Below are 42854 nucleotides of genomic sequence, written 5' to 3'. Positions count from 1 at the left end.
CCAGCAGCACCTTCCGCTGCCGCGGCGGCGCTGCGGCGGGCCGGTCGTCAGCGGGTCACAGACTGCCCGAGGCGCGCTCCAGCAGCACCTTCCGCTGCCGCTCCAGCCCGAGCAGCTCGCCGAAGAGCCTGCGGTGCTCCTGGTCTTCCTCGACCGGGTTGATCCGCTGCAACCTGGCCTTGACCTGGGCGATCGCCCGGTCGACCGCCATCGTCTCCACCCGGGCCAGGATCGCCGTCGCGTAACGCTGCTCGACCTCGGCGTCCGCCTGGAACGGCTCCACCGCGAACCGGGTCACCAGCGCCCGCGCCCCCTCCTCGTGCGCGTGCTCCAGCAGCAGATCGACCCACTCACGCCCGCCGTGCCCGGCCGCGGCCAGGCCCCCGGCGGCGGTGACGACCTGGTGCAGCGCGATGTGGTCGGTGAGGGTGAACGCCTGCGGGCCGAGCGCGTCGAACTGGGGCCCCAGCAGCGCGGGGCGCTGCACGGCCAGCTTGAGCAGCTCGACCTCCACCCGCACGCTCGGATCGACCGGCGCCGCCCTGGGCGCGCGCTGGCGGCGGCCCTGGAGGGCGCCGGACACCTCGGCGATGCGCTGCATGACGAACCGCTCGTCCATGAACCCCAGCCACCGGTCGAGGTCGATGGCGTAGCGCTTGCGCAGCCCGACGTCCTTGATGCCGGCCACGATGGGCGCGGCGGCGTCGAGGGCGGCGATCTTGCCTTCGTTGGTGCCCAGGTCGTAGCGGGAGATCGTGCTCCTGATCGCGAACTGGAACAGCGGCTCGCGGCTGGCGATCAGGTCGCGCACGGCCGCGTCGCCCTGCTTGATGCGCAGGTCGCACGGGTCGAGCCCGTCGCTCTGCACCGCGACGTAGGTCTGCGTGACGAACTTCTGCTCGTCGGCGAACGCCCGCAGCGCCGCCCTCTGGCCCGCCGCGTCGCCGTCGAAGGTGAAGATGACCTCGCCCCTGAACTCGGCCTGGTCGAGCAGGAATCGGCGCAGGATCTTGATGTGCTCCTCGCCGAACGAGGTGCCGCAGGTGGCCACGGCGGTCGGCACGCCCGCGAGATGACAGGCCATCACATCGGTGTATCCCTCGACGATCACGGCCTGAGAACGTTTGGAGATCTCGCGTTTCGCAAGATCGATTCCGTAGAGCACCTGGCTCTTCTTGTAAAGCGGGGAGTCAGGCGTGTTCAGATATTTTGGCCCGTCATCGGAATCGAGCAACTTTCGTGCGCCGAAACCGATCACATCGCCCGTGGCGTCCCTGATGGGCCAGATCAATCGCCCGCGGAACCGGTCGATGGGCCCTCGCCGCCCCTCCTTGGCCAGCCCGCCCTTCACCAGCTCGTCGGCGCTGAACCCGCGCCCCATCAGGTGGCGGCTCAACGAGTCCCACTCGGCGGGCGCGTAGCCGACGCCGAACGTCTCGGCGTCGGCCCGCTCGAAGCCGCGCTCCGACAGGAAGCGCCGCCCGGCCGCCGCGTCGGGGGCCATCAGCTTGCCGGCGTAGAACTCGGCCGCCGCCCGATGCGCCTCGATCAGCCGGGCCCGCTCGCCGTGGTCGCGCCGGGGGACGTAGCCGCCCTGCTCGTACTGGAGCTGGATGCCGGCCCGCTGCGCCAGCCGCTCGACGGCCTCGCCGAACGACAGGTGCTCGATCTTCTCGACGAACGTGATCACGTCGCCGCCCTCGGAGCAGCCGAAGCAGAAGTACATGCCGCGCTCGGGCGTGACGTTGAACGACGGCGACTTCTCATCGTGGAACGGGCACAACCCCTTGAGGTTGCCCCCTCCGGCGTTGCGCAACTGGATGTGCTCGCCGATCACGTCGGCGATGGGGGAACGCTCGCGTACGAGTGCGATGTCGACATCACGGATCCGGCCAGCCACGCCGGGAAGTCTATGCCGCCCCGCCGACGGTTCTGCGCCGCGCGGGCGCCCCGGCATGGGAACGGGTGCCCCCAGTGCGTGAACGGGTGTCCCCGGCCCGAGAATCGGGGAGGAAGGCCACGGTTACCTCCAGGTTGCTAAAGGAGGAAAGCGGCAATGTAGGGGCTCCCGGTCGGCTACAAAGGTAAAGGTTGTCGGTGGAAACGGTGACACGGGTGGAGATCATGCGATCGGGGCTAATCGTACGATGGGCGGCCATCATGGGCGCCGTCCTGCTGACCGGTGCCTGCACCCAGGCCACCGGCCTGGCCGGGGTCGGCGCACAGCCCCCCGCCACGACCCCGGCGGCGGGCACCCAGGCGGGCACAGGCACCCAAGCGGGCACCCAGGCGGGCACCCAGGCGGGCACCCAGGCAGGCACGGCCCTCGACCCGAGCCCGGTCCCTACCCCCGAGCACCAGGCGGCCGAGCTGCCGCCCAGGGGCGACGACCCGATCGTGGTGCCGCCGCCGAAGCTGTCGAAGTACGCCTACACGTTCCCGGTGAAGGGCTGTGAGACCACCTACCAGCGCAAGCTGCTCGTGCTGCCCAAGACGACGATCTGGGCCGGCCAGGGCTGCGCGTTCGTGGCGCCCATCGGCGGCGTCGTCGACGAGGTGAACGTGCAGAACAGGTGGCGGCCGAGCACCGACGCGGGGGCCGACCGCGAGGGCAGGTTCGTCACGATCGTCGGCGACGACGGCGTACGCTACCTCGGCGGCCACCTCGACTCGATCGCCGACGGCGTCAAGCCGGGCGTGCGCGTCAAGGCGGGCCAGGTGCTCGGCCGGGTGGGCCGCACCGGCAACGCCCGCGACACCGGGCCGAACCTCTACTTCGCCATCTCGTGGAAGACCGGCCCGGCCTACTGGTGGGTGCGCCGCGGCATGGTCGAGCCGTGGGACTATCTCGACGCCTGGCAGACGGGCAACAGGACGCTCTCTCCCCGGGACGAGACGCTGGCGCTGCGCGGCAAGCTGGGTGAGACGCCGCGCTGCACCGTGCTGTGCGCCTCGAAGCAGGCTCCCCAGCCGAGCAAGACCCCGAAGCCGAGGAAGACCGACGAGGTGATCACGCTCAACCCGACGATAGCTCCTTTGGGTCCACCGTGACGCCCGACCTGATGAGCTCCTGGATGTCGTCCACGACGTCCCAGGTGTTGACGTTCATGCCGGCGAACACCCGGCCGCCGCGCAGCCAGTAGGCGATGAACTCCAGGCTCTCGGGGTCGCCGCGGTAGACGATCTCGTCGTGGCCCTCGATGTCGCCGGAGAACTCCATGCCCAGCTCGTACTGGTCGGTATAGAAGTAGGGGAGCCGGTCGTAGACGACCTCCTGGCCGAGCATCGACCGGGCCGCGGCGGGGCCGCCGTGCAGGGCGTTGGCCCAGTGCTCGACGCGGATGCGGCGGCCGTACAGGGGGTGGAAGAACTCCGCCACGTCGCCGGCCGCGTACACGTCGGGGTGCGAGGTGCGCAGCGCGGCGTCGGTGAGGATGCCCTGGCCGACGTCGAGCCCGGCGTCGCGGGCGAGCCCCACCTCGGGCGCGGCGCCGATGCCGGCCACGACCAGGTCGGCGCTCAGCCGCTCGCCCGAGCTGAGCCGCACGCCGGTGTCGGTGATCTCCGCGGCGGCCGTGCCGAAGCGCAGGTCCACGCCCTTGCGCGCGTGCAGGCGGGCGAACAGCTCGCCCAGCTCCCTGCCGAGCGCCCGGTTGAGCGCGGTGGGCTCGGGCTCGACCACGGTGACCTCGCACCCGGCCGCCCGCGCCGCCGCCGCGGTCTCCAGCCCGATCCAGGACGCGCCCACGACCAGCACCGAAGAACCCTCCGCGAAGCGCCGCGCGATCGCCTCGCTGTCCTCCACGGTACGCAGGTAGTACGCGGGGCCGGGCAGCCGTCTGGGCACGGCTCCCGTCGCGACCAGCAGCTTGTCGTACGGCTGGCGCGACCCGTCACCGAGCCTGACCAGGTGGTGCTCGAGCTCGATGCGGGTGACCCGCATGCCGAGCCGGAGGTCCACCCCGTGGTCGGCGTACCAGTCGGGGGCGTGGACGAAGATGTCGTCCCGCGCGCTCCTGCCCAGCAAATAGCCCTTCGACAGGGGCGGTCGCTCGTAGGGCCGTTCGGTCTCCGCGCCGATCAGCACGATCTCGCCGTCGAAGCCTTCCTCGCGCAGCGTCTGCGCCGCCTTCGCCCCGGCCAGTCCCGCGCCGACGATCACATATGTGGCCATGGGCGCAGTATCCGCCCCGCGAGGTCGTCGGAAAAGGCGGTTGCGCCAGGCGACCGGGTTCGTTGATGAAGCTTTGGTCAGCGGGAGAGCCTGCGGTGCCAGGCCACGGCCGAGGTGTCGGTGAGTGAGGCGATCTGGTCGATCACCACGCGTACGCGGGCGGCGTCGTCGCGCGCCCCCAGGAACGCGGGCCGGAACGCGGGCTCCAGGGTGCCCGGCGCGCCCAGCGTGATCAGGGAGGCCAGCTCGGTGATCAGCTCGCGCTGCCTGGCCTGGTTGGCGTTGTGGTCCTTCGTCGTCATCACGTAGTGGGCGGTGACGCCCTTGAGCAGCGCGCACTCCAGCCGCGTGGCGTGGGGCACGACGAGGTCGGCGCGGTGGCGGGAGCCGTACACCTCCTTGGTGGCGGCCTGCGCGGACCTGCAGAAGTGGCCGATGAGGCCGCTGGTGAGGGCCTTGAGCCCGGCGAGGTCGGCGAGCGTGGCCTCGAAGCGGCGCGGCCAGAGCGGGGTGGCGATCAGCCGGGCGAAGACCTCCTCCAGCTCGTTGAGCTCGGTGCCGGGGGCGTACCAGGTGCGGGCGGTCTCGCACACCTGGGCGCGCTCGACGGGCGACTGGAGGGCCTCGGGGATGACGTGGCCCATGTGCAGGGCGTCCTCCAGGTCGTGCACGGAGTAGGCGACGTCGTCGGCCCAGTCCATGATCTGCGCCTCGAAGCTCACCCTGCCCTCCGGGGCGCCGTCCCTGATCCAGGAGAACACCGGCAGGTCGTCGTCGTACACGCCGAACTTGGGCGAGGTGCGGCACGTCCACGGATATTTGATCGAGGCGTCGAGGGCGGCGCGGGTCAGGTTGAGACCGGCGCTGCGGCCGTCCTCGGTGAGCACCTTGGCCTCCAGCCTGGTGAGCAGGCGCAGGCTCTGCGCGTTGCCCTCGAAGCCGCCGCACGAGGCAGACAGCGCGTTGAGCGCCACCTCGCCGTTGTGCCCGAACGGCGGATGTCCCAGGTCATGGGCCAGGCAGGCGGTCTCCACCAGGTCGGGGTCGACGCCGAGCGCGGCGCCCATCTCGCGGCCCACCTGAGCGCATTCGAGCGAGTGGGTCAGCCGGGTGCGCGGGATGTGCTGGCCACCGCCGAGGGTCTCCCCCGGGCCTACGACCTGCGTCTTCGCGGCCAGCCTGCGCAGCGCGGCGCTGTGCAGCACGCGGGCCCGGTCGCGTCCGAACGCGGAGCGTTCAGGATTGCCGGGAGGTTCCGGAACCCAACGCTCCTGATCGTGCTCGTCGTAGTACGGCATAAGTGATGTGATTTTATCCAGTTTCAGGTCTCCGCTAGTGTCGAGCCTCGCGAGAACCATTCCCCGGGAGCCCTCCTCCATGACGACAGCGTTCCGAGCGGTGCTGGCCTTTACCCTGCTCGCCGGCTTCTACGTGCTGGTCGGCCTCACGCTGGCGGCCGCGATCTTCCTCGACGTGCTGTTCCTCGTCCAGTTCCAGACCAACCTCCTCCAGTACGCGATCGCGCTCTCGCTGGCCGCGGCCGCGCTCGTGCGGGCGCTGATCATGGTCAGCCGCCGCTCCGGCGGCGAGCAGCCGGGCGTGGCGGTCGGCCGCGAGCACGAGCCGGTGTTGTGGCAGACGGTCGAGGAGCTGGCCCAGCGCGTGCGTACGGCCCCGCCGGACGAGATCCGCCTGGTCGCCGAGGTGAACGCGGCCGTCTCGGAGGACACGCGGTTCCTGGGGCTCAGGGCGACGCGGCGGCGCATGTACATCGGGCTGCCGCTGTTGCAGACGCTGACCGTGGACGAGATGCGGGCGGTGCTCGGGCACGAGCTCGGCCACTACAGCGGCGCGCACACCCGCCTGGGCGCGCCGGTCTACCGGGGCCGGGTCTCGCTCATCGCCACCGTCCAGGGCCTGCGCAACCACCCGTTCATCCAGCGGGTGTTCACCTGGTACGCCAAGCTCTACCTGCGGGTCTCGCAGGCCGTCTCGCGTAGGCAGGAGCTGGAGGCCGACCGGTTCGCCGTGGCGATCGGCGGCCGGCAGGCCATGGCGGGCGCGCTGCGCAAGATCCACGCCACCGCGGCCGGCTGGGACGTGTTCGTCGGCAACTACCTGGTCATGGCGGGCAGGGGCGGGGTCAGGCCGGCGGGGGTGTTCGGCGGGTTCCACGCGCTGATGACCGACCCCGGCCGGCAGGCGGAGATCGCCAAGCTGAACGAGCAGCCGGAGGAGGTCTCCCCGTACGACTCGCACCCGAGCCTGACCGAGCGCCTGGCCGCGATCGAGCAGGTGCCGGAGCCGCAGCACGTCCCCGACCCGCGCTCGGCCCTGACGCTGCTGGCCGACCCCAACGTGGCGGTGCAGGCCGTGGAGCAGTCGATGTGGACGCAGGAGGCCCTGGCGACGCTGCGCCCGGTGTCGTGGGAGGAGCTGGTGGCGGAGGGCATGTACGCCGGCCGCAACGCCGACGCCCTGCGCGACCTGGCGGTGGCGGGCCAGCAGGTCATGGGGGCGACGCGGCCATACCTGGACGCGGCGTTCGAGGCCATCGCCAGGGGGCGGCAGGCGGAGCTGGAGGCCAGGCTGCGCGAGCAGGGCTGGAACCCGTCCGGCACGCTGCTGTCCGGGGTGCTGGTGCAGGCGCTGGAGGCGGTGCTGATCCAGCTCGGCCAGGCCAGGTGGACGCTGTCGTGGTCGGGGCCCGCGCGGCTGCTGTTCGACGACGGGGAGGAGGTGGCGCTGACCGAGTACGCGGCCCAGGTGGCCGCCAACCCGGCGGCGGTGGCGGGCCTGCGGCAGTGGCTGGGTGACCACGGGATGCGCCACGACTACGTGCCCCTGGAGGAGCCCAGCCCGGCCGGGGTCCGCTGACCCGGCCCTCGGCTCTGCCCCGGCCCTGCGCCGGCCCTGCGCCGACACTGCGCCCTACCCGGCCCTTCGCCCTCGCTCTCGCCCTGCCCCTGGCTCCTGCCCTGGCCCGGCCGGTGGGCTGCCCGGCGCCGACCTGGCCTGCCGTGCCCGACGCGAAAAACGATCACGTCCAGGTAGGCCGGTTTTTCCCAAGCATCTTGCCAGGTCGCCGTCTGTGGCTTTACGGTCACCCTGAGCATTCTCCGCCCAGAGGAGGCGCTGTGAGCAGGCAGGACGGTGGCACCAGGAAGGGCTCGGCGACTCTGCCGCACATCGCGTGGCGACTGGAGGGGATGATCGCGGGCATCGCCGAGCGGCGGCCGCGCGCCAGCGGGGCCATCGAGCAGGCGTTGCGGAAGGTGCCGCGCCACTGGTTCGTCCCGGATCAGGGGCTGGCGCTCGACGACCACGGCGACGCGACGCCGATCGACCGGGAGATCGATCCGCAGACCTGGTGGGACGCCGTCTACTCGGCCGTGCCGATCGCCACACCGGTCACCACGCCGGTCGCCACGCAGCTCGGCACGCAGCAGCTCGCCACGCCGCCCGGCGAGGGCCGCGGCGGCACCGCGTACACGTGCGTCAACCCCGCGCCCAGCCGCGTCGTCGACCTGCTGGAGCTGCTCGATTCCCGTCCGGGGCTGCGGGTGCTGGAGGTGGGCACGGGCAGCGGGTGGATCACCGCGCTGCTGTGCCGGCTGACGGGCGACTCGGGCAGCGTGACGTCGGTCGAGTCCGACGCGGTGGTGGCCTCGGCGGCCGGACGCAACCTGGCCGCCGCCGGGGTGCGGCCGTACCTGGTGATGGGTGACCTGGCACGCGGCTGCCCCGAGCGGGCCCCGTACGACCGGGTGCTCGCCCCCTTCACCGTGCCCGACTCCTGGCTCGCGCAGACCCGGCCGGGCGCGGTGATCGTCGGCGGGGACGACCTGTCGCGGCTCGCGGTGACGGCGGGCCGCGGGGACGGCCGCTCCCTGTAGGAGATCCACCCGCATTTATGGCGCGGCGTAAAAATGCGATTATGGTCTGACTATTAATGGTTTGACCGTGTGCGCCGCGCCCGAGAATGATCCTCCTCATGTCCATACAGCTCTCGCGGTTCACACCCGGCGACACCGACGCGCTGGTCGACTTCCTGACCGGTGCGGAATGGCCCTTCCACGCCGGGGTCCAGGACGCGGCGGCGATCCGGCGGCGGGTCGAGGAAGGGCGCTACGACGACGCGGAGAACCGGACGTTCTGGCTGCTCGCCGACGGGGAGCGGGCCGGTCTGGTGCGCCTGTTCGACCTCACCGACGGCACGCCCATGTTCGACCTGCGCGTCGGGGAGGCGTGGCGGGGGCGCGGGCTGGGCACGGCGGCGGTGCGCCTGCTGACCTCCTACGTCTTCACGGAGTTCCCCGAGGCCACCCGGATCGAGGGGAGCACCAGGAAGGACAACGTCGCGATGCGGGTGGTCTTCCTCAGGTGCGGATACGTGAAGGAGTCCCACTACCGGGAGTCCTGGCCGGCGCCGGACGGCACCGTGCACGACTCGGTGGGCTACGCGATCCTGCGGCGCGACTGGCAGTCCGGGACGGTGACGCTGCCCGACTGGGACGACGAGCCCACGCCCGCGTGACCTCCGGCGGCGGAGGGGGCCGGGTTCCCCCGCGCCGCCCCCCGACCGCCCCGACCACCCCGACCGCCCCGACCGCCCTGCCCGCGCCCAGCATGCGGTCCAGGGCGGCTCAGGCGTCCGTCAGCGGGTGTCGGAGTCGGTCCTGGAGAGAGCGGCGCGGCCGGCCTCCAGGCGGGCCACCGGGATCCTGAACGGCGAGCACGACACGTAGTCGAGACCCGCCTCGTGGCAGAAGTGCACCGAGTCGGGGTCTCCCCCGTGCTCCCCGCAGATGCCCAGATGCAGGTCCGGCCGGGCCGACCTGCCCTCCGCCACCGCGATCTCGATCAGCCGGCCCACCCCCTCCCTGTCGAGGGTCTCGAACGGGGAGACGCCGAAGATGCCCAGGTCCAGGTAGCGGGAGAAGAAGGCCGACTCGACGTCGTCGCGGGAGAAGCCCCACACCATCTGGGTCAGGTCGTTGGTGCCGAAGGAGAAGAACTCGGCGGCCTCGGCTATCTGGGCCGCCGTGAGCGCCGCCCTGGGGACCTCGATCATGGTGCCGATCAGCGCCGCCACGCCCTCCTCCGCGAGGATCTGGACGGCCTCCTCGCGTACGGACTCCAGCTCCTGCACGGCCGCCACCAGCGGGATCATGATCTCCGGCCGGGCCCCCGGCACCTCGGCCGCCGCCTGGGCGATGGCCCTGACCTGCATCGCGAACAGGCCGGGGATCACCAGCCCGAGACGGACGCCGCGCAGGCCCAGCATCGGGTTCTGCTCGTGCAGGCGCTTGACCGCGGCCAGGAGCCTGCGGTCCTTGCCGGTGGCCTCGTGCGTGGCCGCCTTGACCGAGAGGTCCACGAGGTCGGGCAGGAACTCGTGCAGGGGCGGGTCGATCAGGCGGATGGTGACGGGGTGGCCGTTCATGGCCTGGAAGATGCCCACGAAGTCGGCCTTCTGGAGCGGCTCCAGGGCGTCCAGGGCCACCTGGCGCTCCTCGTCCGTGGTGGCCAGGACCAGCTCCTCCACCAGCCGGCGGCGCTCGCCGAGGAACATGTGCTCCGTACGGCACAGCCCGATGCCCTGCGCGCCGAAGCGGCGGGCGCGGGCCGCGTCCTCCGGGGTGTCGGCGTTGGCCCGCACGCCGAGCCGCCTGGCCCCGTCCGCGTGGCGCATGACCCGGTCCACCGCCTTGACGAGTTCGTCGTCGGGCTCGGCGCCCTCGAAGTACTCGACCACGGCCGAGTCGACGACCGGGACCTCCCCGAGGAAGACCTCGCCCGTGGTGCCGTCGATGGAGATGACGTCGCCCTCGGAGACCACCACGCCGCCCGGGGCGGAGAAGCGCCGCTCGGCCGTCAGGACCTCCAGCTCCTCGGCCCCGCACACGCACGTCTTGCCCATCCCGCGCGCCACCACGGCGGCGTGCGAGGTCTTGCCGCCCCGGCTGGTCAGGATGCCCCTGGCGGCGATCATGCCGGCCAGGTCGTCGGGGTTGGTCTCGCGGCGGACGAGGATGACGTCCTCGCCCCGGCCGGCCAGCTCCACGGCCCGCTCGGAGGAGAAGACGACCTTGCCGACGGCGGCGCCGGGCGAGGCGTTCATGCCCCTGGCGATCTTCTTCTTCTCCGCGCCGTGGTCGAAGCGGGGGAACATGAGCTGCGCGAGCTGGTCGCCGGTGACGCGGGTGACGGCCTCGTCCATGGTGATCAGGCCCTGGTCGACGAGCTGGGTGGCGATGCGGAAGGCGGCCGCCGCCGTACGCTTGCCGACCCGCGTCTGCAACATCCACAACGTGCCGCGCTCGATCGTGAACTCGATGTCGCACAGGTCGCGGTAGTGGTTCTCCAGGGTCTCCATGATGGAGACGAGCTGGTCGTAGGAGGGCGGGTCGATGCGTTCGAGGTCTTCCAGGGGGATCGTGTTGCGGATGCCGGCCACCACGTCCTCGCCCTGGGCGTTCTGCAGGTAGTCGCCGTAGATGCCCTGCCGGCCCGAGCCGGGGTCGCGGGTGAAGGCCACGCCGGTGCCGGAGTCGTCGCCGTAGTTGCCGAAGACCATGGCCATGATGTTGACGGCGGTGCCGAGGTCGGCGGGGATGCGTTCCTGGCGGCGGTAGAGGATGGCGCGCGGGGCGTTCCAGGAGTCGAAGACGGCCATGACGGCCAGGCGCATCTGCTCGCGCGGGTCGGTGGGGAACTCCCGGCCGGTCTGCTCGCGGACGATCCCCTTGTACGTCTCCACGAGCCGCTGCAGCTCGCCCGCGTCGAGGCCGGTGTCGGGGCGGCGGCCCTTGAGCGCGTCGAGCGCGTCCTCGAACAGGTCGCCGTCGATGCCGAGGACGGTCTTGCCGAACATCTGGATGAGCCTGCGGTAGGAGTCCCAGGCGAAGCGGTCGTTGCCGCCCGCCTGCTTGGCCAGGCCGTGGACCGACTCGTCGTTGAGGCCGATGTTGAGTACGGTCTCCATCATCCCCGGCATGGAGAACTTCGCCCCGGAGCGCACGCTCACCAGCAGCGGGTCGTCGGCCTGCCCGAGCTTCCTGCCCATCCGCGACTCCAGCGCCGCCAGATGCCCGGCGACCTCCCGGTCCAGCCCGTCCGGTACGGAGCCCGCCGACAGGTAGTGGCGGCACGCCTCGGTGGTGATCGTGAACCCGGGGGGAACGGGCAGCCCGAGGTTGGTCATTTCGGCGAGGTTGGCTCCCTTACCGCCGAGAAGGTCCTTGAGATTCCTGTTGCCCTCGGTGAAATCGTAAACGTACTTGGCCACCACAGCTCCAATCGAACGCCTCTGATCCGGACTCTACCGGCGAAATTGGTGACGAAACTTCACTCCCCACTCTGGTCGGCGTTCGCGCTGGTCAAGGGCTATGAACAGGTCTAATCCAATTATCCGGCCGATGGTCGAAAATTGGATTAGACCAATTGGTTTACACCAATTCTTGAGAAAAGGCGGGCGCCGGGCGCGGAATCAGATCACACCCCCACCGGGAAGGGCCTGCGGCCACTCCCGCCAAGCCCGGGACACGGCGTCGGGGCGGTCAGCGCAGAGGGCTGTCCTCGGGTGGCGTGCCGGGCACGCCGTCGCGCGGCGGCAGCCACAACACGAACGTGGCCCCCTCGCCGAGCCGCGAGAACACCGCCACGCGCCCTCCGTGCGACTCCACGATCTGCCGGACGATCGCCAGGCCCAGACCGGTGTGCCGGTCCCTGCGGCTGCCCTCGGCCCGCCAGAAGCGGTCGAACACCCGCTCCTGGTCGGCCTCCCGCAGGCCGGGGCCGTCGTCGCGGACCGCCACCCACAGCCACCCGTCCGTCCGGCCCGCCGCCGCCCTGATCGTGCCGCCGGGCGGCGAGAGGCGGACGGCGTTGGAGAGCAGGTTCGCCACCGAGCGGCGCAGCGCGTCGGAGTCGCCGGTCATCTCCAGGCCGGCGCCCAGGTCGCGAGTGATCGTCACGCCCCGGGCGGCGGCCGGGGTCGCGTACTCCTCGCACGCCTCCCCCACCACCCTGGACAGGTCGAGGTCGGCGTCGGCGAACGCGGTGCCCTGCCGTCTGGCGGTGGCCAGCAGGTCCTCCACGAGCGTGGTCATGCGGGTGGTCGCGCGGTCGACGATGGCCACGGCCCTGGTCCGCTCGTCCTCGCTGGCGTCGGGGGCGGCCAGGACGGCGTCCACGTTGGCCCGGATGATGGTCAGCGGGCTGCGCAGCTCGTGCGAGGCGTCGTCGATGAGCTGGCGCTGGGCGCTGAACGCCGACTCCAGGCGGTCGAGCATGGTGTCGATGGTGTCGGCCAGGTCTTTCAGCTCGTCGCGCGGGCCGCTCAGCTTGATCCGCCGCTTCAGGTCGGTGGCCTGGATCTCCTCCGTCGTACGCGTGATCGACCGCACGGGACGCAGTACCCGCCCGGCCAGCACCCAGCCGATGCCCAGGCTGGCGACGTACAGGCCGGCCAGCGTGAGCAGCGAGTAGTTGCGCAGGGTGGCCATCGTCTCGACGTTGACCGCGTTCTCGACCTCCTCGACGAAGACCACCTCGCGCTTGCCCAGGTACTGGGTGCCGCTGTAGGTCTTGGCGAACTCGGTCGTGACCGGGCGCTGATCGGTGGTCTTGGAGACGGCGAAGTAGATGCCGCCGAGCACCAGCGCGGCCAGCACGAACAGCAGGCCCGAGTAGAGCACGGTGATCCGGAAGCGGATGGTGTGGATCATGAAGAGGGCTCCTTGAGCCGGTAGCCCCGGCTGATCACGGTCTCGATCAGGCCCTCTTCCTGGAGCTTGCGGCGCAGGTTGCCGACCGTGACGCGCACGGTGCTGGTGAACGGATCGGTGTGCTCGTCCCAGACGTGTTCGAGCAGCTCCTCCGACGACACGACGTGGCCCGGCCTGGTCATCAGGTAGTGCAGCACGCCGTACTCCTTGGGGGTCAGCGCCAGCGAGCGGCCGTCAAGTGACACCTCCAGCCGGGCCGTGTCGATGCGCAGCCCGCCCACCTGGAGCACGGAGGTGCGGCCGCCGGTGTCCCTGCGCAGGAGTGCCCGCACCCGGGCCAGCAGCTCGGGGAAGGCGAACGGCTTGACGAGGTAGTCGTCGGCGCCCTCGTCGAGGCCGCGTACGCGGTCGTCGAGCCGGTCGCGGGCGGTCACCATGATGATCCGCGCCCCATGGCCCGCCGCGCGTACGGTGCGGCAGAGCTGGAACCCGTCGCCGCCGGGCAGGTTGAGGTCGAGCAGGACCAGGTCGTAGGTGTTGACCTGTATCTTCTCGTGCGCGGACGGCGCGTCGTAGGCGACGTCGACCGCGTAACCCGCCCGGACGAGGCCGACGCGCAGCGCGTCGACCAGGTCCTCCTCGTCCTCCACCACAAGCAGTCGCATGCCTTGAACCCTAGTTCGGTGAACCTAGTCGCGGATGATCCGTTCGGCGACGGGCGCCGCCCGGTCGATGGGGATGGCGAAGCCGATGCCGATGTTGCCGCCGCCCCTGCTCGCCGCGATCGCGGTGTTGACCCCGACGACCTCGCCACGGGCGTTCACCAGGGGGCCGCCGGAGTTGCCCGGGTTGATGGAGGCGTCGGTCTGCACCGCCGTACGCGGGGAGCCGCCGAGGCGTACCTCCCGGTCGAGGGCGCTGACGATGCCGGCCGTGACGGTGCCCGACAGGCCCAGCGGGGAGCCGATGGCGAGCACCTCGTCGCCCACGGACAGGTCGGAGGACCTGCCGAGCGTGGCGGGTGTCAGCTCCCCAGGATAGGCGACCTCCAGCACCGCGAGGTCCTCGTCGTCGTCCGCGCCGATCACGTCGGCGCTCAGCCTGCTGCCGTCGTTGAGCACCACCGTCACCTGGCTGCTGCCGCTGACCACATGGGCGTTGGTGAGGATGTGGCCGAGGGCGTCCACCACGAAGCCCGAGCCGCCCGAGCTGCGCGTCTCCACGGAGACCACGCTGGGCAGCACCTGGGCCGCCGTCGCGCTCAGCCCGGACAGGCCGGTCGCGGGCGCGGGCGCGGCCCTGGGCAGGGCCGTGACGGGGGCCGGCTCGGACCCTTCGAAGAGCCGGGCCCCCGCCACGCCCGCCGCCGCCCCGGTGAGCGCCGCGACGAGCGCGGCGGCGACCAGGACGCGTCCCCGGTGCGGCGACCCCGTGAGTGTGCTCGTGGGCGTGCTCGGGGCCGGTACGACGACGCCGCCCTGCGCAGGAAGCGTCCCGTCGTTCCCCAGGACCTCCTGGCGGACGCCCACCGGCAGCGTGCGGAACTCCGGCCCGCGCGGCCTGCCCAGCCCCCTCATGGCAACCTCGAGAACCACAGCATCGACGTCATCGCCGCGATCAGCGCGAAGATGAGCCCAGCCCCCACGAACCACTGCCAGACCTCCTGAACCTCGGTGCGATAGCCGACCGACGTGCCGATGTCCTCGTAGACCGCCTGCAACTCGCCGCCGCTGGCAGCCTCGTAGAAGCCGCCGCCCGCCGCCTCGGCCAGGCCGCGCAGGGCGGGCCCGTCCACCGGCACCGGGACGTCCCTGCCCGACAGGCTGATGACGCCGTCCGGGGTGCCGTAGGCGATGGTGGTGACCGGGACACCCCGCGACGTCGCCTCGGCCGCCGCGTCGCTCACCGTGCGGCCGGTGGTGTTGGAGCCGTCGGACAGCAGCACGATGTGCGCGGGCGGCGTCTCCTCCTCCGAGTCGAGGGCGGCGATGGCCTCCAGCGAGGTGAAGACGGCCTCGCCGATGGCGGTGCCCGAGTCGGTGCTGAGCCGCTCCAGCGCGTCCAGCACGGTCTGCCGGTCCGTGGTGGGCGGCACGGCGACCGAGGCCGCCCCCGAGAACGACACCAGCCCCAGGTTGAACCGCTCCGGCAGCCCCTGGACGAACTGCCTGGCCGCCTGCTTGGCCGCCTCGAACCGGTTGGGCGCCACGTCGGTCGCGCCCATGGACGCCGACACGTCGAACGCCACCATGATCGTCGCCCGCTCCCTGGGCACCTGCACCTCGGCCGTCGGACGGGCGAAGCCCACCACGAGCAGGGCGAACATGAGCAGCAGCGCCGCCGCCGGCACGTGCCTGCGCCATCCCGGCCGCCGCGGCGCCACCTTGTCGAGCAGGTCGAGGTTGGTGAAGCGCACCGCGTACGAGGTCCGGCTGCGCAGGGCCATGAGCACGTATGCGAGGGCGAGCAGGGCCACCGGCACGAGCAGCAACAGCCACAGGGGCGCGAGGAGGCTCACGCCGCGTCACCTCCCCCGCTCGGCGCCCGTCCCCGGCGGGACGGGCTGGCGGCCAGCGTGGCCAGGCGGCGCTGGGCCATGACGTGCTTGACCAGGTCACGCACCCAGTCCCGGTCGGTACGCAGCCGCAGATGGGTGGCCCCGGCCCGGCGCAGCGCCCCCGCGATGGCGTCGCGCTGCGCGGCGGCGGCCTCCGCGTACCTGCGGCGCAGGCGGGCGTTGCCGGTGGCGACCTCGCGCCGCCGTCCGGTCTCCGGGTCGATCAGCGTGAGGATGCCCACGTCCGGCAGGGTCAGCTCGCGCGGGTCGAGCACCTCCACGGCGAGCACCTGGTGGCGGGCGACGAGCCTGCGCAGCGGCAGCTCCCAGGTCTCGGGGGTGTCGAGGAAGTCCGACACGACCACGGCCAGCCCGCGCCGCCGCATCACCCGGCCGAGCTGCTCGGCCGCCACGCCGAGCAGCGGCTCGGCCACCCCCGGCGGGGTGCGCGGCAGCGCGAACGCGGCCTGCAGCAGCGCCATCAGGTGCGGCCGGCCCGTCCGGGCGGGCAGCGTCCTGACGCCGCCGCCGTGCAGCAGGTGGGTGCCGATCCGGTTGCCCGTGCGCTGGGTGAGGAAGCCGACCGCGGCCAGGGCCGCCACGGCCAGCTCCCGTTTCTCCATGGCCACGGTGCCGAAGTCCATGCTCGCGCTGGCGTCGAGCAGCGCCCAGATCTCCAGCTCCCGGTCGGCGACCAGGTCCCGGACGTGCGGCTCGTTGGTGCGGGCGGTGACGTTCCAGTCCATCCGCCGCACGTCGTCGCCCGGCTGGTACGGCCGGGACTCCGCCGGTTCGCTGCCCGGACCTGGCACCAGGCCGAGGTGTTCGCCCTGGAGCAGTCCATCCAGCCTCCTGGTGATCGTCAGCTCGAGCCGGCGCAGCGCGGGCTCGGCCATCAGGTACGGCCTCATGCCACGGCGTCCTGCTGCTGGGGGGCGATGACGGGCAGCGGCACGGCGGCCAGCACCCGGTCCACGATCTGCCTGGGCTGCACCCCGTCGGCCAGCGCGTCGAAGGAGAGCACCAGCCGGTGCGCCATGACGTCGTGCGCCAGGTCCCGTACGTCCTCGGGCAGCACGTAGTCGCGTCCGCGCATGAGCGCGAGCGCCCGGCCGGCCGCCAGGAGGCCGAGCGTGGCCCTGGGGCTGGCCCCGAAGGCCAGCAGCCGGCCCGCGTCCTGGACGCCGTAGCGGTCGGGGTCGCGGGTGGCGTAGACCAGGCGGACGGCGTACTCGGCGACCGCGTGGTGCACGAAGACCTCCTCGGCCCGGCGCTGCAGCGCGACGACCTGCGCCGGGCCGAGGATGCTCTGGGGCGTGGGCGGGTCCACGCTCATGCGGTAGACGATCGCCAGCTCCTCCGACTCGCTGGGATAGTCCACGTCGATCTTCATGAGGAAGCGGTCGCGCTGCGCCTCCGGCAGGTGGTAGACGCCCTCCGACTCGATCGGGTTCTGGGTGGCCAGCACCAGGAACGGCCTGGGCACCTGGTGGGTGACGCCGCCGATGCTGACCTGGCGCTCGGCCATGATCTCCAGCAGGGCGGACTGCACCTTCGCCGGCGCCCGGTTGATCTCGTCGGCGAGCAGCAGGTTGACCATGACCGGCCCCAGCTCGATGTCGAACGACTCGGTGGAGGGCCGGTAGATCCGGGTGCCGATGATGTCGGACGGCACCAGGTCCGGGGTGAACTGGATGCGGGCGAACGTCCCCCCGACCACCGTGGCCATGGTCTCGGCGGCCAGCGTCTTGGCGATGCCGGGGACGCCTTCGAGCAGGCAGTGCCCCTTGGCGAGCACCGCCACGAGCAGCCGCTCGACCATGTGGTCCTGCCCGACGATCACCCGCTTGACCTCGAACAGGGCCCTTTCGAGCAGTGCCGGGTCGGTCATGGCTGGACACTTCCGTGGTGGCAGTCGTCCACGACCACGCGCAGTTCAAGAGCGGTCGGCTCCGGGTCGGCGAACGCGGCGCTGCCCGTCATGAGCACCGCGGCGGCGGCGAGCAACACAAGAGCGAAACGTGATGTACGCATGGATTCCTCGTCCCTCGTATGGGCCGTATCGGCTTAGGACGCATGTCATCAAGCGACCGCGAAAACCCGCGTAACCGCCGCCTTTACACGGTTTTTCGGTTGGTATCGCCCCTGGTCCTCCACGCGAAACGGCCGCCCGCGGACGTGCGGGCACGCGAACGGGCCGCCCACCGTGACACCGGTGGACGGCCCGTCGGGCGCCTCGTGTGGCTCAGTCGTTGAGGTGCTGGCGCAGGTAGGACTCCACGCCGTCGATGGAGATGCGCTCCTGCCCCATCGAGTCGCGCTCGCGGATCGTCACCGCCTGGTCTTCGAGCGTGTCGAAGTCGACGGTGATGCAGAACGGCGTGCCGATCTCGTCCTGACGGCGGTAGCGGCGGCCGATCGCGCCCGCGTCGTCGAACTCGACGTTCCACCGGCGGCGGAGCTGGGCGGCCAGGTCGCGGGCCTTCGGCGACAGGTCGGCGTTGCGCGACAGGGGCAGCACCGCGGCCTTGACCGGGGCGAGCCGGTGGTCGAGCCGCATGACCGTGCGCTTCTCCATGACGCCCTTGGCGTTGGGCGCCTCGTCCTCGCTGTAGGCGTCGAGCAGGAACGTCAGCGTGGCGCGGTCGACACCGGCCGCGGGCTCGATGACGTAGGGGATGTAGCGCTCCCCGCTGTCCTGCTCGAAGAAGCTGAGGTCGGCGCCGGACGCCTTGGAGTGGGCGGTGAGGTCGAAGTCGGTGCGGTTGGCGATGCCCTCCAGCTCACCCCACTCGGAGCCGGTGAAGTTGAAGCGGTATTCGACGTCGACCGTGCGCTTGGCGTAGTGGGACAGCTTGTCCTTCGGGTGCTCGTAGAGGCGCAGGTTGTCTTTGTTGATGCCGAGGTCGGAGTACCAGCGGAAGCGCTCGTCGATCCAGTATTGGTGCCACTCCTCGTCGGTGCCCGGCTTGACGAAGAACTCCATCTCCATCTGCTCGAACTCGCGCGTGCGGAAGATGAAGTTGCCCGGGGTGATCTCGTTGCGGAACGACTTGCCGATCTGGCCGATGCCGAACGGGATCTTCTTGCGGGCCGACTGCTGCACGTTGAGGTAGTTGATGAAGATGCCCTGCGCGGTCTCGGGCCGCAGGTAGGCCAGGCCCGACTCGTCCTCGACCGGGCCGAGGAAGGTCTTCAGCAGGCCGCTGAACTGCCGGGGCTCGGTGAAGGTGCCCTTGTTGCCGCAGTTGGGGCAGGTGATGTCGGCCAGGCCGCCCTCGGGCACCTTGCCGTTCTTCTCCTCGTACGCCTCGATCAGGTGGTCGGCACGGAAGCGCTTGTGGCAGGACAGACACTCGGTCAGCGGGTCGGTGAAGGTGTCGACGTGGCCGCTGGCCCGCCACACCTCGGGCGCGAGGACCACGGAGGAGTCGAGGCCCACCACGTCGTCGCGCGACTGGACCATCGACAGCCACCACTGCCGCTTGACGTTGTTCTTCAGCTCGACACCCAGTGGACCATAGTCCCACGACGCGCGCAGTCCGCCGTAGATCTCGCTCGACGGGTAAACGAGCCCGCGGCGCTTGGCGAGGCTGACGATGGTGTCCATGACGTCGGTGCGTCGTGCCATGTGGTTGATTCTCTTTCCGGCTGGAGGTCGGCGAGGGAAATTGGTGAGATCCCAGCTTAGGGGACGGTCACCCGCTCTCGCGCGCGAGTAAATGCTACGCCCCGTCCCGCGTGTAGACGTCCTCGAACGCGCTGGGCTCGTTGAGCATGAGAATCATGAGCGGATACATCACCATCCGCGCGGCCGACAGCGCCCTGCGGTAGAAGCCGGCGCCCTCCCACTCCGTGACCAGCGCCCAGAGGTTGGGCTCGTCGACCGAGCGGGCGAGTCTGCCGCGCAGGTAGCCGGGCTGCGAGGCGAACGTGTCAAGGATCGTGTGGCCCTGCTTGACGAAGTCTTGGGACTGGGACTCTGGAACGGTGTATCGGATCACGGCGAGCACCCGACCAGCCTAGAGGCGTACACCGCACAAGACGTGCGAACTCCCGTAGGCTCTGTTACGTGGCCCCTGACAACAAGCGCCGCCCGCTGCCCCAGGGCGAGCAGTTCTTCACGCCGGGCGCGACCGGCCTGCGCAAGGCGGTCGAGCAGCGCAGCGCGGTGCCGATGGCGTTCCTGTTCACGCAGGTGCCCCGGTGGGTGGCGCCCGTCGTGCTGGTGATCCTGCTGCTGGCGGGGTTCGCCGTGGCCAATCCGCTGGGCGGCGTGGCGGTGCTGCCGGTGATCGCGTTCGTGGGGTGGCTGGCCTACCTGTCGTGGCCGTCGCTGGGCGTCGCGGGCAGGCTGCTGCGGGTCGCCATGCTGACGTTTCTCGTCCTGCTCGTGGCGACCCGCTTCGGCGCCTTCTAGGCGCTCTGAAAGGCTCCAGGGGCCCTGGAGGGCCCTCCCGCGCCGGAGGGCCCTCGGGGCCGCCTGAGGCAGCGTCGAGTAGCGCTGGTGAGCGCTAAGGCAGCAGCGTGTAGCTCGGGAAGTTGCCGGGCAGGCGTTCACCGTCCGGGCCGGTGGTGGCGGCGCGGACGAGCAGTTCGCCGCCCACGAACGCGCCCCGCCACGACGCGCCGAGCCCGCCGAACAGTTCCTCGCGGTCCCCGCGTGAGCGCGGCCGGTTGTGACCGACCTTGAACGCGCGCACCTCGGGCGCCAGGCGGTTGAAGGTGTCCTCGTCGTCGCAGGAGAGCGTGGCCACCAGGGCTCCGTTGCTGGCGTTCATGGCGGCCAGCAGCTCGGCCTCGGTGTCCACCAGCACCATCGTGTCCACCGGGCCGAACGGCTCGGCGTGGTGCAGGGGCGAGGAGGGGGGCGGGTTGAGCAGCGCCGTCGGGGCGAAGTACGCCGAGACGTCCTGACCGGGCAGGAAGTGCCCGTCGTCGAGCGACGCCCGGTGCACCGGCACGCCGCCCCTGGCCACGGCCTCGTCCACCTGGTCGGCCAGTTCCTTGGCCTTCGAGGCGTTGATGAGGGGCCCGAAGTCCAGCTCGGGCAGCGGGTCGTCCGGGTCCGCGACCGCCAGCGGGTGCCCGAAGCGCAGCGAGCCCACGGCGTCCAGGTAGGCGCCGAGGAACCGGTGGAACAGCGAGCGCTGCACGACGAAGCGCGGGTAGGCGGTGCAGCGCTGTTTGGCGTAGTCGAAGGAGGCGCGGATCTGGCGCGACAGCAGGTCCCAGTCGTCGTACTCCCACACGCCCCAGGAGTTGAGCCCCTCCTGCTCCAGGACGTGCCGGCGGCCGAGGTCGGCCAGCGAGGTCGCCACCTTGCCGCCGGCGCTCCGGCCGCCCACGAACGACACGCAGCCCAGCGAGCGCGCCCCGACCAGCACCGGAGACAGCTCGGAGCCGCCCCCGCTGACCAGTGTGAACGGCAGCCCCTCCCGTACGGCCAGCGCGCTGGCCAGGGTCAGGCAGCACAGGCCGCCGTCGGTAGGGGTCTTGGCGATCACCGCGTTGCCGGCCAGCGCCTGCACGAGCATGGCGTGCATGAGCACGCTCATCGGGTAGTTCCAGCTCGCGATGTTGCTGACCGGGCCGGGCAGGGGGGTGCGCCCGACCACCATGCGGTCGATCTCCTGGACGTACCAGCGCACGCCGTCCAGGCAGCGGTCCACGTCCGCGCGGGCCGTCTTCCACGGCTTGCCGATCTCCCAGACCAGCAGCAGGGCCAGCAGGTCACGGTGCGCGGCCATGGATTCCACGGCCGCCGACACCATGGCCTTGCGCTCGGACAGCGGCAGGTAGCGCCACCGCTTGTGCTCCTCCGCCGCGCCCGCCACGGCACGGCCCGCGCCGGCCCGGTCGAGCCGGGGCGGGCCCGCGATGGCGGTGCCGTCGAGTGGCGAGAAGCCGGGCACGGGGCGCCCGTCGCGGTGCCAGATGCCGCCCCAGTGGTTCAGCACCCGGTCGTCGTGGAATGCCTCGGGGGCCGCCGAGCAGCACTGCTCGTACGCGTCCTGCCATGACGTACCCGGCTTGAGCCGCATGTCCATCCTCCTCAGTCGGACCAGTCGGCGGTGATGAGCTCGGGCAGCGGCTCGAACTCCTTGATCGCCTCCAGCGAGGGGCCCATGGCGGCGTTCGCCTCGCGCTCCACCATCACCTCCACCAGCACCGGCAGCCGCTCGCGCGCCGCCTCCTCGGAGGCCCAGGCCAGTGCGTCGCGAAGGTCGCCGGGCAGCTCCACCCGGCGCGCCGGGCAGCCGAACGCCTCCATCGCCTTGACATGGTCGATGCCGCCCTCTCCGTAGTGCAGGTCGACGGCGTAGTTCATGCCGTAGGGAAGCTCCGCCTGCCGGATCAGCCCCAGGTACTCGTTGTTGATCATGACGATGACGAACGGGATCCGGTACTGGGCCGCGACCGCCACCTCCTCCATGAGGAACTGGAAGGAGTAGTCGCCGACCACCGCCACCACCTGGCGCTCCGGGTGGGCCAGCTTGACCCCCATGGCCGCGGGCACCTCCCAGCCCAGCGGCCCCGCCTGCCCGCAGACCAGGTACCGGCGGGGCAGGTACGTCGTCTGGAACTGGCCGGACCAGATCTGGTACAGCCCGATGGCGGTGACGAACGTGGTGTCCCTGGGGAAGAACTCGTTGATCTCCTTGAACACCCTGGGCGGCTTGATCGGCACGTCGTCGAAGTCGTCGCGGCGGGCCATGGTGCCGCGCAGCTCGCCGACCTTGCGCACCCACTTGTCCGGCTCGCGCGGCGCGCCCCTGCGGCGGGCCTCGTCGCGCAACTCGGCCAGCACCGGCCGGGCGTGGCCGACGACGCCGAGGTCGGGCTCGAAGACCCGGCCGATCTGCATCGGGTCGATGTCCACGTGCACGAACTTGCGCCCGCGCCGGTAGACGTCCAGCTCGCCGGTGTGCCGGTCGCCGAACCTGGCGCCCACGGCCAGCACCAGGTCGCTCTCCAGGAAGGCGGCGTTGCCCCACCGCGTCTGCGTCTGGATGCCGGCCATCCCGGCGAACAGCGGGTGGTCCTCGGGGAAGGCGCCCTTGCCCATGAGCGTCACCTGCACCGGCACCTGGAGGTGCTCGGCCAGCGCGCGCAGCTCGTCGGTCGCATCGGCGATGATCACACCGCCGCCGGCCAGGATGATCGGCCGCCTAGCCTCCTCGATCAGGTCAAGGGTCGCCCGCACGGCCTGCGGCAGCGGCTGCGGCACGTCGACGGGCAGCGGCGCGTCCACGGCGGCGTTGTAGAGGCAGGTGCCGCGCTGGACGTCGATCGGCAGGTCGATGAGCACGGGTCCAGGCCGTCCCGAGCGGGCGATCCTGAACGCCTCCCTGAACACCCAGGGCGCCTGGGCCGGCTCCTTGAGCTGCACGGCCCACTTGGTCACCGGGCGGGCGATCTCCACGATGTCCACCGCCTGGAACGCCTCCTGGTGCAGCTTGGAGGTCGCGGCCTGCCCGGTGACGCAGATGATCGGGATCGAGTCGGCGAGCGCGGTGTAGAGGCCGGTGATCATGTTGGTGCCGGCCGGGCCCGAGGTGCCGATGCAGACGCCGACGTTGCCGGTCACCCTGGCCCATCCGTCGGCGGCGTGGGTGCCGCCCTCCTCGTGCCGTACGGTGATGTGCCGGATCGAGCTGTGCTGCAGCGCGGCGTAGAGCGGCAGGATGGCCGCCCCGGGGATGCCGAAGACCGTGTCCACCCCCTCCGACTCCAGCACCGAGACCACGGCCTCCATGCAGGGCACTCTCACAGCGTCCGGTGTCCTCTCGCTTCGCTCGCTCATGCGTTCAGCCTTTCGATCACCTTGAGCAGGGCGGAGTGGTCGAGCGAGCCGTGGCCCTGCGCGCGGGCCGCGGCCACGAGCTGGGCGACCTGGCCGGTGAGCGGCAGGCTCACGCCGGCCTCGCGGGCGGCGGCGACGGCGATGCCCATGTCCTTGTGGTGCAGGTCGATGCGGAAGCCGGGAGCGAACTCCCGCTTGACCATGGTGTGCCGCTTGAGCTCGAGGATCCGCGAGCCCGCCAGGCCGCCCGCGAGCACGTCGAGCCCGGCCACCGGGTCCACGCCCGACGCCTCCAGCAGCACGATGGCCTCCGCCACCAGCCCGTAGATGCCGCCCACGACCAACTGGTTTGCCGCCTTGACGGTCTGGCCGGCCCCCGGGGGGCCGACGTGCACGATCGTGGTGCCGAGGCGCTCCAGGACGGGCCTGGCCGCCTGGACGTCCTCGTCCGCCCCGCCGACCATGATCGACAGGGTGGCGTCGATCGCGCCGCGCTCGCCGCCGCTGACCGGCGCGTCGACCGCGCGCACTCCGACGGCCGCCGCCTTCTGGGCCACCCAGCGGGAGGTCTCGGGCTTGATGGTGCTCATGTCGATGTAGAGCAGGTTCGGCTTGCCGTACTCGAGGACGAGCGGCGCGACCTCCTCCACCTGCGGCGAGTCGGGCAGCATCGTGATCACCACGTCCGCCCCGGCCACCGCGTCCACGATGCCGGAGGCGCCCTTGCCGCCCAGCCCGGCGAGCTGCTCGAGCCGCTCGGCGCTCACGTCGAATCCGGTCACCTCGTGCCCGGCCTTGAGGAGGTTGGCCGCCATCGGGCTGCCCATGATCCCCAAGCCGACGAACCCGATGTTCATGCCTGCCTCCAGTCGAACGCGCCCGGTCCCTCGTGCCGGTACTCCAGGCCGACGTGCCCGCGGTAGCCCGCCGCGCTCAGCCGCGCGAAGATCTCCGGGAACGGCATCCGCCCGCTCCCCGGCCGTCCCCTGCCGGGGTCGTCGGCGATCTGCACGTGCCCGAAGCGCGAAGTGTGCCCGTCGATGAGCGCGAGCACGTCCTCGCCCATCCGGTTGAGGTGGTACAGGTCGGCCAGGAAGGCCACGTTCTCCCTGTCCACCTCGTCGATCAGCTCGAACGCCGCCCGCGACGACGTGATCGGATAGTTCGGGTTCTCGTGGGAGTTGAGCGCCTCGACCACGACGGTCGCGCCGATGCCGGCCGCCGCGTCGGCCGCCCTGCGCAGGTTCGCCACGGCCAGGTCCTTGTCGGTGCCGGGGCCGTTGCCGTACAGGGCGTTGAGCACCCGGCAGCCCAGCTCGCCCGCGAGCTTGACCGCGACGTCGATGTTGGCCTGGAAGCGGGCCGAGCCGTCCGGCCTGGCCAGCAGGCCGCGCTCGCCCGCCGCCATGTCGCCGGCGTCGAAGTTGAGCCCCACCAGGCGCACCCCGGCGTCCCGCAGGGCCTGCCGCAGGGCGGCCAGCTCCGCGTCCGACGGCTCCGGCCCGCCGAACGGCCACCACAGCTCGACGGCGTCGAACCCGTGCTTGGCCGCCGCGGCCGGCCGTTCCAGCAGTGGCAGGTCGGTGAACAGGATGGACAGGTTGACGTCGAAGTTCACGAACCCGCCTTCCTGCCCAGCTCGGAGCGCATGAGGCGGGCCGTCTCCGAAGGCGTCCTGCCGACGCGGACCCCGACCGACTCCAGGGCCTCCTTCTTCGCCTGCGCGGTCCCGGACGAACCGGACACGATCGCGCCCGCGTGCCCCATGGTCTTGCCCTCCGGCGCGGTGAACCCGGCGACGTAGGCGACCACGGGCTTGGTGACGTTCTCCTGGATGTAGGCGGCGGCCCGCTCCTCGGCGTCGCCGCCGATCTCGCCGATCATGACGATCGCGTCGGTGCCGGGGTCGTCCTGGAAGGCGCGCAGGCAGTCGATGTGCGTGGTGCCCACGACGGGGTCGCCGCCGATGCCCACCGCGGTGGAGAAGCCGAGGTCGCGCAGCTCGTACATGAGCTGGTACGTCAGCGTCCCCGACTTCGAGACCAGCCCGATGCGCCCGGCGGAGGTGATGTCGGCCGGGATGATCCCGGCCGACGACTGGCCGGGGCTGATCAGGCCGGGGCAGTTGGGCCCGATGATCCGGGTCCGGCCGCCCGCCAGCGCGCGGAAGCGTACGGCGTCGTGCACCGGCACGCCCTCGGTGATGACCACGCACAGGGGCACCGCGGCCTCGACCGCCTCCTCCACGGCGGTGGCGGTGAAGCGCGGCGGCACGAAGATGACCGACACGTCGGCGCCGGTCTCGGCCACGGCCTCGGCGACCGAGCCGAACACCGGCACCGTCCGCTCCCCGAAGTCCACCGAGCGCCCGCCCTTGCCGGGCGTCACCCCGGCCACGACGTCCGTCCCGGCGGCGAGCATGCGCGTGGTGTGCCGGGTGCCTTCCGCGCCGGTCATGCCCTGGACGAGCACCCGGCTGTCCTTGGTCAGAAAGATCGCCATTTACGCACCTGCCGCGAGTCTGGCCGCCGTCTCGGCGGCGCCGTCCATGGTGGAGACCTGGCGGACCGCCGGGTGCCTGGCGTCGCTGAGTATGCGCCGGCCCACCTCGGCGTTGTTGCCGTCCAGCCGTACGACGATGGGCCTGCCGTGGCCGCGCTCGCCGAGGAGTTCGAGTGCCGTCACGATGCCGTTGGCCACCGCGTCGCAGGCCGTGATGCCGCCGAAGACGTTGACCAGCACCGAGCGCACGTCGGGGTCGGCCAGGATGATCTCCAGCCCGTCGGCCATGACCTGGGCGGACGCGCCGCCGCCGATGTCCAGGAAGTTCGCGGGGTCGGCGCCGGCCCCCGCCACCACGTCGAGCGTGCTCATGACGAGCCCGGCGCCGTTGCCGATCACGCCTACCGTGCCGTCCAGCTTCACGTAGTTGAGCCCCTTGGCCCTGGCACGGGCCTCCAGGGAGTCGGACTCCTCCGCGTAGTCCGCCCAGGAGTGGCGGAAGAAGGCGTTGTCGTCAAGGGTGACTTTGCCGTCGAGCGCCACGATGCGCTGGTCGGTGGTGCAGATGAGGGGGTTCACCTCGACCAGGAGCGCGTCCTCCTCGACCAGCACCCGCCACAGTTTCTCCAGCACCTCGGCCGTCTGCTCGGGCAGCCCCGCCTTGGCCGTCAGTAACCGGGCGGTGTCGGCGTCCACCCCGACGGCTGGGTCGATCGGCAGCTTCACCAGGGCGTCGGGGTCGTTCGCCGCCAGCTCCTCGATCTCCACGCCGCCCTGGGCGGACACCATCGCCAGGAACGTGCCTTCCGCCCGGTCCACCAGGAAGGCCGCGTAATACTCCTCGAACGGCACGGTCGCGGCCTCCACCAGCACGCGGCGCGCGATGTGCCCCTTGATGTCCATTCCGATGACGCGATCGGCCTCGGTCTCGGCCGCGACCGGCCCGGCCGCCGGTCTGATCCCGCCTGCCTTGCCCCGTCCGCCGGTCTTCACCTGGGCTTTGATGACAACGGGCGTGTCCAGCTCGGCCGCGACCGCGCGGGCCTCGGCCGGAGTGGTCGCGATCCTGCCTGCTGGAACGGGGATCCCGTGACGCCCGAAGAGCTCCTTTGCCTGGTACTCGTACAGGTCCATTCGAGCCTCCTTTGTACACGGTATACCGTATGGAGTATCCTTCGTCTAGGGTCTCGACACGGTCCGCGTCTTCTGGATATTCCATACAGTATGGAGAATGCAGTTAAGGATTGGCGTGGCCGCTCGTACCGTCCTGGCCCCGTCCCCGCCGACCGCCGCTCGATGTTCCGGCTCGCCCTGGCCGCGATGGCGGCCATCGGCCCTCTCCAGTACGGCTACGCCGCCCTGCACGCCAGGGAGGCCGCCGGCCTGACCCTGCTCGCCGTCTGGATCGCCTGCCAGGCCGCCGGCGCGCTGCCCGCGCTCCACCTCGTCCGCCGCCGTCGCCTGAGCGTGCGCGCGGCCCTGACAGCCGGGGCGGCGCTCAGCGGCCTGGGCCTGGCCGCGGCGGCGCTGGCCGGCCCCGGCTTCGGCCTCGTCGCCCTCGTGGGGTACGCCGTGCTCGGCGGCCTCGGCGCCGGCCTCGTCTACGGGGTGTGCGGCGAGGTCGTCTCCTCCTGGTACCCGGAACGGCCCGCGGCCCGCGTCGGGCTCATCACCGGCGCCTTCGGGTACGGCGCGGTCCCCCTGCTGGTGTGGACCGGCCTGGCCCCCGGCGCCGCCGAGGCCGCCTTCCTGGTCGCCGCCCTGCTCGCCACGGCCGTCATCGGCGCCGCCGCCCGGCGTCTGCGGCTGCCCGAGCCCCTGTGGTGGCCCGACGACCTCGACCCGCGGACCCACGCCCTCGACGCCGCCCGGCTGCGTACGGCGCCCGAGGCGGTCAAGCAGTTCGGGCTCGCCCAGGCCGTGCGCACACGTACGCTGCCCGCGCTCGCCCTCATGCTGACGTGCGCGGGCGCGGTGTCGCTGCTCGACGTGATCGTGGTCGCGAGCACCGGCGCGTGGGGCGCGCTGGCCCTGCTCGTCGCCCTGAACGGCGCGGGCAGGGCGGTGGCCATGCGCGCCTCGGAGCTGTACGGGCGCCGCCGGGTGCTGGCCGCCGTCTTCGGCGCGCTCGCGCTCGGCCAGGTCCTGCTCGCCGTCGCGGTACAGAACGCCACCGCCGTGGCCGCACAGAACGCCACCGCCGTGGGCGTGCAGAACGCCATCGCCGTGGGCGTGCAGAGCGCCACCGTCCAGGGCGCGGCGGGCGACCTGCTGCTCTGGCTCGGGGCGGCCGCGGCCGGGCTGGGCGGAGGCGCGTTCTACCCTCTGCTGGCCAGCCTCGTACGCGAGCTGTTCGGCACCGAGCGCGCCACCGAGATCCACGCGGTCGTCTACAGCGCCAAGGCCGTGGCCGGCGCGCTGGCCGTCGCCCTGGCCCTCGCCGCGCTGACCGCCCCAGGCACCGCGCTCCTGGCCGCCGCCGCGCTCGCGGTGCTGCCCGCCCTGGCCACGCCCCGCCTGCGCATCCCCGGCCTGCCCGCCACCATCCCCCTGTAGGCCCCCTGTAGGCCCCCGGCAGTCACCTCGCCAGGCATCTCGGCAGACCCCCTTCACCGGCCCCCGCAGACCCCGCCGAAGGATCCCGCGGGGGCCAAGGATCCCTAAAGTCCCGCTGTAGCAGTGGTAGAGGACGGCACCCCTGTGATGAGACTCACGACCGTGGGTAACCCCTAGACGGTATGCTGTAGGCAGTCGACGAAAAACCGAAACACTGCGCTGGAGACGTGACATGTTGCTGTCGGATCAGGCCGGTACGACGGCGGCCGCCAAGATTCCCCGCCCTGCCACGCTCAGGGAGAGCGTGATCGAGGCTATCCAAGAGCTCATCGTCTCCGGCCAGCTCAAGCCGGGCCAGCACCTCGTGGAGAGCGAGCTGGCCGCGCTGCTCGGGGTGTCCAGGCAGCCCGTGCGCGAGGCGCTCCAGCAGCTCAGCGGCGAGGGGTGGGTCGACCTCCATCCGGGGCAGGGCGCGTTCGTGCACGTGCCGACGCTGGAGGAGGCCGACCAGCTCCTCGCGGTCCGCACGCTGCTGGAGACCGAGTCCGCCCGGCTCGCCGCGCAATACGCGGGCGAGGAGGGCGTCAGGCGGCTGCGCACCCTGTGCGCACAGGGCATCGCCGCGGTGAAGTCCGACGACGTCGACGGCGCCGTGGCGCTCAACTCCGAGCTGCACGCCCTGGTGACCGACCTGTCGGGCAACAGGGTCCTGGCCGAGCTGGCCGCCCAGGTGGCCAGGCGGGTGCGGTGGTACCACACGCCGGTCGCCCGCCAGCGCGGCATGGCCTCGTGGGACGAGCACACCGCGCTCATCGACGCCATCGAGGCCGGCGACGAGCGCCGGGCCGCGAAGATCATGCGCGAGCACACCGAGCACACCCGGGCCTCCTACATGGAGCAGCGCGGGACCGAGCCGGTCGAGCCGGCGCCCAAGCCCGTACGCCGCCGCCGTCCCCGCCAACTCGGCGGAGCCGGATAAGTGACGTGCTGTTCACATAAGTCCACATGCTCCGAAACACCTCGGTTAGAGGATGGAGCCATACCAGTTGGAGGTGCATGACCATGAAGGCGTTCCTCCGCCTTCTTCTTGGTGATCCCCTGGGCCAGGGGGCGGACGGCCGGGCCATCGGCATCGGCCTCAGCGCAGCGCTCAGGAAGCACTACTCAGCAGACGACGCCGACCGCTACCTGCGCCAGTGGAGCGCCGAGCGGGAGCGGCTGGATCTCCGTGAGAGCCCGCGGCCCTGACCCCGCGAGCACCCATAGCGCGAACGTCCCACCGGCACTGACGTTCCACCGGTACGAACGTCCCACCGGCACGGTCGCCCCACGGCCTCGAGCCGCGACAGGGAGGCGGCCACCCGCAAGCAGCCACCGCCCCCGACGCGGCCCGGTTCAACGCTCCGCGGGTTCCGGCTCCACCTCCGCCTTCTTGGCATCGCGAGCCGACTTCATCAGACTCAACACCGTCGTGACGGCCAGGGTGCCGAGAATGACCCCGAGAGACACCAGGATCGGGATCTCCGGCGCCCACGACACCCCGTCGTGGTGCATGGCCTCGAGGATCAGCTTGACCCCGATGAAGGCCAGCACCACCGACAACCCCTTGCTCAGGTAGACGAGCCGGTCGAGCAGCCCGCCGATGAGGAAGAAGAGCTGCCGGAGCCCCATGAGGGCGAAGGCGTTGGCCGTGAAGACCAGGTAAGGCTCCTTCGTGAGCCCGAAGATGGCCGGGATGGAGTCGAGCGCGAACAGCAGGTCGGTGGTCCCGATGGCGACCATCACGATCAGCATCGGGGTGACCATCCTGCGGCCGTGGTGCACGGTGAGACGGGCGCCGTGATAGGTGTCCGTGGTCGGGAGCACCCGGCGAACCGTCCGCAGGACGGCGTTCTCCGAGAACTCCTCCTCTTCCTCACCCGTCTTGATCAGTTTCCACGCCGTGTAGACCAGGAAGGCGCCGAAGACGTAGAAGAGCCAGTCGAACCTGGAGACGGCCTCCGCGCCGGCGGCGATGAAGGCGCCGCGCATGACCAGCGCCAGGATGATGCCGATGAGCAGCACCTTCTGGCGGTACTGCCGCGGCACCTGGAACCTGCTCATGATCAGCAGGAACACGAAGAGGTTGTCCACGCTGAGTGAATACTCGGTGATCCACCCGGCGAAGAACTCCCCGCCGTGCGCGGGGCCCGACAGCAGGAGCAGGCCGATGCCGAAGAGCACCGCGAGACCCACGTAGAACGACACCCAGCCCACGCACTCCTTGAAGGAGGGCTCGTGGGGGTTGCGGGCGACGAGGTAGAAGTCGAGGGCGAGGACGAGACAGAAGCCGCCGATCGTGGCCAGCCAGATCCACACTGGCAGGTTCACCTACGCGCTCCCTTCCGTGCCCTCACCAGGCTGGCGTAACGGACGTACTGGCTGAGCAGGTCCTTGGCGAGCGGGTTGTCGCCGGCCCTGCGCACCAGCCAGTGGGGCATGAGGCGTTCGTGCATCCACACGAAGCCGATCGCGAAGCCGAGGCTGACCATCGCCTGGAACGCCAGGAACAACGGCACCCCGTCGGCCATGCCGACCCCGGCCACGCTCTCTTGCAGGAGCCGCGAGACGGGGAAGGCGGCCATCCAGTAGAGGCCGACGGGCCCGAAGGTCCCCGGACGGAACACGCCGTGGCCGAGGAGCACGCCGTACAGGCCGCCGAAGAAGGCGAGCGGCGCGGCGAGCGCCAGGGCCGACAGCGCGGCCAGCCCGGTGGGCTGCCCCGCGAACAGGGTCAGCCCACCGGCCATGGCACCGGCGACGGCTCCGATCGACGCCCCTGGCAGGGCGAGCTCGATGCTGTGCCGTCTGATCATCAGCCCACGACCACACCGAAGGCGAACAAACTGTAGAGCAGCATCCCCAGGTAGAAGACCGCCCCGAAGCCGATGATGGCGTTCGACCACCACTTGGGCCTGATCGGCTTGGGCAACATGCGGTTGTTCACCAGGAGCAGGGTCACGCAGTACGCGCCCATCGCGAACGTCGACAGGAACGCCAGCGTGTCCAGGATCGCGCTGGGCCCGTCGGCCGGGCCGAACAGCAGGATCCCGATGCCGAAGAGGATGACTCCCCAGAGGAAGATGCCGTACAGCTTCGACATGCCGAGCTTCTTCGCGCCGGGCACGAAGTTGAAGGTCATGTCGGCCTGGCCCCTGGAGAAGGAGTCGAACAGGCCCAGTGTGGCGTTCAGGCCGATCAGCGCGATGAACCCGAGGAACACGACCCCGAGAACCGAGCTGCCCGCCGCGGAGACGGCGTCGGCCATCGCGGTCAGCGCCACCTCCCGGTCGTCGCCCCGAATGACGTCACGCACACCAGGGTTGATCCGCACCGCGGACTGGGCGATCACCGTGAAGGAGATCGTGACCAGCATGGTGACGCCCCAGAACAGCAGCAGCGCGTCGAACGTGACCCAGCGCCGCCAGCCCTTCCACTTCGCCATCTCGGCCGGGTCGTCGGTGTCGAACATGAACCCGCGGTTGGGCATCTCCTCTTCCTCGCCCGCGTGGCGCAGGCCGCGCACCTTCGGGATGTGCGCGCCCATTCCTGCCCCGGAGTCGCGCAGGTGCAGCGTGTACCACATCTGCTGCATGCCCGAGGGTCCGGCGAACGCGCACGCCCCGACGATGACGGGGAACCAGGCGGCCGACATGGCCTCCGACGGCAGGTAGCCGATGGAGAACATGCCCGTGATCGTGGTGCCCACGTCGCTCCAGGAACCGACCATGGCCGCGACCACGGCCGTGCCGAGCACGAGTGCGCCGATGAGCAGCGACAGCACGTTCTCGAGCAGGTTGTAGATCACCTTGGCCAGGGTGAAGACCACGCCGACGAGGATCAACCCGGCGACCGCGGTCACCACCCAGGGTATTCCGGTGATCTCCTCGAACGCCGCCGCTCCCGCCGACAGGTGTCCCGGCCAGATGTAGACGGCGATCGCGACGATGAAGAAGAACCACATCAACGGCTTGAACACCCTGGCCGCGCCGGAGAAGATGCTCTCTCCCGTGGCCATGGCGTACCGGGCCATCTCCAGCATCACCACGGCCTGCAGGGTGACGCCGATCAGGAACAGCCACCTGATCTCGGGCCCGAACAGCAGCACCAGCCTGGGCCACATGTACGACTCGCCCATGCCGACGCCCAGTGCGACCAGGAAGACCGTCGGCCCGAGGATGTGCACCGAAGGGGGCGCGTCGGGGAGCTTCCTGATGGGCATCGGCTCAAGCCGGCCCGCTTTCCATACTCTGTCGTCCTCGACCGGCGGCGTGGCCGTCGCCGGTGGGGTGTTCGATGTGTCCACCTACGGACCTCCTGGGGGGTTGTTGCCTTTCGTATGCGCCCCGAATAGCCCCCTCGCCTGGTGCTGCTGCGCTCGGCTCTTAGCTCAGCAGACCGGCCGCCCTGGCCCATCGGTACTTGGCACCGAGGACCGCCACGGGCTTCTCTGTCGTGTACGGGTACGCGACCACGCCATGCTCGAACAGGTACTCGCTGGCCTCCTCAACTTCGGTGTCGCCGGCAAGTGACGCGACGACCGGCTTGACATTGCCCTTCGCCCGCTCCTCCGCCACCACGCGGGCGATGAGCTCGGCGAAGACCATCGGCGGCGTCACGATCGTGTGCCAGTAGCCCAGGACGAGAGCGTGGATCCGCTCGTCGGCCAGGCCCAGGCGGACCGTGTTCTCGTAGGTCGAGGGGGGCTCGCCGCCGGTGATGTCGATGGGGTTGCCCGCCGCTCCGAACGGCGGGATGTAGGCGCGGAAGGCCGCGTCCAGGTCGTCCGGGATGTCCATGAGGGTCAGCCCGGCGTCCACGATGGCGTCGGAGAGCAGCACGCCCGATCCGCCCGCCCCGGTGATGATCACGACGTTCTCGCCCTTGGGGGCGGGCAGGATGGGCAGCGCGCGGGCGTACTCGAGCATGTCGTTGAGCCCCGGCGCGCGTACCACCCCGGCCTGGCGCAGGATGTCGTCGTAGACCTTGTCGTCGCCGGCCAGCGCGCCGGTGTGCGAGCCCGCGGCCCGCGCGCCCATCGCGGTGCGCCCGGCCTTGAGCACGATGACCGGCTTCTCCTTGACCACGCGGCGGGCGGCGTCGACGAAGCCGCGCCCGTCCTTGAGGTCTTCCAGGTGCATGGCCACGGCCTTGGTGTTCTCGTCCTGCTCGAAGAAGGTGAGCAGGTCGTCCTCGTCCACGTCGGCCTTGTTGCCGACGCCGACGATGGCCGAGACGCCCATCTTGGTCGTGCGGCTGAAGCCCAGGATGGCCATGCCGATGCCGCCGCTCTGCGAGGTCAGCGCCACGCTGCCGCGCACGTCGTACGGCGTGCAGAAGGTCGCGCAGAGGTTCTCCGGCGTGTAGTAGTAGCCGTAGATGTTCGGCCCGAGCATCCGCACGCCGTGCCTGCGGGCGATCTCGACGATCTCCTTCTGGCCCTCGACGTTGCCGGTCTCGGCGAACCCGGACGGGATCATGATCGCGCCGGCCGCGCCCTTCTCGCCGACCTCCTCCAGCGCCGGGGCCACGAACTTGGCTGGGATGGCGAAGACGGCCACGTCCACGTCGCCGGGCACGTCCGCCACGCTCTTGTACGCCTTCAGCCCCATGATCTCGTCGGCCTTGGGGTTGATCGGGTAGATCTGCCCCTTGTAGCCGCCGTTGATGAGGTTGCGCATGACCGAGTTGCCGATCTTGCCGGTCTCGGCGGAGGCGCCGATCACGGCGACCGAGCGCGGCTTGAAGATCCGGGTCATCTGCCGCAGGATCTCCTCGCGCGGCAGCCTGCTGACCTCGGGCTGCGGCTGCCCGATGAGGACGCGCACGTCGGCGGCGACGGCGCCGTTCGCGTCGGCGAAGACCGGGTTGAGGTCGATCTCGACGATCTCGGGGATGTCGGTGACGAGCCGGCCGACGCGCTCGATCAGCGCCGCCAGCGCCTCCCTGTTCGCGGGCTCGGCACCACGGGCACCACGCAGCACCTCCGCTGCTCTGATGTCGTCCAGCATCCCGAGAGCATCATCGCCCGAAAGAGGGGCAAGTCGGAAGGTCACGTCCTTGAGGACTTCGACCAGGACGCCGCCGAGCCCGAAGGCGATGACCTTGCCGAAGGTCGGGTCGGTGACCGCGCCGACGATGACCTCGTGGCCACCGCCGACGAGCTGCTGCACCTGGATGCCGTCGATCTTCGCGTCGGGGTTGTAGGCGAGGGCGTTGGCCAGGATCCGGTCGTAGCCCTCGCGTACGTCCTCGGCGGTCTTCAGGCCGACCAGCACGCCGCCGGCGTCGGTCTTGTGCAGGATGTCCGGGGAGACGATCTTCAGTACGACCGGGAACCCGATCTCCCCGGCCAGGCGCTCGGCCTCGTCGGCCGAGGTGGCCAGGCCCTCCCCCGGGGTCGCGATGCCGTACGCCAGGCACAGCTCGCGGCCCTCGGGGGCGGTCAGGGCCGTCCGCCCCTCGGCCAGCGCCTTTTCTATGACATCCCTGATGGGCACTAGATGACTCCGTTCGTCTTGAGGTCGGCGAGCTCGTCCGCGCTCACGCCGAGCTCGCCGTAGATCTCCTGGTTGTGCTCGCCGAGCAGGGGCGGCGTGCGGACGTCCACCGGCGAGTCGGAAAGCTGCAGCGGGCTGCCGACCGTCACGAACTCGCCGCGTTCCGGGTGCTCGACGCGGACGACGATGCCCTCGTCGCGCAGGCTCTCGTCCTCCACCAGCTCCTTGGTGGACAGGATCGGCCCGCACGGGATGTTCTCGGCGTTGAGTCGGTCGAGCACCGTCCACTTGTCGTGGCGGATCGTCCACTCCTCGATGAGCTGGAACATCTTGTCCAGCTTGGGCAGCCGGGCCTCCGGCGTGGCCCACTCGGGGTCGTCGGCCAGCTCGGGGCGGCCGATGATGTTCGCGACCGGCTTCCAGCCGACCGGCTGGACGATGACGTAGATGTAGTCGTTCGGGCCGCCGGGGGCGCAGCGGACGGCCCAGCCGGGCTGCCCGCCGCCGCTGGCGTTGCCGGAGCGGGGCACCTCGTCGCCGAACGTCCTGTTCGGGTACTCGCGCAGCGCCCCGTGCGTCAGGCGCTGCTGGTCGCGCAGCTTGACGCGGCACAGGTTCAGCACGGCGTGCTGCATGGCCACCTGTACGCGCTGCCCCCGCCCGGTCTGGCTGCGCTGGAAGAGGGCGGCCAGGATGCCGGCCACCGCGTGCACGCCGGTGCCCGAGTCGCCGATCTGGGCGCCGGTGGCCAGCGGCGGGCCCTCCTCGAAGCCCGTGGTGCTCATCGAGCCGCCCATGGCCTGGGCGATCACCTCGTACGCCTTGAACTTGGCGTACCGGCCCTGGCCGAAGCCCTTGATCGAGGCGTACACGAGGCGCGGGTTGAGCTCCTGGAGGCGCTCCCACGTGAAGCCCATCCGGTCGACCGCGCCCGGGCCGAAGTTCTCCACGAGCACGTCGGCGCTCTTCACCAGCTCGGTGAAGATCTCCTTGCCGCGCTCGCTCTTCATGTTGAGCGTGATGCTGCGCTTGTTGCAGTTGAGCATCGTGAAGTAGAGGCTGTCGACGTCGGGCACGTCACGGAGCTGTTGCCGGGTGATGTCACCGGTCGGGGCCTCCAGCTTGACCACGTCGGCGCCCAGCCAGGCGAGCAACTGGGTGGCCGACGGGCCGGACTGGACATGGGTCATGTCGAGGACGCGGACACCTTCGAGAGCCTTCATGTCGGAGTTCCCCTACTTGTACATGGTCTGGTTCATGGTGCCGGGGGCGTAGACCTCTGGGTCGACCCAGACGTTGATCAGCGAGGGCTTGCCCGACTGCCGGGCCCGCTCCAGGGCGGGGCGGATCTCGGCCGGGTCGCGCACCTCCTCGCCGTAGCCGCCCAGCAGTTTGGCGAAGTCGCCGTAGCGGATGTCGCCGAGCGTGTTGCCGACGCGACCCCGGTCCTCGCCGTACTTGGCGGCCTGGCCGTACCTGATCTGGTTCATCGAGGAGTTGTTGCCGACGATCCCGATGAACGGCAGGTCGAAGCGGACCATGGTCTCGAAGTCCCAGCCGGTGAGGCTGAAGGCGCCGTCACCGAACAGGCACAGCACCTCCTTGTCGCGCCGCGCCTGCTTGGCGGCCATCGCGAACGCCATGCCGACGCCGAGCGTGCCCAGCGGGCCCGGGTCCATCCAGTGGCCAGGGGACTTGGGCTGGACGACCTGGCCGGAGAAGGTGACGATGTCGCCGCCGTCGCCGATGTAGATCGTGTCCTCGGTGAGGAACTCGTTGATCTCGTGGACCAGGCGGTACGGGTCGATGGGCTGGGCGTCGGAGAGCTGGCGGGGCAGGCGCTTCTCGTACGCCTGGGTCTCCACCGCGCGCAGCTCCTCCAGCCACTCCTTGCGGCGGGCCGCGCCGTTCTCGATGCGGCCGCTGGCCGCCTGGGCCGCCGCCGCGAGGACGAGGCCGGCGTCGCCGACGATGCCCAGGTCGATGTCCCGGTTCTTGCCGACCGTGCGGTAGTCGAGGTCGATCTGGACGACCTTGGCGGTCGGCGACAGGCGCTTGCCGTAACCCATCCGGAAGTCGAACGGGGTGCCGACGATGATGATGAGGTCGGCCTCGGTGAACGCGTACCGGCGGCTGAGCTGGAAGTGGTGCGGGTCTCCCGGCGGGAGCGTGCCGCGGCCCGAGCCGTTCATGTACGCGGGCACGTTCAGCGACCGGACGAAGTCGATGGCCGCGTCGGTCCCCCGGCACGTCCAGACCTGGCTGCCGAGCAGGATGCACGGCTTCTCGGCGTGCGCCAGCAGGTCGGCCAGCCGCTCGATCGCCTCCGGGTCGCCCTGCTGGCGGGTGGAGGCGCGGTAGTGGCCGGGCTCGGGGATGCGGGCCTTCTCCAGCGGGACCTTCGCGTCGAGCACGTCACGCGGGATCTCCAGGAACGACGGCCCCGGAGCCCCGTGGTAGCACTCGCGGAAGGCCATCGACACGATGTCGGCCACCCGCTCGGTGCTGGGCACCGTGGCCGCGAACTTGGTGATCGGGGTCATCATGTCCACGTGCGGCAGGTCCTGCAACGAGCCCATCTTGTGCTGGCTCAGAGCGCCCTGGCCGCCGATGAGCAACATGGGGCTCTCCGCGCGGAAGGCGTTGGCGACGCCCGTGACCGCGTCGGTCGTGCCCGGGCCGGCGGTTACCACGGCGCACCCGGGCTTGCCGGTGATGCGCGCGTATCCGTCGGCGGCGTGCGCGGCCACCTGCTCATGGCGTACGTCGATGACCTCGATGCCCTCATCGACACAGCCGTCGTAGATGTCGATGATGTGGCCACCACAGAGGGTGTAGATCACGTCTACGCCCTCGGCCTTGAGGGCCTTGGCTACGAGATGACCGCCAGAGATCGTTTCCGACATTATGCCACCCTTTCCCGGCGACGAAGCTCTCTGTCTTCCGCATACTGCATACCGTATGAACGCAATGGTTACTCCCTCCGGATCGGCCTGTCTAGACCCCAGCGGGCAACTCGATCAGCTCGACCTGTTCACCGGCCCACCCCGGCGGCACCACCGCCAGGGCGTCGGCCAGCGCCGCTCCCCAGAGCGAGCCAGGCCTGTCGTGCCCCACCGGCACCGCGCCCCGGCCCGATCTGCGGACCGGAACCAGGCGGGTGTCGTGGGGGTGTGCCCGTACCGCTCCGGCCAGCGCGCTCGTCTCCCTGGCGGCGGGGGTGCCGGTCAGCTCGCGCAGGATCGGGGCGAGCAGGGTGAGCGCGGCGGCCAGGGCCGCGTACGGGTTGCCCGGCAGGCCGACGAGGAGCCGGCCGTCGGGCAGTCGGGCCAGGAGCTGCGGGTGCCCCGGGCGTACGGCGACGCCGTCGACGAGCACGTCGGCGCCCAGGTCGGCGAGCACGGCCCGCAGGTGGTCGGCCGGCCCCCTGGACGACGCCCCGCAGACCACGACCACGTCGGCGACGGTGTCCATGGCGGCATCCAGGGCGGGCCAGCCGTCGAGCGCGGCGCGCAGCGGCGCCGAGCCGTCGGGCAGCCGGACGCGACCGGCGACGCGACCTCCCGCCCACTCCACCAGCCCCGGCAGGAACGGCCCGATCGCGTCACGGACCCGTCCCGGCGCGGGCAGCCCGTCGTCGACGACCTCGTCCCCGGTGACCAGGACGGCCACGTTCGGCCGGGGACGCACCAGGAGCGTGTCATGCCCGAGGCCGGCGGCCAGCCCGAGCGCCACCGGCGTGACCACCGCGCCGGCGCCCAGGACGACCGTCCCCTCGGGGATGTCCTCGCCCCGCCGCCGGATGTGCTTGCCCGGCTCGACGACGCCGTGCACCAGCGATCCGGGCACCTGCGATCCGGGCACCTGCGATCCGCCCTCGGCGTGCTCGTAGGCGAGCACCGCCTCGGCGCCCACCGGCACCGGCGCCCCGGTGGCGACCTCCACGGCCTCGCCCGGATCGAGCACCCGGCCGTAGGGGACCCCTCCGGCCAGCACCCGCCCGGCCACCCGCCACGGCCCCGCCCCCGCCACCGCGTAGCCGTCCATCGCCGAGACGTCGACTCCCGGCACGGCCACGAGAGCCCGCAACGGCTCGGCCAGACGGCAGCCGAGCGCCTGCGCGAGCGGCACCGACGAGGGCTTCAACGGGCAGGCCGCACCGGCCGCGAGGGTGCGCGCGGAGGGCCATGAGATCGCTTCCACCACTGGTCCATGCCACAAAACGGTCACAGGCACACTCCTTGACCCTCGTTTTTCCATACTGTATACCGAATGCACAACGGGCCGCACATAGCGGCCCGTCTCAAGTTACGGGCCCGTACTTGACGAATCCGACGCGAGAACGGAGCGCAGCATGAAGGTCGCTGTTCTTGGCGCCGGCGCCATCGGCGCATACGTGGGGGCCGCCCTGCACAGGGCGGGCGTGGAGGTGCACCTCATCGCGAGAGGCGCACACCTCCAGGCGATACGTAGTGCCGGTGTGCGGGTGCTCACCCCCAGGGGCGACTTCGTCGCCCATCCCCATGCCACCGACGACCCGACGCAGGTAGGGCCGGTGGACCACGTCTTCCTGGGCCTCAAGGCGAACAGCTATGCCTCGTCCGGCCCCATGATCAAGCCACTTCTCCACGACACCACGACCATCATCGCCGCACAGAACGGCATCCCGTGGTGGTACTTCCACGGGCTCAAGGGCCCCTACGAGGGCTACCGCATCGAGAGCGTCGACCCGGGTGGCGCCGTGACGGCCGCGCTGCCCCTGAACCGGGCGATCGGATGCGTCGTCTACGCCGCCACGGAGATCGAGGAACCAGGCGTGATCCGCCACCTCGAAGGCACCCGCTTCTCCATCGGCGAGCCGGACGGCGCGCTGACCGAACGATGTGCCTCCTTCAGCCACGCCGCCGTCGAGGGCGGGCTGAAATGCCCGGTGGAACGAGACCTCCGCCGGGACGTCTGGATCAAACTCATGGGAAACATCGCCTTCAACCCGATCAGCGCCCTCGCCAGGGCGACCATGGCCGGGATCTGCCGCCACGACGGCGCCAGGGAGCTGGTCGTGGCCATGATGCAGGAGACCGTCGAGGTCGCCAGGCGGGTCGGCTGCGACCCGGGGATCTCCATCGAGCGCCGTCTGCGCGGCGCGGAAAAGGCGGGCGAGCACAAGACGTCCACGCTCCAGGACCTGGAGAAGGGCAAACCGCTGGAACTCGACGTGCTGCTCGCCGCAGTGGTCGAGCTGGCCGACCTCACCGGCGCGGAGGTGCCGACGCTGCGCGCGATCCACGCGGTGAGCGACCTGCTGAACGAGAACCTTGTTCGTGCGGGGTAGCTCTGAATACCGTAGATTGTGTACTGTATGGAGGATCATGAGCTTAGGCCTCCTGCCCGATGGCGGGCACGGCCGGGATCAGGGCGACGCCGTACGCGTCGGGAAAATTGTCGAGGCCGTGTGAGTACATGGACGTGAGATTCCGCGACGACGAAGTGTCGGGCGGAGACCGTGCCGTGGCCGGTGCCCCCTGCGGGCCGCCCGCCACGGCGCGGGAGGGCGGCCCGCGCGATGGTTCCGGCCCGCGCGCGGCCACCCGCACCTGCGACGGCCCGGCCATGCGGGATGACCTCCACGCCGAGGGCCGCTTAGGGTACGCGTATGTCTAGGGTCTCCGTGAAGAAGCGCATCCTGCGGGTGCAAGACGCCACCCGCGTCCGCAAGGTCGACGTGCTGGCCGCCGAGGAGCCGCTGGAGATCCGGCTCAACGGCGCCCCGCTGACCGTGACCATGCGCACGCCGGGCGACGACTTCGACCTCGCGGCCGGGTTCCTGGTCAGCGAGGGAGCCGTCGGCTCGCCTGACGAGATCTCCACGATCCGCTACTGCGCGGGCGCGACGGTGGACGGCGGCAACACCTACAACGTCCTCGACGTGCGGTTGGCTCCGGGGGTCCCGGCGCCGGAGCCGCGCAACTTCTACACCACCTCCTCGTGCGGCGTCTGCGGTAAGGCGTCGCTGGAGGCGGTACGCACAGTTGCCCGCTGGAGTGCCGGTGACGACCCGGTCGAGCTGGCGCAGTCGACTGTCGTGGGCCTACCCGGCCGGCTGCGTGCGGCCCAGCGGGTCTTCGACAGAACCGGGGGCCTGCACGCGGCCGGCCTGTTCACGGCCGAGGGCGAGCCACTGTGCGTCCGCGAGGACGTGGGCCGCCACAACGCCGTGGACAAACTGCTCGGCTGGGCGCTGCGCGAGGGGCGGCTGCCGCTGCGCGGCACCGTGCTCATGGTGTCGGGCAGGGCGTCGTTCGAGCTGGTGCAGAAGGCGGTCATGGGCGGCGTGCCCGTGCTCGCCGCCGTATCGGCGCCGTCCTCGCTGGCGGTCGAGCTGGCGGCGGAAGAGGGGCTGACGCTCATCGGATTCCTGCGCGGGGACTCGATGAACGTCTACACGGGCGAGCGGCGACTGCTCGCGGCACGGCCGGCGAAGGGAGCGCCCGGCGAGGCGAGCGAGCAGGACGCGCGAGAAGACGTCACCTCGGGCGCCGGCAACGGCTCTGCCGGCGCACGATCACCGGGGTGATGAACGGGATGCCGCACGGCGCGCCTGGCCCCCAGCCGCCGTCGGCATCCCACTAGTTACGCCAATCGCATCAACCCGGCGGATTTTGACAACCATTTTCATTTTGCCTCATACTGACACACATGATGTCAGGACTCTCCCGGTCGTGTGCTGTCGGTCTGCTGGCCGCAGCGACCCTGCTCACCGCCACCGCCTGCGGCTCCGGCACCGCGGACACCTCCGCCGCGCCCGGGGGCGGCAAGCCCGAAGTGGTCGCCGCCTTCTACCCGCTGCAGTGGCTGACCGAGCAGGTCGGGGGGTCCGACGCGCAGGTGACGGTGCTGACCGCGCCCGGCGTCGAGCCGCACGACCTGGAGTTGGGCATCCCGCAGGTCACCGAGATCAAGAGCGCCGCGCTCACCGTCTACGTCAAGGGCGTCCAACCGGCCGTGGACGACGCCGTCGACCCCGCCAAGAGCTTCGACGCCGCCACCGCCGTCACCACGATCCCGGCCGGCGAACACGCCGGAGAGGAGCACGCGGCGGGTGAGGAGGAGCACGCCCACGAGGTCTCGTACGACCCGCACATCTGGCTCGACCCCTCCCGCCTGGCCACCGTCGCCACCAAGCTCGGCGAGCGCCTGGCCGCGGCCGACCCCGCGCACGCCCAGGGATACCGCGACCGCGCCGCCAGGACGGCCGCCGCGCTCGGCGCGCTCGACCAGGAGTTCGCCCAGGGACTGAGCGCGTGCAGGACCAAGACCCTGGTGACCGCGCACGAGGCGTTCGGCTACCTCGCCGACCGCTACCGGCTCAAGCAGGTCGGCATCACGCTCGACCCGGAGACCGAGCCGTCGCCCACGCGCCTGTCCGAGGTGGCCAAGCTGGCCAGGGCCGAGGGCGTGACCACGATCTTCACCGAGTCCCTCGTGAGCCCGAAGGTGGCCGAGGTGCTCGCGAGCCAGGTCGGCGCCAAGACCGCCGTGCTCGATCCGCTGGAGAGCAAGCCCTCGGGCGACTACGTGTCCGCCATGCGCGATAACCTCAAAACACTACAAACAGCACTGGGGTGTACGGCATGAGCGAAACGGCCTTCGCGATGACAGACGGCCGGGTCTCCTTCGACGGCAAGCCCGTCCTGCGGGGGATCGACCTGACCGTCCGTCCCGGGGAGGTCGTCGCCCTGCTGGGCGCCAACGGCTCGGGCAAGTCGACGCTGGTCCGCGCGCTGCTCGGGCTCACCCCGCTCACCGGCGGCCATACCCTGCTGTACGGCCTCCCGCCCGGCAGGTTCCGCGACTGGTGGCGCATCGGCTACGTGCCGCAGCGGCTCCAGGTGGGCGGCGGGGTGCCCGCAACCGTGCGCGAGGTGGTCGCCTCGGGCCGGATCGCCCGGCAGAGCCGGCTGCGCAGGACCAGCGCGGCCGACCGGGC

The 42854-nt window shown here is 71.1% G+C and carries 39 protein-coding genes (1 of these 39 running past the window's edge); 12 read left to right on the top strand and 27 right to left on the bottom strand.

The genetic code is table 11. The annotated features are described in order from the left end of the window. Window positions 1–55 precede the first annotated feature (55 nt). Window positions 56–1900: a DNA primase gene (gene dnaG, locus ABD844_RS42975; RefSeq protein ID WP_344892173.1), complete on the bottom strand. Its 1845-nt coding sequence runs from the start codon at window positions 1898–1900 to the stop codon at window positions 56–58. Between the two features lie 224 nt (window positions 1901–2124). On the opposite strand from dnaG, the gene ABD844_RS42970 reads away from it, so the two are divergent. Beyond that, window positions 2125–3051: a M23 family metallopeptidase gene (locus ABD844_RS42970; protein WP_344892170.1), complete on the top strand. Its 927-nt coding sequence runs from the start codon at window positions 2125–2127 to the stop codon at window positions 3049–3051. Here the strand turns inward: ABD844_RS42970 and ABD844_RS42965 are convergent. Both ABD844_RS42965 and ABD844_RS42960 read right to left on the bottom strand, forming a co-directional pair. After that, a complete protein-coding gene (locus ABD844_RS42965) occupies window positions 3017–4174 on the bottom strand; it encodes an NAD(P)/FAD-dependent oxidoreductase (RefSeq protein ID WP_344892167.1) in 1158 nt (385 codons plus the stop codon). The two genes, ABD844_RS42970 and ABD844_RS42965, sit on opposite strands and share 35 nt — an antisense overlap. Window positions 4175–4251: 77 nt before the next feature. Further along, the gene (locus ABD844_RS42960; RefSeq protein ID WP_344892164.1) at window positions 4252–5472 is read right to left on the bottom strand and encodes a deoxyguanosinetriphosphate triphosphohydrolase; all 1221 of its coding nucleotides are present in this window, start codon (window positions 5470–5472) and stop codon (window positions 4252–4254) included. Between the two features lie 79 nt (window positions 5473–5551). Between ABD844_RS42960 and ABD844_RS42955 the strand changes: the two genes are divergently transcribed. The 3 genes from ABD844_RS42955 to ABD844_RS42945 all read left to right on the top strand — a co-directional run bounded on the left by ABD844_RS42955 (window position 5552) and on the right by ABD844_RS42945 (window position 8711). After that, complete coding sequence (locus tag ABD844_RS42955) at window positions 5552–7051, top strand: M48 family metallopeptidase (RefSeq protein WP_344892161.1); 1500 nt, start codon at window positions 5552–5554, stop codon at window positions 7049–7051. A gap of 260 nt (window positions 7052–7311) precedes the next feature. Beyond that, complete coding sequence (locus tag ABD844_RS42950; protein ID WP_344892158.1) at window positions 7312–8070, top strand: protein-L-isoaspartate O-methyltransferase family protein; 759 nt, start codon at window positions 7312–7314, stop codon at window positions 8068–8070. Between the two features lie 98 nt (window positions 8071–8168). Next, the gene (locus tag ABD844_RS42945) at window positions 8169–8711 is read left to right on the top strand and encodes a GNAT family N-acetyltransferase (protein ID WP_344892155.1); all 543 of its coding nucleotides are present in this window, start codon (window positions 8169–8171) and stop codon (window positions 8709–8711) included. 120 nt (window positions 8712–8831) lie between these two features. Here ABD844_RS42945 and ppdK read toward each other — a convergent pair whose 3' ends face one another. From ppdK to ABD844_RS42895, 10 genes are all read right to left on the bottom strand, one after another. Further along, the gene (ppdK, locus tag ABD844_RS42940) at window positions 8832–11465 is read right to left on the bottom strand and encodes a pyruvate, phosphate dikinase (RefSeq protein ID WP_344892152.1); all 2634 of its coding nucleotides are present in this window, start codon (window positions 11463–11465) and stop codon (window positions 8832–8834) included. Between the two features lie 271 nt (window positions 11466–11736). Further along, window positions 11737–12906, bottom strand: a complete 1170-nt coding sequence (locus ABD844_RS42935; protein WP_344892149.1) for a HAMP domain-containing sensor histidine kinase — start codon at window positions 12904–12906, stop codon at window positions 11737–11739. Then, the gene (locus ABD844_RS42930) at window positions 12903–13571 is read right to left on the bottom strand and encodes a response regulator transcription factor (RefSeq protein WP_344892146.1); all 669 of its coding nucleotides are present in this window, start codon (window positions 13569–13571) and stop codon (window positions 12903–12905) included. The genes ABD844_RS42935 and ABD844_RS42930 overlap by 4 nt, the downstream gene beginning before the upstream one ends. Window positions 13572–13595: 24 nt before the next feature. Next, window positions 13596–14501 (bottom strand): S1C family serine protease, encoded by a 906-nt coding sequence (locus ABD844_RS42925; RefSeq protein ID WP_344892143.1) that lies wholly within the window; start codon window positions 14499–14501, stop codon window positions 13596–13598. Next, window positions 14480–15424 (bottom strand): VWA domain-containing protein, encoded by a 945-nt coding sequence (locus ABD844_RS42920; protein WP_344892140.1) that lies wholly within the window; start codon window positions 15422–15424, stop codon window positions 14480–14482. The genes ABD844_RS42925 and ABD844_RS42920 overlap by 22 nt, the downstream gene beginning before the upstream one ends. Beyond that, the gene (locus ABD844_RS42915) at window positions 15421–16374 is read right to left on the bottom strand and encodes a DUF58 domain-containing protein (RefSeq protein ID WP_344892137.1); all 954 of its coding nucleotides are present in this window, start codon (window positions 16372–16374) and stop codon (window positions 15421–15423) included. Before ABD844_RS42915 ends, ABD844_RS42920 begins: the two co-directional genes overlap by 4 nt. After that, window positions 16371–17354, bottom strand: a complete 984-nt coding sequence (locus ABD844_RS42910) for an AAA family ATPase (RefSeq protein ID WP_344892134.1) — start codon at window positions 17352–17354, stop codon at window positions 16371–16373. The genes ABD844_RS42915 and ABD844_RS42910 overlap by 4 nt, the downstream gene beginning before the upstream one ends. After that, window positions 17351–17497, bottom strand: a complete 147-nt coding sequence (locus tag ABD844_RS42905; RefSeq protein WP_344892131.1) for a hypothetical protein — start codon at window positions 17495–17497, stop codon at window positions 17351–17353. The genes ABD844_RS42910 and ABD844_RS42905 overlap by 4 nt, the downstream gene beginning before the upstream one ends. Window positions 17498–17708: 211 nt before the next feature. Continuing rightward, the gene (locus tag ABD844_RS42900) at window positions 17709–19094 is read right to left on the bottom strand and encodes a glycine--tRNA ligase (RefSeq protein ID WP_344892128.1); all 1386 of its coding nucleotides are present in this window, start codon (window positions 19092–19094) and stop codon (window positions 17709–17711) included. 94 nt (window positions 19095–19188) lie between these two features. Then, a complete protein-coding gene (locus ABD844_RS42895) occupies window positions 19189–19476 on the bottom strand; it encodes an antibiotic biosynthesis monooxygenase family protein (protein ID WP_344892125.1) in 288 nt (95 codons plus the stop codon). A 59-nt stretch (window positions 19477–19535) separates the two neighbouring features. Here ABD844_RS42895 and ABD844_RS42890 point away from each other — a divergent pair, with 59 nt between their 5' ends. Beyond that, window positions 19536–19883: a DUF6703 family protein gene (locus tag ABD844_RS42890; protein ID WP_344892122.1), complete on the top strand. Its 348-nt coding sequence runs from the start codon at window positions 19536–19538 to the stop codon at window positions 19881–19883. 94 nt (window positions 19884–19977) lie between these two features. On the opposite strand, the gene ABD844_RS42885 is transcribed toward ABD844_RS42890, so the two are convergent. Genes ABD844_RS42885 through sucC form a run of 6 tightly spaced genes read right to left on the bottom strand, consistent with a single transcriptional unit; the run spans window position 19978 to window position 26930 of the window. Then, a complete protein-coding gene (locus ABD844_RS42885; protein WP_344892119.1) occupies window positions 19978–21513 on the bottom strand; it encodes an aldehyde dehydrogenase family protein in 1536 nt (511 codons plus the stop codon). 5 nt (window positions 21514–21518) lie between these two features. After that, window positions 21519–23222, bottom strand: coding sequence for a glyoxylate carboligase (gene gcl, locus ABD844_RS42880; RefSeq protein ID WP_344892116.1), 1704 nt, complete (start codon window positions 23220–23222; stop codon window positions 21519–21521). Window positions 23223–23266: 44 nt separating this feature from the next. Then, complete coding sequence (locus tag ABD844_RS42875; protein WP_344892113.1) at window positions 23267–24127, bottom strand: NAD(P)-dependent oxidoreductase; 861 nt, start codon at window positions 24125–24127, stop codon at window positions 23267–23269. Continuing rightward, a complete protein-coding gene (locus ABD844_RS42870; protein ID WP_344892110.1) occupies window positions 24124–24888 on the bottom strand; it encodes a hydroxypyruvate isomerase family protein in 765 nt (254 codons plus the stop codon). Before ABD844_RS42870 ends, ABD844_RS42875 begins: the two co-directional genes overlap by 4 nt. Continuing rightward, window positions 24885–25772, bottom strand: a complete 888-nt coding sequence (gene sucD / locus ABD844_RS42865) for a succinate--CoA ligase subunit alpha (RefSeq protein ID WP_344892107.1) — start codon at window positions 25770–25772, stop codon at window positions 24885–24887. Before sucD ends, ABD844_RS42870 begins: the two co-directional genes overlap by 4 nt. Beyond that, window positions 25773–26930, bottom strand: a complete 1158-nt coding sequence (sucC, locus tag ABD844_RS42860; RefSeq protein WP_344892196.1) for an ADP-forming succinate--CoA ligase subunit beta — start codon at window positions 26928–26930, stop codon at window positions 25773–25775. Between the two features lie 66 nt (window positions 26931–26996). Between sucC and ABD844_RS42855 the strand changes: the two genes are divergently transcribed. From ABD844_RS42855 to ABD844_RS42845, 3 genes are all read left to right on the top strand, one after another. Further along, window positions 26997–28328 (top strand): MFS transporter, encoded by a 1332-nt coding sequence (locus ABD844_RS42855; protein WP_344892104.1) that lies wholly within the window; start codon window positions 26997–26999, stop codon window positions 28326–28328. Window positions 28329–28560: 232 nt separating this feature from the next. Continuing rightward, on the top strand, window positions 28561–29307 hold the full coding sequence (locus ABD844_RS42850; RefSeq protein WP_344892101.1) for a GntR family transcriptional regulator: 747 nt from the start codon (window positions 28561–28563) through the stop codon (window positions 29305–29307). Window positions 29308–29390: 83 nt separating this feature from the next. Further along, a complete protein-coding gene (locus ABD844_RS42845; protein WP_344892098.1) occupies window positions 29391–29576 on the top strand; it encodes a hypothetical protein in 186 nt (61 codons plus the stop codon). Between the two features lie 147 nt (window positions 29577–29723). On the opposite strand, the gene ABD844_RS42840 is transcribed toward ABD844_RS42845, so the two are convergent. The 7 genes from ABD844_RS42840 to ABD844_RS42810 all read right to left on the bottom strand — a co-directional run bounded on the left by ABD844_RS42840 (window position 29724) and on the right by ABD844_RS42810 (window position 39073). After that, window positions 29724–30698: a TerC family protein gene (locus ABD844_RS42840; protein ID WP_344892095.1), complete on the bottom strand. Its 975-nt coding sequence runs from the start codon at window positions 30696–30698 to the stop codon at window positions 29724–29726. Further along, entirely contained in the window at window positions 30695–31183 is a 489-nt protein-coding gene (locus ABD844_RS42835) for a hypothetical protein (protein WP_344892092.1), read from the bottom strand. The genes ABD844_RS42840 and ABD844_RS42835 overlap by 4 nt, the downstream gene beginning before the upstream one ends. Continuing rightward, window positions 31183–32673 carry an Nramp family divalent metal transporter gene (locus tag ABD844_RS42830; protein WP_344892089.1) on the bottom strand — a complete coding sequence of 497 codons (1491 nt, stop codon included), beginning with the start codon at window positions 32671–32673 and terminating at the stop codon, window positions 31183–31185. Before ABD844_RS42830 ends, ABD844_RS42835 begins: the two co-directional genes overlap by 1 nt. Before the next feature lie 79 nt (window positions 32674–32752). After that, window positions 32753–34867, bottom strand: a complete 2115-nt coding sequence (locus ABD844_RS42825; protein ID WP_344892086.1) for an acetate--CoA ligase family protein — start codon at window positions 34865–34867, stop codon at window positions 32753–32755. Next, a complete protein-coding gene (gene frc, locus ABD844_RS42820; RefSeq protein WP_344892083.1) occupies window positions 34867–36090 on the bottom strand; it encodes a formyl-CoA transferase in 1224 nt (407 codons plus the stop codon). Before frc ends, ABD844_RS42825 begins: the two co-directional genes overlap by 1 nt. Window positions 36091–36102: 12 nt before the next feature. Next, window positions 36103–37773, bottom strand: a complete 1671-nt coding sequence (locus tag ABD844_RS42815) for a thiamine pyrophosphate-binding protein (RefSeq protein ID WP_344892080.1) — start codon at window positions 37771–37773, stop codon at window positions 36103–36105. A 91-nt stretch (window positions 37774–37864) separates the two neighbouring features. Then, on the bottom strand, window positions 37865–39073 hold the full coding sequence (locus ABD844_RS42810; protein ID WP_344892077.1) for a molybdopterin molybdotransferase MoeA: 1209 nt from the start codon (window positions 39071–39073) through the stop codon (window positions 37865–37867). Window positions 39074–39221: 148 nt separating this feature from the next. Here ABD844_RS42810 and ABD844_RS42805 point away from each other — a divergent pair, with 148 nt between their 5' ends. Next, a complete protein-coding gene (locus tag ABD844_RS42805; RefSeq protein WP_344892074.1) occupies window positions 39222–40199 on the top strand; it encodes a 2-dehydropantoate 2-reductase in 978 nt (325 codons plus the stop codon). A 43-nt stretch (window positions 40200–40242) separates the two neighbouring features. Here ABD844_RS42805 and ABD844_RS42800 read toward each other — a convergent pair whose 3' ends face one another. Next, window positions 40243–40479, bottom strand: a complete 237-nt coding sequence (locus ABD844_RS42800) for a hypothetical protein (RefSeq protein WP_344892071.1) — start codon at window positions 40477–40479, stop codon at window positions 40243–40245. Window positions 40480–40520: 41 nt separating this feature from the next. Here ABD844_RS42800 and fdhD point away from each other — a divergent pair, with 41 nt between their 5' ends. From fdhD to ABD844_RS42785, 3 genes are all read left to right on the top strand, one after another. Beyond that, complete coding sequence (gene fdhD / locus ABD844_RS42795) at window positions 40521–41441, top strand: formate dehydrogenase accessory sulfurtransferase FdhD (RefSeq protein ID WP_344892068.1); 921 nt, start codon at window positions 40521–40523, stop codon at window positions 41439–41441. Between the two features lie 122 nt (window positions 41442–41563). Further along, on the top strand, window positions 41564–42502 hold the full coding sequence (locus ABD844_RS42790) for a metal ABC transporter substrate-binding protein (RefSeq protein WP_344892065.1): 939 nt from the start codon (window positions 41564–41566) through the stop codon (window positions 42500–42502). After that, on the top strand, window positions 42499–42854 hold the beginning of the coding sequence (locus ABD844_RS42785; RefSeq protein ID WP_344892062.1) for a metal ABC transporter ATP-binding protein. The gene runs 424 nt beyond the window's last position; 356 of the gene's 780 nt are visible here — the first part of the coding sequence; the start codon lies at window positions 42499–42501; its stop codon lies beyond the right edge, outside the window. Before ABD844_RS42790 ends, ABD844_RS42785 begins: the two co-directional genes overlap by 4 nt.

The organism is Nonomuraea antimicrobica (assembly GCF_039536965.1).
In the GTDB taxonomy this organism is placed as follows: domain Bacteria; phylum Actinomycetota; class Actinomycetes; order Streptosporangiales; family Streptosporangiaceae; genus Nonomuraea; species Nonomuraea antimicrobica.
Note: the sequence above shows the minus strand (reverse complement) of the source record. Positions and strands in the feature narration are given on the sequence as shown.

Excerpts from the sequence above, each read along its gene's own strand:
- ABD844_RS42970 (WP_344892170.1), top strand. The coding sequence starts at position 2,125 with ATGCGATCGGGGCTAATCGTACGATGGGCGGCCATCATGGGCGCCGTC.
- ABD844_RS42965 (WP_344892167.1), bottom strand. The coding sequence starts at position 4,174 with ATGGCCACATATGTGATCGTCGGCGCGGGACTGGCCGGGGCGAAGGCG.
- ABD844_RS42960 (WP_344892164.1), bottom strand. The coding sequence starts at position 5,472 with ATGCCGTACTACGACGAGCACGATCAGGAGCGTTGGGTTCCGGAACCT.
- ABD844_RS42955 (WP_344892161.1), top strand. The coding sequence starts at position 5,552 with ATGACGACAGCGTTCCGAGCGGTGCTGGCCTTTACCCTGCTCGCCGGC.
- ABD844_RS42945 (WP_344892155.1), top strand. The coding sequence starts at position 8,169 with ATGTCCATACAGCTCTCGCGGTTCACACCCGGCGACACCGACGCGCTG.
- ABD844_RS42935 (WP_344892149.1), bottom strand. The coding sequence starts at position 12,906 with ATGATCCACACCATCCGCTTCCGGATCACCGTGCTCTACTCGGGCCTG.
- ABD844_RS42930 (WP_344892146.1), bottom strand. The coding sequence starts at position 13,571 with ATGCGACTGCTTGTGGTGGAGGACGAGGAGGACCTGGTCGACGCGCTG.
- ABD844_RS42915 (WP_344892137.1), bottom strand. The coding sequence starts at position 16,374 with ATGAGGCCGTACCTGATGGCCGAGCCCGCGCTGCGCCGGCTCGAGCTG.
- ABD844_RS42910 (WP_344892134.1), bottom strand. The coding sequence starts at position 17,354 with ATGACCGACCCGGCACTGCTCGAAAGGGCCCTGTTCGAGGTCAAGCGG.
- ABD844_RS42905 (WP_344892131.1), bottom strand. The coding sequence starts at position 17,497 with ATGCGTACATCACGTTTCGCTCTTGTGTTGCTCGCCGCCGCCGCGGTG.
- ABD844_RS42900 (WP_344892128.1), bottom strand. The coding sequence starts at position 19,094 with ATGGCACGACGCACCGACGTCATGGACACCATCGTCAGCCTCGCCAAG.
- ABD844_RS42885 (WP_344892119.1), bottom strand. The coding sequence starts at position 21,513 with ATGGACATGCGGCTCAAGCCGGGTACGTCATGGCAGGACGCGTACGAG.
- gcl (WP_344892116.1), bottom strand. The coding sequence starts at position 23,222 with ATGGAGGCCGTGGTCTCGGTGCTGGAGTCGGAGGGGGTGGACACGGTC.
- ABD844_RS42875 (WP_344892113.1), bottom strand. The coding sequence starts at position 24,127 with ATGAACATCGGGTTCGTCGGCTTGGGGATCATGGGCAGCCCGATGGCG.
- sucD (WP_344892107.1), bottom strand. The coding sequence starts at position 25,772 with ATGGCGATCTTTCTGACCAAGGACAGCCGGGTGCTCGTCCAGGGCATG.
- ABD844_RS42855 (WP_344892104.1), top strand. The coding sequence starts at position 26,997 with ATGGAGAATGCAGTTAAGGATTGGCGTGGCCGCTCGTACCGTCCTGGC.
- ABD844_RS42850 (WP_344892101.1), top strand. The coding sequence starts at position 28,561 with ATGTTGCTGTCGGATCAGGCCGGTACGACGGCGGCCGCCAAGATTCCC.
- ABD844_RS42845 (WP_344892098.1), top strand. The coding sequence starts at position 29,391 with ATGAAGGCGTTCCTCCGCCTTCTTCTTGGTGATCCCCTGGGCCAGGGG.
- ABD844_RS42835 (WP_344892092.1), bottom strand. The coding sequence starts at position 31,183 with ATGATCAGACGGCACAGCATCGAGCTCGCCCTGCCAGGGGCGTCGATC.
- frc (WP_344892083.1), bottom strand. The coding sequence starts at position 36,090 with ATGAAGGCTCTCGAAGGTGTCCGCGTCCTCGACATGACCCATGTCCAG.
- ABD844_RS42815 (WP_344892080.1), bottom strand. The coding sequence starts at position 37,773 with ATGTCGGAAACGATCTCTGGCGGTCATCTCGTAGCCAAGGCCCTCAAG.
- ABD844_RS42805 (WP_344892074.1), top strand. The coding sequence starts at position 39,222 with ATGAAGGTCGCTGTTCTTGGCGCCGGCGCCATCGGCGCATACGTGGGG.
- ABD844_RS42800 (WP_344892071.1), bottom strand. The coding sequence starts at position 40,479 with ATGGCCGGGCCGTCGCAGGTGCGGGTGGCCGCGCGCGGGCCGGAACCA.
- fdhD (WP_344892068.1), top strand. The coding sequence starts at position 40,521 with ATGTCTAGGGTCTCCGTGAAGAAGCGCATCCTGCGGGTGCAAGACGCC.
- ABD844_RS42790 (WP_344892065.1), top strand. The coding sequence starts at position 41,564 with ATGATGTCAGGACTCTCCCGGTCGTGTGCTGTCGGTCTGCTGGCCGCA.